The organism is Bacillota bacterium (genome assembly GCA_013178305.1).
Taxonomy (GTDB): domain Bacteria; phylum Bacillota; class Sulfobacillia; order JABLXB01; family JABLXB01; genus JABLXB01.
Window position 1 is genome coordinate 980,286 of record JABLXB010000001.1, and the last position, 57,671, is coordinate 1,037,956.

The window sequence follows — 57,671 nt, forward strand, 5'->3', positions numbered from 1 at the left end:
AGGCAAGCCGCCGTGCTTTCTCACGCTCCATTGGCAGAACCTCCCCACTTCATGGCTGAAGGGTCATGTTGGTTGACACTGAAGTGCAGTTCCGGACACCTCAAGTATACTGCCGCGCGTCCGACCCCAACAGAGCTGCCGCCACGTTGGTCCCGTGGACGATAGGTTGCTGGCGCATTCCAATCGAAGGCATCCACGCCGGCCAGGTCATAGAATGGGCTACGAAGGCGCGTGCACGTTGCAGCCCTCGAAGGGTCACGGTACGCCACCACACATCCAACGCTGTGAGGAGTTCGATGTCGCCATGTCACTCTATGCCCGGCTTCACCGCCGTTTTGGCCAGAAGATATCCGGAACGGAAAAGCATCAATTTGCGCAGGCCGGACTGCGTGAGTGTATGTCGCGAGTGCCCTCGGTCCCGTCGGCTCTGCGTGCGGACCTGTCCAACCTGACCGTCTTGAAGGAACCGACAACCAGATGCAGGTATGCGGTCAGGGGCTGGAACTGTCGGTCTTCGCAGGGGGTCCCGACGCTGATGCAGCACTGCAAGCGCGTGATCCTCACCGGTATTTCACGCGCCGCATCGTCACACTGTATCCGGGGTACGCGGACGAAGCGCTGCGGACCCGGTTTGTGACCTGGCCCCGGGATCCCTGGACCATGACCGGCTACTCATTTCCGGCGCCCGGGCAGGTGACGACGATCCTCCCCGTCCTCAACAGCCCGTTTCACGAACGGCTCTTCTTTGCCGGAGAAGCTACATCTCCGGATTTCTTCGGATTCATGGAGGGTGCGTTGCAGTCGGGGCTGTTCGCGGCGCTGCGAATTCTGCGCCAGGCCGGGATCTTCAGCGAACTCACGACCGTGTGAAGGCTATGTCTGCTCCGTTTTGTGAAGCCATGCTGTCAAGCCCGGTGAATTTCACTGGGCTTTGTCATCTTGTTCTTCTTGATTCTTCGAGCGGCAATTGATAAACTTACCTATATACGTGACTATCTGTAGGTGATTTTATCATGACCGACCCAACACAAACAGAATACCGTGCGCGGTTCGACCGGGCAGTTTCCACCTTCAAGGAGCACGGTGGGATTTACCGTACTGCGCAGGCTATCCGCGATGGAATCCATCCTGATACCCTCTACTCCATGTACAGATCCGGGGTTCTGGAGAGAGTAAGCCGCGGGGTATATCGTCTAGCTGAAAGCCCCGCGCCTGGAAACCCCGACCTGGTAGTCGTTGCCACACGGGTGCCGAATGGGGTGGTCTGCCTGATCTCAGCTCTGGCGTTTCACGACCTCACCACGCAGATCCCACACGAAGTGCATCTGGCACTGCCACGGGGCGCCGAAGAGCCCCGGCTGGAATTCCCTCCACTTCGGACTTACCGGTTTAGCGGGAATGCCTTCACTGAGGGAATAGAGATCCACGAATTCGATGGTGTTCGGGCTCGCATCTATGGCCCCGAGAAAACTCTTGCAGACTGCTTCAAGTTCCGCAACAGAATCGGCCTGGACACCGCGATGGAGGCCATTCGCCTTTACCGCGAGAGAATGAGGGTCAACGTGGACGATATTATGCGATTCGCCTCGATATGCCGGGTCGAGAAGATCATGCGACCGTATCTGGAGGCAATCCTGTAATGACGAATGACGTCAAGAACATGGCTGCCTCGGTACACCAACGCCTGCTGAACAAGGCAAAGCAGGCTTCTCTTCCCTTCAACGAACTCCTGCAACGCTTTGCCGTAGAACGGTTCCTGTACCGGCTGTCAAGGAGCCACCACGCAGACAGGTTCATATTGAAGGGCGCGTTGATGTTCTATGTGTGGAGGCCGGCTGCGTCGCGCCCAACCAAAGACATCGATGTCCTTGCCCGAATGGATAACAACATCGAGGCGATCGTCACTGCCATCAAAGATGCCTGCCTGCAAGATGTCATAGCGGACGGAATGTCGTTTCACGCCGAAACCGTTACCGCTGCCAGAATCGCACGGGATGCCGAGTATCAGGGCGTGCGCGTTCGCCTAAGGACTAACCTCGGCAACGCCCGCCTGTCGCTTCAGATCGACATCGGATTTGGCGACGTAGTCACTCCCGCTCCTTGCAGAATCGTGTATCCAGCGATTCTTGACTTCCCACCTCCAGAGTTGAACGGCTACAGCATGGAAAGCACAATCGCTGAGAAGTTCCAAGCCATGGTAGAGCTCGGCGTCCTGAATAGCAGAATGAAGGACTTCTACGACGTCTGGCTGCTGTCACAGAAGTATGCCTTCAAGGGTGAGCCATTGTCCGCTGCCATCGAGAAGACGTTCAGGAATCGAGGAACGAGGGTCCTCGCCGAGCCTTCCGCCTTCAAAGACTCTCTCGCCGATGACCCTTACAAGGCAACACAATGGCGGGCGTTCGTCAGGAAGAGCAGGCTGAACGATGCACCTGAGACCTTCAGAGAGGTCGCCGCAATTCTTAGGACGTTTCTAGGCCCCATTACCGCGGCGCTGGCTGGAAATAGGCCATTCCGCGGCAGCTGGGTAGCGCCCGGACCGTGGATCGCCCCTCCAGAGTGAACAGGCCTTCCTGCGCCATACTCATGGAACTCAAGGCCTCACGACCTCGTTTCGTTCTCACTTGTCCTGATCGGCGTACTGGAGCTGCAGTACCGTGAGCAGCGCGCCCACCGCCGATGTCGCAGCCAGGATCGCCCACGATGCCGGGACGAGCGGCGCTTCGTTCCCAATGGGGGTCAAGAGGATAGGGATCGCCCAGGGGAGGTACACGATCTCGTCGGGGCTCATGATTACCAGGAGCATGTTAACGACGGTCAGCGTCACCACGACGCCGAACGCCGGCAGGTAGTTGCGGGTTACAAGCGTTGCCCACGCGATAGGCGTCATAGTAAGAAAGATGACCGCCGAAGACCTCAGGGCTGCGAGCCCTTATGAGGTCCCGAGGGAGTTCCTCCAGCGAGTCAAGGTGTAGACAACTGGGCTGCACCGATTGCAGCGTCTCATATTCTCTGATTTCCTTACGAAGGTCGTCGAGTTGGCTTTGAAGAGCAGCCAAATCGAGTCTTTTAATTGAAAAGGTTCCCCCGTCGCCCGATTGACACTTGACTCCGCCCCGCACAGCGCTATAATTAGCTTCAGCCTAATTAGGTTGGCCCTAACTAATTGCGCACCCTGTGTGCCCGCGCTCGGGCCATTCAGGAGGAGGTGAACCCTGTGAAAGAAGACCGCGCGACTGGCGGCTTCACCCCCGAATACCTCTCCTCCCTGCACGAGTCGATGATGAGGGAGATGCGGGCGTTGCACGAGGCCAATCCCCCATGGGGCCTCACCATGCCGCAGTTCAGGATACTGTTCATCGTGCACAAGCACGGAAAGATTACACCGGGGGAACTGGCGGCCATGCTGGACGTCACCGCACCCACTATCACGGACATCGTGAACCGCCTGGCGGCGTCCGGCCTCCTGACGAAGGAGAGGAGCGATCAGGACCGCCGCGTGGTCTACCTGTCGTCTACGCCGGCCGCTGACAAGATCATGCGAGATCTCTTCGCGCAATGGTCCATGACATACCTGAACCTGTTCAGGTCGATGGACGCAGGACAGCGGGACGTCGTCGGAAGGGGGCTCGAGGAGCTGTTGGCTGCCATCAGGCGCTGCCGGTCCTCAACTCCGGGCGAAGCTGGTGGCGAGGCCGCACCCGGCATCTCTTGCTCCCCCACGAACCCGGGCGTCTGCCCGGCTCGGCCGGGCTCCGCGGAAGCCGGTCCAGGAACCAGATCAAGAAAGGTTGGCGGTAAATGAGCACGAACAACGGTGAACCGATCATCAAGACCGAATCACTGACCAAGAGATACGCCGGCGGCATGCTGGCGGTCAACGAAGTAAGTTTCGAGGTCCGGGCGGGCGAGATATTCGGATTTCTCGGGCCAAACGGCGCGGGGAAGACCACCACGATCATGATGCTCACGACCCTCGTCCGGCCCACCTCGGGCCGTGCGCTGGTGTGCGGCTACGACGTGGCGGAGTCGCCCGACCGCGTGAGGCTGCAGCTCGGGTACGTCTCCCAGGACGTGGCCGTCGACGAAACGCTCTCCGGGCGGGAGAACCTCATCCTGCAGGGCAATCTGTACCACCTGCGGCCTGCCGAGCTGCGTGAGCGTGTCGACGACGTACTCACCACCGTCGAGCTGACTGACCACGCGAACTCCCTCGTATCCACCTATTCCGGCGGGATGCGAAAGCGCCTCGACATAGCGGCGGGGCTGCTGCACCGCCCGCGGCTCCTGTTCCTGGATGAGCCCACGCTGGGCCTGGATATCCAGACCCGCGCGAGGATCTGGGAATACGTCCGCCGGCTGCGCGACGAACACGGCATGACCGTGTTCCTCACTACTCATTACATGGAGGAAGCCGACCATCTCTGCGACAGGGTCGCCATTATCGACCACGGGCAAATCGTGGCGCTCGACACACCGGCGGTGTTGAAGGCGTCCCTCGGCGGCGACGCGATCACCATCTGCCTGGCCCGCGGCCAGGCAGAGCGCGGGGCTGCTGGCGGAGCCGGCGGCGGCGACGCGGACCCGTCGAAGGTCATCGCCGCGTTCCCGGGAGTCGAATCGGTCAAGCCCGCGGGCGATGGGGCGTTGCAGCTGGTGGCCAGGGATGGGGACCGTGCTATCCCGGAGTTGCTGGGCCACCTCGCTTCGCAGGGCATGCGGGTCGAGTCGGTGACCCTGAAGCGTCCGTCGCTCGACGATGTGTTCCTGCGTTATACGGGGCGTGAGCTCCGGGACAATGGCGGAGGGGCCGATTTCCTGCGCACCCACATTTCAGTGCGGAGGATGCGTAGTTGACACCCGGTCCATGCCGGCCTACGCCGGTCGGCGCCAGCCACTGTTGCCCTGTGCCGACCGAGACACGTGTTTGAAGAGGAGAATGTTCACATGAGCAGCACTGTGAATAACCTGGTGAGAAATCCTGCGGTGTCAACCGGTAGTACCTTGCTCCACGATACCTGGTGGATCTGCTGGAGAGAGCTGAAGCGACTCTGGGGTCAGAAGATGCGAATCATCATGACCCTGCTGCAGCCCGTCCTCTGGCTGACGCTGATGGGCAACATGTTCCAGCGGATGGCGGCCATCCCCGGGTTCCCGGCGAAGTCGTATCTCGACTACATGGCGCCGGGCATCGTGATGATGGTTACGCTGTTCGGGGGGATATTCGGCGGAATGAGCATCGTGTGGGACAGGCGGTTCGGATATCTCCAGAAGCTCCTGGCCGCGCCCATATCCCGTACCGCGATTGTCACGGGGAAGATGCTGTCAATAGCCATTCAAGCGGCATTCCAGGCCCTGGTCATCCTCGGCCTTGCTCTGCTGATGGGCGCGCACTTCGCGGCGGGGCCGGTGGGCGCACTTGCGCTGGTGCTCCTGGCGGTGCTGACAAGCCAGGTGTTTGCGGCGTTTTCGCTCGCGCTCGGGGCGGTCATTACCAGCCATGAGGCGCTCATGGCCGTGACGAACTTTTTCACCATGCCGCTGATGTTCACGTCCAACGCTATGATGCCGCTCGAGATGATGCCGGCGTGGCTCGCGAAGGTGGCCATGTTCAACCCGTTGAGCTACGGCATCAACCCGATGCGGACGCTGTTCCTGAGTGGTTGGGAGTGGTCATCCCTGGCCCAGGGCATCGTGGTGCTCGGTGCGGCGGCCGCGGCTGCAACGATGCTGGCGTCGGGGATGTTCCGCCGGAGTATCGCGTAGGCCGCAACCTTTGCGGCTCTGTCGCCGTCACAGTCCCCAAGACGCATTGACACACCGCCTGCCGGCCGTTATTGTCAGATTGGGTATTGTGTACAATGATTGTATACGGTTGGACGAGGGGTGAATCAATGCCCTGCGCGACAATGTCTGGCAAGACTCGCGACGCCATTCAACGGCGGCCACTCTCGTTTTCCTACACAGCCGGAGGCGACTCCGGTGAATCCAACGTCCCGTTATTGCCCCCGGACATGCCCCGGACAATCCACCGCGCCACACTGACCGTGCTGGAGCGAACGGGTGTCATAATGCGGTCCGAGACTGTACTCAGCGCATTGCACGACGCGGGAGCGCTTGTCGACGGCGATACCATGCGGGTGAGGTTCCCAGGGGACATGGTTGAGGCAGCCGTGGCGAAGGCACCCCGTGGATTTACGCTCTGCGCGCGCGATCCGCGGATGGACCTGCCCATCGACGGAAACCACGGCTACCTCTCGATGGATGGTTGCGGCTGCGAGATCCTGGACCTGGAAACGGGCGAGCGAAGACCGTCGACCAGGCAGGACGTGGTGCTCGCAACCCGCCTCGCCGATGCGTTGTCCGAGATCGCCTTCGTGTGGCAACCGGTGGCGGCCCGGGACTGCCCTCCAGAGACGCAATCCCTCCACGAGATACACGCTCAACTCGAGAACACAACCAAGCACATCCAGTGCATGACCGCGGTTACCCAGGCCGCCGCAAGGGGCGTCGTCGAGATGGCCGAGGCGGTCGCCGGCGGCAGCGCACAACTCAGAGAGAGGCCCTTGATTTCGTCGTTCCAGTGCAGCCTGAGCCCTCTCTGCTACGACAGGGAGCCCCTGGAAGCGGCCCTGGTCTTCGCCAGAGCGGGGATACCATGCGGCTTCGTTACCATGCCCATGGCCTGCGCGACCGCGCCGGCCACTGTCGCAGGGACCCTGGTCATCAGCAACGCGGAGGTACTGGCGGGCATGGTGGCCCTGCAGACCCTCGTCCCGGGCGCCCCGGCGTTCTACGGCGCGTGCCCAACCGTGATGGACCTGCGGACGGGGGCAGCGGCCTGCGGCGGCCCGGAAGACGCCCTGCTCCAGGTCGCCTGCGCCCGAATGGCCAGGTGGTACGGAATCCCCTCCTCGATAGGGACGTTCGCATCCGGAGCAAAGGAATCCGGCTGGCAGGCGGGAGTCGAGAACGTCCTCTCCGGCATGGCCAGCTATATCGGCCGCGCGGACATGATGAGCGGCGCCGGGTTGCTCTATTCGGCGCGGACCTTCGCGTTCGAGCAGATGGTGATGGATGCCGAGGTTTTCGGCCACATCGTGCACTTCTTCCAGGGACTATCCTGCAGTGACGACGACCTCGCGGTCGAGGTCATCGAGAAAGTTGGGCCGGGCAGGCATTTCCTTGCCGAACGCCATACGCGCCGGCAGATGCGAAGGTTGTGGAACCCCACGCTGTTCGCAAGACAGAGCTGGGAGGAATGGGAGGCAGCGGGTAAACCCGCACCCGCGGAGACAGCCAGGGCACGGGCGCGCGCGATCATCCGCGAGCACAAACCCGAACCACTCGATGACCGGCTGTCGGCGGAGTTGCTCCAGATCATCCGTTCATACGAGGAGAGGGTGTAAAGATGGGTTTCAAGTATGCGGTGGTGGGTGGAGGACGTCAGGGTACGGCGGCCGCGTACGATATGGCCCGGTTCGGCGAGGCCGACTCGATCGCGATCGGCGACGTCAACCCGGCCGCGGCGGAGGCGTCGGCGCGGCGGGTCAACCGGCTGGTAGGAAGGGAGGTTGCCCGGCCGGCGGCAGTCGACGTACGGAACTCGCGGCAACTGCGGGAGTTCCTCGAACCAGTCGAGTCATTCCTGAGTGCGGTGCCGTATTACTTCAACCTGGACGTGGCGCGGGCAGCAGTGGACGCTGGGGCAAGTATGTGCGACCTGGGCGGTAACACGGCCCAGGTGATTGAGCAGCTGAAGATGGATCAGGAGGCCCAGCGCGCAGGTATCAGCATCGTCCCCGACTGCGGTCAGGTCCCGGGCATGGGCACATCGCTGGCAGTGTACGCGATGAGCCTGCTCGACCAGCCGGAAGAAGTCTACATTTGGGACGGCGGCCTCACCCAGAACCCGAGACTCCCGTGGAACTATACACTGACGTTCAACATCGCGGGCCTGACCAACGAGTACTACGGCAGCACCTACCTCCTGCGGGATTGGAAGCTGGTCGAAGTCCCTACATTATATCGAGTACGAAGAGATAGAGATCCCGGGGGTCGGGAAGCTGGAGGCGTTCACCACCGCGGGCGGGACCTCGACGGCGCCCTTCACGTTCCTGGGCGTTGAAGACCTACCAGAACAAGACGGTGCGGTATCCCCCGCACTTCGCGCAGTGGAGAGCGTTCCTCGACGCCGGGCTCCTGGAGGAGCAGCCGGTCGAAGTGGAGGGCGTCAAGGTCTCACCCAGGCAGGTTCTGCACGCGCTGCTAGAGCCGAGGCTCAAACCACAGCCCGGGGACAGAGACCTGGTGGTCATCAGGATAAAGGCCACCGGGATGAAGGACGGGAAGAGGGCCGAGGTCGTGCTCGACCTGGTTGACTACTACGACGAGGCGACGGGCTTCACGTCCATGGAGCGGACCACGGGGTGGCACGCCTCCATCATGGTCATAGCGAATGCGAAAGGCTTGACGCCGCGGGGCGCAAAGCCGGTGGAACTGGCTCTCCCGGGACCATACTTCGCCCAGGAGATGGAGAGGCGCGGGTTCGCGATCAAGAAGAGCGTGTCGGAGGTGCCGCTGGTTGAAGGGTGAGCAGAACGGGGAACAGCCGGCAGAACAGACAGCCGGTAGATCCACCCAGAATCAGAATACGGAAGACTGGGTCTACCAGCGCATCAAGACGGCCATATTCAAGCGTTACATCGGGCCCAACAGACAGCTTGTCGAGGAGACGTTGGCCACGCAGCTGGGAGTGAGCAGGACACCGGTGCGGGCGGCAATCAGGCGCCTCGTGTACGACGGCTTCGTAGAGATGATACCCAACCGTGGCGCCTTCGTGATCAAGCCGACGCGCGAGGAAATCGAGGACGCTTTCGCCGTCCGCGCCGAGCTGGAGGGCATGGCCTGCCGGCTCGCGGCCACCCGGGTTACCCCGTCCGACCTCGAGTATTTGGAAACCCTTATCAAAGAAGAGGGTAGGGTCTTCGAGTCCCGTGACGCCGAGGCCTACTACCGGAGGAACGACGCCTTTCACCTGCGCATCGCCGAACTGAGCGGGAACGAGACCTTGCGGAAGTACGTCGGCGACATAATTAGTCTCGTCAACATCTATCTCATCCTGTTCGACCCATTCATCCACATGGAGTTCAACCCGTCGATGGACGAGCACCGCGCGATAGTCGATCGACTGCGAACGGGTGATCCCGGCGGGGCCGAGCGTGCCATGGACGAACACCTGGCCAGCACACTCGCGGGGCTCGAATGGGAGAAGGCCGAACGGCCCCCCGAAGATTACCTCGAGGTTTAAGAAATGGCGCTGATGGCCTTCGGCAACAGCTGCCGCCAACAACCGTAGCCGCGGGCAACAGCTGCCGCCAACAACTGCAGCCGCGGGCAACAGCTGCCGCCAACAACCGCAGCCGCGGGCAACAGCTACCGCCAACAACCGTAGCCGCGGGCAACAGTTGTCGTCAACAACTGTGGCCGCTCACAGCAGTGGCCGCCAATAACTGTAGTCTCCGGCAATACATGAGGGTCGCCGTCGCCTTCTCAGCGACGGCGACCCTCGTCAACAGTACTACGAGCCGAAGTATCGCCTGAGAAGGCCCTCCAGTATCTGGGCGTGCCTCGCTTCGTCCCTTGAAGATTCGTCGAAGTAGTCGTGGGCGTGGTCGATATTGGAGTTCTTCGCCATGGTCGCGGTCTCTTTCTTGCCCTTGTTGGCGCCTATCTCGCCCTTCAGCATTTTCTCGAGATTCTCTTTGGTTGAACCTATCATGCCGTTCATCTCCGCGAAGTGGGCGGCGTGACAGGCCTCCTCCCAGGCGATCCTTTCCAGGGCCAGCGCGACCTCCGGATAGCCTTCACGCTCCGCCTGGCGCGCCATGGCCAGGTAAATCCCAACCTCCTTGGTCTCCCCTTGGAAGTTCATCTCCACTGCTTCCTTGAGCCCGGTATCCCTGGTTACTCCAAGCTTGACCTCGTTGATCAGTTCCATTCTGAAGTCCTCCTTTGTACTAGATTCCGCTGTCCGAAACCCGTGATTTTCCCAATTGTACTCTGGTTAGCTTCCACGGCCCGCCCCCGTTTACACTTTCTCGCCCCCTTCTTTACATTGTTACTTTATGATAATTATTACTCTATACGGGCAGCAAGAGACTAAGCCTTGCAGTCCGGGCAATAGCCGAAAATGAGGTGAGCGTTCGACCTGGCCGTGAAGTCGGTGTTCTCCGTAGCCCGTCGTCTCAGATCAGCCAGTTCACGTGTGAAGTCCCCGGGCACGTCGCTTACCCTGCCGCACTTGAGGCAAACGGCATGAACGTGTGGAGACGTGTCGGCGTCGTAGTGGTAGACGCTTTCGCCCGTGGTGAAACGTTGAACCAGCCCGGCCTGTTCCAGGGCGAGCAGGGTCTTGTAGACAGTGTTGAGACTCATGCTGGGGTACTCGGACTTCAACTCTCTATAGATGACCTCCGCCGCCGGGTGAGAGCGAGTCCCGGACAGGAACCGGTAAACGGCTACTCTCTGGGGGGTTACCCGCAGGCCTTTCTCTCTGAGGATTTCCGCGATGTCGTTCACGATGACCGGCTCCTATCTAGTAATGATTACTCTCTACCAATACAATTGCACAATCCTCGCGGGATGTCAAGCGGAAAATGCGGAGGAGAATGCGGAGCACCCCCGGGGCAGGAGGGTTTGCCGGGGGCGCTCCGCTCTTTTTCGAACAGGCCGGAGAAAGTCGTTTGTTACTCTCTACGCAACGCCTCGATCGGGTCGAGCGCCGACGCCTTCGCCGCCGGCCAGACGCCGAAGAAAAGCCCGATCGCGGCCGCAAATACAAACGCTATCGCGACTGCCGAGGGCGAGACCACCGACGGCCAGCCGCCGACCTTGGATACCACCCGCGACCCGCCGAACCCCAGAATGATGCCCACCAGGCCGCCGGTCAGGCTCAGCACGACCGCCTCGACGAGGAACTGGAACAATACGTCCCTGTTCTTGGCGCCCACGGCTTTGCGAATCCCGATTTCCCTGGTACGCTCGGACACCGACACCAGCATGATGTTCATGATCCCGATCCCACCGACGACGAGCGAGATGCTCGCGATCGCCCCGAGCATCATGGTCATTGTCTGGGTCATCGACCCGATTGTCGACAGGAGTTCGTCCTGACTCATGGCGCGGATGGCGTCCTCACGCCCAAACTTCCTGACGTAGATGGCGGTTATGTGCTGGGTGGCGATGGCCGCATCCTCCGCGGACCTGGCCTGCACGTAAAGCCTGCTCACCTGGGTGCTGCCGATCATGCGCTGGGCCACGCTGACCGGAATGATGACCGTGTCGTCCTGGTCCTGGCCCATTGACGACCCCTTTGAGGCCAGCGTTCCAATGACCGTGAAAGCCTCTCCCGAAACCATGATGGTCTCGCCGACCGGGTTTGTGTTCTCGAAAAGCTCCTTCACTACCGTCTGCCCGAGCACAGCCACTCTCTGCCGCTGCGCGTTATCCTCGTCGGTCAGGAACCTCCCGGAAGCGAGCTCCCTGCCCCGTACCTCCAGGAACCCGGCGGTTGTGCCCTCGTACGTGGAGTCCTCGGACAGGTTGTGCCACTTGACCTTGCAGCTGTTAGTCACCGACGGCACCGTACGCTCTATAGACGGTACTCGTTCCACCAGTTCGGCGGCGTCCGAGGCGTATAGCTTCCCACCCGCCTGCCTGCCCGCAACGACCGTTATAAGGTTCGAACCCAGGCTCTGAATCTGCGAGGTTACCTGTGCGGTGGCCCCCTGTCCGACGGACACCAGGATAATGACGGCGCCCACGCCTATGATGATCCCCAGCATGGTGAGGAACGAACGCACCTTGTTGCTCGAAATCGCTTTCCACGCCAGGCGGACGCCTTCCCAGGAGTTCACTGCGCCCTCACCTCCCCGCCGGTTTCGATGGTGCCGGTTTCAACGAACGGCCCGTCGCTCACTATCGCGCCGTCCCTCACTCGGACGATTCTCTTGCAGTGCCGGGCCACACCCTCGTCGTGGGTTACCAGCACAATCGTCAGCCCCTGCTGGTTAAGTCCCTTGAAAATGCCCATGATCTCCGCCCCGGACTTGCTGTCGAGGTTACCCGTGGGCTCGTCTGCAAGGAGCAGCGTCGGACTCGCCGCCAGCGCCCTGGCGATCGCGACGCGTTGCTGCTGCCCGCCCGAGAGCTCGGAAGGTAGGTGACTCACGCGGTCACTCAGGCCCACCGCCTGCAGCGCGGACATCGCGGAAGCCTTCCTCTGGCGCGTGGATACGCCCCTATAGATCAGGGGGAGTTCTGTATTCTCAAGTGCGGTCAAGCGCGGCAACAGGTTATAGCTCTGGAATATGAAGCCGAGCTTCTGGTTGCGGACCTCCGCGAGGTCGTTAGAGCCGAGGCGCGCGACCTCCCTGCCGTCCAGCCAGTATGAACCCGATGTCGGCCTGTCGAGGCAGCCGAGTATGTTCATGAGTGTCGATTTCCCCGACCCGGACGGACCCATGATGGCGACCATCTCACCCTGGCCGACCTCGAGGTCAATCGGTAGCAGCGCCTGCACCTCGACCTTGCCGGTGCTGTAAACCTTCGTGACTTTGTCAAGCCTTATCACTGCCGAGCGCCTCCACTCGAGCCACCCTGATTGCGCTGCTCCCCCGGCCTCGGGCCCCCGCCCGGAACGCCGGGCCCCATGAACATGCGCATCTGTTGCTGCGTGTTACCCGCACTAGACGACGCAGCCACGACGACGCGCTCGCCCTCGGTGAGACCCGCCGTTATCTCCACCAGCCGCGAGGTGAACAACCCCACACTGACCTTACGGACGGAGACCTGTCCATTCGCGTCAAGGACTTTGACTGTCTCCTGTCCCCGTGTACCCGTCACTGCCTCTGCCGGGACGACCAGCGCGTTTGCCTTCTCCGCCACCATTATCTCGACGTTCGCCGTCATACCGGTTCTCAGACCCTCCGGCGAGTCGATTGTCACCGTGACGTCGAACTTGGCAACCCCACTCTGCTGCGTGCCCTCGGCCGCGATCGACTTGACATGGCCGGTGAAAACCTTGCTGCCCAGCGCATCCACGGTCACCTTTGCGGGCATGCCCGTCTTGATTTTAGCGAGGTCCAGCTCATCAACCTCAACGACCGCCTCCGCGTGATTCGTGTCGGCGATAATCGCAAGGACAGGCGATTCCTCTATGTTGTTGCCCAGTTCCACGGGTATGGAGACGACGACTCCGTTCGCGGGAGCCCTTATTGTCAGCGAATCGACGTTGCGCTGCGCCTTCTGCCGGCTGAGCATCGACTGTTCGACGCTCAGTTTCTTTGAGCTGATGTCCAGGCTCAGCGACGGGTCGGAGATCACAAGGATGGTCTCGCCCGCCTTGATCATGCTTCCTTCACGTGCCAGAATCTTCGAGACTGTCCCCGACACCGGCGCCTTGATTGAGCCTGACGCGGACAGTTCGACTGTACCGTCCCCGAGGAAAGTGTCCCCGTCCGCGGAACGGAAGGTAGCCGTACCCTTCGAGCCCGCCCGGAGTAAGCCGGGGTTCGCTATTTCGACGACGACGTCCAGCCAGATGGAAGTGCCGGTCGCCCTGGTCGACTTCGAAACCGAGGACACCCGCCCCTCCAGCTCGCCATCGAATCCTTCTATCCTGATCGAAACGGGGTCACCCGTGCGCAACCGGGAGGCATAGCCCTCCGTCAGCGCGGTTACGAAGAACATGCGCGAGTCCTGGGCCACCGTTCCGATCACAGCGCCGGCGCTCACGTGGTCACCCTGTACGACTTTGAGTGACGTGAGCCTTCCGGCCCACTTCGACGACACGGAGAGCCCGTTTGATACATCGACACTCATGGCCTTCTCCGGAGACGTCCCGACCATGTCGGCCAGCTGGTTCAGCGCCAGGTCGTAGCTTATCCTGGCCTGTTGTGCCTGGGCAACCAGGTCGTCGTTCTTGAGTCTCATGAGAACGTCCCCACTCTTGACGGTTTGACCGGAACTGACCAGTATCTCCCGGACTATGCCGGTCACTTCCGCCCGTATCTCCTGCCTGTTCGCCAGGGTCACAGACCCCGTGCCACTCACTGTGACCGACAGCGGGCTTTGCTTTGCCAGTGTCGTGACATATGACGCTTGAGCCTTACTCGTGCCGTTCTGCCGGCTCCTCATCGCGGCAACACCCCCAACCAGAAGCACCGCGACGAGTACCACCCCGATTACGACCTTTCTCCTGCCAGCCATGAGCCACACCCTTTCGCCTGAACACTCGCCTGAACGACCATCCGAGCAATCTCTTGAACAGTCACCCTTCGGATACCGGCAGCGTGAACGAGAAAATGGAGCCACGCCCGGGCTCGCTCTCCACGGACACGGCGCCACCGTGGGCCTCCACTATCTGCTTCGCGATCGCGAGCCCCAGCCCGCTTCCTCCCGTCGCGCGCGCCCGCGACTTGTCGACGCGGTAGAACCGCTCCCAGACGTGCAGGAGATCCCCGGGTGGGATGCCCGCGCCAGTGTCGGCCACGCTGGTCCTGACGTACCGCCCGCCGGCTTCAGCCCTGACTTCAGCCGTGATTTCGACCCGCCCACCTTCCGGAGAAAACTTGACCGCGTTATCCACCAGGTTTGACAGCACCTGCTCGATGCGGTCCTCGTTTCCGCTGACCCGCGGCAGGTCGTCCGCGACGTGAGCCTCCAGAGCCAGGCCCCGCTCCGCCGCCGCCTGGCTGAACCGCTCGACCACTCTTGCGGCGACCCCGGCCATGCTCACCGGTCCGACAGGCCATTCCGCCCTCCCCGACTGCAGCCACGAGACGTCAAGCAGGTCGCGAACGAGACGGTTCAGGCGGACGGCCTCCTCGTGGATGAACGCCACATACCGGTCGCGCACAGTCTCATCCTCGATCAGCCCGTCCCTGAGGACCTCCGCGAACCCCTGGATGGAGCTGAGCGGGGTCCGGAGTTCGTGGGAGACATCTGCCAGCAGCTCGCGGCGGATCTGTTCGAGCCGCGCGAGGTCGGTGACGTCCTGCAGGACAACGACGACGCCGTTCAGCGCACCATCCCGGCCCAGGAGCGGAGACGCGTGGGCAACGATCGACCTCCCCCGGGGGGAAAACTCCATGATTTCCGCCATGCGCGTCTCGAGCACGCCGGCCACTAGGGCGGCCAGGGGTTCCCCCCCGGGGATGTCACCGAGCGCGCGCCCCTCCACGTTATCTTTGATGCCGGTTACCCGTTTCGCCTGTTCATTTATGAGGATGATCCTGCCGGCGGCGTCGGCTGCGACGACACCCTCCGCCATGTCCGACAGGATGCTTTCGATCTTGGCCTTCTCGGCGGCGAGGTCCCCCACTGTCCTGTCAAGCGCCGCCGCGAGGAAGTTGAAGTTGGTGGCAAGCTGGCCTACTTCATCCAGCGAAGCGACATTGACCCTTTGCTTGAAGTTACCCCCCGCCATCTCGAGCGTTACCCGGCTCATCTCGCGAATGGGACGGGAAATCGAACGCGACAGGAAGTAGCCAATTATGATTGCGAGTGTAATTGCGCCGCACGCAGCCAACAGAGTCATGCGGCGTACAGACAGAATGGTGGCGACCAGGCCGGTAACTGGGGCATTCAACACCAGGCCGCCGACGACTTCGCCCCGGAGTTCGAGAGGAACCGCGGCCGAAAGCATTGGTTCGCGGAACCGCGGGTTAAAGCCGCGTGTCTTGACCACCGTCCTGTCGGGGGACGCGCCCACCTCCCCCGCCGACAGCCGCGACCCTCTGGGGGCCAGGTTGGTGGTCGTCGCGAGCACGAGTCCACGCGTATCCACTACGTAGAGCCTTGCGTCAAGGAACCGGTCCATGGCGTTGAGCCAGATGTCGTCGGGAGTGCGGAGGTCTGACTCGCTCAATGCGGTCATTACGTGGGCGATTTCCTGGCCCTTGCGGACCAGCTCGGCCTCCTTGGCCGAGAAGTAGTAATCCGTGAATAGCTGCGACAGCAGCGCCGCTACCGAGAACAACGCCACCACTATAACAAGGATATACGAAGCCAGGAGCTTCGCAAACAGGCTCTTCCCCGCGGGTCGGGGCCCGTTTTCCCGCGCGGCATTACCCGCTGTCACCTCACACGGTTCCATGGTCATCCACCGCAAACTTGTATCCGACCCCCCAGACGGTCCTCACGCGCTGCCTTCCGGCTGCCCCAAGTTTATCCCTCAGGCTCTTGATGTGACTGTCAACCGTCCTGGCGTCGCCAAGGTATTCGTACTTCCACACGCACTCGAGCAACTTTTCCCGCGAAAACACCTTGCCGGGCGACCTGGCCATGAACCAGAGCAGGTCGAACTCCTTCGGGGTAAGCGGGACCTCATGTGATTGGCAAACCACGCGGCGCGCGTCGTAGTCAATGGTGAGGTCTCCGTAAGTGACGGCCTGCGTCTTGTTTTCCGGGGTTCGCGCCCTCCTGAGTACGGCCTTGACGCGAGCAACGAGTTCCCGGGGGCTGAACGGCTTCGAGACGTAGTCGTCGGCGCCGAGTTCCAGCCCGACCACGCGGTCCACCTCGGTAACTTTCGCCGTAAGCATGATGATGGGCATGTCGGAGACCTGCCGTACACGGCGGCAGACCTCCCACCCATCGACGCCGGGCAGCATGAGGTCCAGGATCATTAACTGGGGATGTTCGTCGATTGCCTTTGCGACGGCCTGCTCGCCATCCCCGGCCTCAATTACGGAGAAGCCGTTCTGCTCCAGGTAAATCCTGCATATCTCCCTGATTTTCGGCTCATCGTCGACCACCAGAATCGGGTCGCCCTCCACCAAAATCGCCCCCCGGGGCCTGGCCCCTGCCCACTTCGCGGACTCCTCACCAACAAGGAGGGGAGGGAGGATTTTCCCTCCCTCCTGGTAGCCCGCGGTCACGGTCCCTTAGTTGGAGGTGGTGCCGGCGCCACCCGGCGCCGGGGTACCGTTGAAGCCTCCCATCCTGCGCCCGCCGCGTTTGCCGCGCCCCGCTCCCCTCAGCTGCGCGAGCTTATCCTGCTGTTCTTCGGTCAGGACGTTCTTCATCTGGTCCTGCACCTGCTGCTGGATCGTGCTCATCTGCTTGCGGAGTTCGGTAATTTCGGTTTGCTTAGCGGTAATTGCGTTCTGGTCGGGTTCCTTCTGCCAGTACAGGTCCTTGAGCTCGAACATCTTCTGGGACATCGAGGTCTGGAGTGCCTGCATCTTCTCGAAGGTCTCCGCCTGGATCTTGCGGACCTGGCTGATCTGCTCGTCGGTGAGGTCAAGCTCCTTGATCATGTTGGCTACTGCCTGTCCCGGTTGGCCGAAGCCACCCTTGCCGGCACCGCCGAAGCCGCCACACACGCCGCCAAAACCGGCGAACCGCCCGCCCCAGGGAGCCGCCGCGGCCACGCCCGCGACACCTACAACGATAACAACCGCCAATCCCAACAACACCAGCTTCTTCAGAAGAACCGCCCCTTTCGTCCTGTTTGTGGATGGAAACACGGTGAAGCCAGGTTACAGACCCCTAGCCACCACCCCTTTCCCGTCTGGAATGCGGGTCTTCCGGCCCGTCTTTCTATCTTCAGATTCTAGCCACCACTTGTGTAGATCTTGTCAAGATTCTCTGAGTAAGGTCTGAAAAGGATCGGAAACGAATTCCGGAGGGAGGTTCCCGTGAGGCCGCTCAAATGATAAGAGCCACCGGCGGGTCTACAGATATTCGACCCGATGCCCGCCGGCAGCCCCTGCTGAGAGTTACTGCTTGCTGTCCGTCTTGACCACCCTGTACGCCTTCATCACGGCCTTCTCCACCTTCGCCCCCGGCTTCGCCATGTCAGGGCTCCAGAACGGACAGTTGGCGATCGCGAGCACGTCTCCGTTGTACCCGAGCACCATCGTGTGGCGGTTAGGTCCGAAGCGCGCTATCTCGCTCATCCCGGTGGGCTGGAACGCCCACACGGCTGACCACTGGGCCCCTTCCAGGACGCCTACCATCGGGTTGCCGTAAACGTAGTCCATCCCCCAGCCCGAGAACGCCGCCTCCATCTTGTCCGGCTCCGCTTTCGACGATTCGAGGCGGGCGTGCCTCACGTACGAAATATCGGTCCGGTATTCGTTGTAGACAATCCCGGCTCCGTCCGAGTCCACCGCCCCTATGATGACGTACACGTTCTCATCCGGCTTCTCCCGGGTAATCGTTGCCGCTCTGATCGGAGAACCGCTCGCACCGGCGGAGAGGGCGTCACCCGATGCCACCAGCCACAGGCTCTCGGGCAGGATCTGCTCTATGCCGCCACCCCCGATCCCGGACTTCCCCACGACGAACCCGATTGCATTCGACCCGGAACCCCACCTGAAGTACGAGAGCTTCTTCCCCTCGACCTTAATCGTCTGAACGACCTTTCCTTCCAGGTTGACGACGGTGATCGCATCGCTGGCCGCCTGGGGCCCGTCCTCGCCCTCCAAGAGGTCGTAGTCTTGCCAGTTGATCCCCTGCCCCGGCTGGGTGCTCGAATTCGCGCCCTTCTTCTTGTTGACGGCATACGCGGCGACGTACTTGCCGTCCGGCGACCAGAACGGGTAGAAGCTCATCGTTTCACCGGTCGGCAGGAGCGGCTTCTGCTGCCCTGTCTCCGTATCGAGCAGGTAAACGCCGTGCGCGTTCCTCTCCCGGAGGTCGTAGGCGAGGTACCGCCCGTCGGGCGAGAGTTTTGGGAAGAACAGTCCTTCGTAGTCAGGCAGATTACCCTTGACCTGCCTGAGTTTGCTGGTGGCGACGTCAAACTCCCAGATGGCCTTCGAAACGTGGAAGTACGCCTTCTTTCTCTCGAGAGCCAGGCCGCCGAAACGCAGGAGCCCCTTTGAAAGGCCTATGAATGCCACCTCTTCGGCGGCGGCCGCCGGCTCCTTGCCAACATCGCCCGCGAATACGGCCACGCCTCGTTTGCCCTTGTGCGGCCCTATGTTCTGCCATCCCTGCACCGCGAACAGGCAGCGCGTCTCAGATGCCCAGCCCAGCGGGTAGTATCCGAACAGGTGGTTCGAGGTCCAGTTCCGGTCCGCCGAGTGGAGCGTGTGGACCTTGCCCGCCGCGGCGTCGAGCGGAAGTGCGGCCATCTTCACGCCTGTGGCGTCGGTCTGCGCCGCAAGCACCCATTTGCCGCCGGGCGATATCGTGTGTTTGAAGTTGACCGTCCAGAGCTCCCCGTCGACCTCGTACGAATGCACCTCCTTGAACTCGACCCGCGCCCCCGGAGCGGGGGTGATGGCCGGCGAGCTCACGGGTGCATTTGGCGGCTGCGTCCCGCCTGATTGACCACCGCCGGTCTCGGCGGGCTGGCTTGGCCCCGCAGGAGCCTTTGGAGCAGCCCCCCGTCCAACACATCCAGTCAGAAAAACCGAGACCGCCAGTACCGCGGCCATTGCGGCCGGAAATGCGCGTTTCCAGATGGCCCTCACTACAACCACCCACCTGACTTCATAGTCGCACCTATCGTACACAGACGACGCGCGGACGCGCTAGTTCCCGCGGCGCCGCGGCCAGTCTCAGCCTTGCCCGCCGATAGATGCTACATAGACTTGAGGAGGGCACCGGGTGCCGCGCCAGTGTCCTCCTTGCATGGAGGTGAGTGGGAATGGTGCAGTTTCACTACGCCTAGAGATCCTTCCCCTCGCCTGAGTTGGGGGAGAACCGTTCCCCGTAGGTGTCCTTGACGAAGTCCTTGGTCAACTTCTGGGCTTGGCTGAGACCAGCCACTTCGGCTGGGCGCAACTCTCGACCGTCGACCCGACCTATGTCATGGCGGCGAGTCTCGAGAGAAGGACTACCTTCGCGTTCTCTTCCGCCAGGTCGGACAGGTAGTACGCTGTCCAGGCACTGTCCGCTGCGGTTATGATGCCGTGCTCGCCAAGGCCTACGACCCTTGACTCGGGGTTCAGTGAAGCCGCCGATCCGGCCAGTTCGGCCAGGTCTGCGGATCCAGGCTTAGCGACCGGCACTACGGGCACCCGCTTTAGGTTCAACTTAGCCTGAATGGTCATAAGGGGCATCTCACAAGACCCGAGCGTCAGCGCCGTCGCGAACGGCGGGTGTACGTGCAGTACAGCGCTCACCTGCGGGCGAAGCTTGTAGAAGGCAAGGTGCATTGGAGTCTCCTTTGACGGTCTCAGGCCAGGACTCGCTTCAATTACCTTCCCGTCGAAGTCGACCACGATTACTGAATCGCGCGTCACGGCGTCGAGCGCCACGCCGGTGGCCGTGATGGCGACAGATTTAGTACCAGGTATCCTGATGCTCATATTTCCGCCGGTGCCCGCCACAAGACCACGGTCGTAAGCCCGCCGACTCACCCTGCACAGCTCATCCACCAGCTCTAGGTGCTCCTCTAACAGCGGTATCACCCCCAGATATTTGTCCTACAAAGAATTTGTGCTAGAAGAAGGGATTCTTCCCAGAGTAGTAGAATCCTGCACATGCGAGCACAGTGTTGCACATTTGTGCGCACCCCGGGGGGCTAAGAGGTGGCCAACGACGCAGATCGGATGACGGCTAAGGTCGCGTACCTTTACTACATTAAGAAGATGAGGCAGCAGGAGATCGCGGATTCCCTCCAGATCTCCCGTTTCAAGGTGCTGCGGCTCCTGAAGCACGCCGAGGAGAGCGGCATTGTAGAGGTCAAGATCAAGGAGCCTCTGGGCTCCTGCACAGAACTCGAGCTCCAAATCAAACAGGCGTTCGGCATCAGGGACGTCATCGTGGTGCCCGCTGAGATCGGCCCCATCGAGGTGGTCGGCAAGGCGCTTGGGCCGGCGGCAGGCACCTACTTGAGCGACCTCATAACCGACGGGATGACGGTGTGTGTTTCCTGGGGACGTACGCTGCACCACGCCGTCACCAATATGAGCCCCGCGCACCACTCAAACACCTCGGTGGTGCAGTTCATGGGCGGCTTGGCGCGGATCTCCCAGGGAATAGATGCCCAGGTTGTGGCGCACAGGCTGGCGGAGCTCTTCGGCGCAAAATGCCACCTACTCCATGCGCCAGCCGTGACCAAGAGCCCCACGCTAAAGAGCCAGTTGCTTAGAGAGCCCAGTATCCAGCGAACGCTTGACCTCGCCTCCAGGTCGGACATCGCCCTTTTCGGGTTAGGCGTCCCGGACGATGCATCCCCCCTGGTGTATGCGGGGTACATATCGGCCGAAGATGTGAGGAGTTTCGCCTCCGTCGGGGCCGTCGGCACTATCGGTGCTCGGCTCTATGACGCACGCGGTAAGGAGGTGGGCAACGGGTATTTGGAACGGGTAATCGGGCTCAGCCTTGAGCAGCTACGCGCCATTCCGCTGAAGGTGGCCGTGGCCGGCGGGTTACATAAGGCGGCGGCGATAGCGGGCGCTCTTTCGGGCGGCCTCGTTGATGTTCTCATAACGGACGAAGAGACAGCCGCCATGGTCTGTGCCATCCGAAGGGAAACGCACTAGTCCGAGGGGGGTAATAAGGCCTGCAACCCCTGGTTTCCATGAAGGGCATATCCAAACGCTTTGACGGGGTCCACGCTCTGGACAACGTGGATTTCGAACTCCTGCCGGGCGAAGTCCACGCACTTGTCGGCGAAAACGGGGCAGGCAAGAGCACTCTTAGCAAGATCCTGTCGGGCGTCCACCGCCGAGACGGAGGGGACGTCGTGTTCGATGGCAGGCCGGTGGATTTTGCCCATCCTTACCAGGCCCAGAGCCAGGGCATATTCATGGTTCCCCAGGAAATTAACCTTATCCCGTACCTCCGCGTGTTCGAGAACGTATTCCTCGGACGCGAAGAGATGGGCACGGTGGCAAGGCTCCTCAAGAAGGACGAAATGAGGAGAGGGTCGAGGGAGGCTCTCCTTACCCTTGGCTGTGACGTACATCCCGACGCCAGGGCGCGGGAATTGTCCGTGGCGCAGCAGCAAATGGTTGCGATAGCAAAAGCGCTGTTCTGGAACCCCAAGGTAATTGTCCTCGACGAACCCACGTCTGCCTTGACGCTACACGAGACGGAAAGGCTGATGGGCGCGATACGGGCAATGAAAGGGAAGGGCATCGCCATCGTTTACATCTCTCACCGCCTCGAAGAAGTGCTCGAGATAAGTGACCGCATCACCGTGCTGAGGGACGGTAGGCTGGTCGGAACAATCCCCACGCCAGGCACGACTCGCGATCAACTCATCAAGATGATGGTCGGTCGCGAGCTGACCGGTGCGTTTGCCAGGTACAGGACCGAAAAGGGCGATGTTGCGCTCGAGGTCAGGAACCTCACATTACCGGGCGTCTTCAAGAACGTGTCATTCACTCTCCGTTCGGGTGAGGTGCTTGCCCTCACGGGGCTTGTCGGGGCCAGGCGAACCGAGGTTGCCAGGGCGATATTTGGCCTCTCTCCGCAAGTCCAGGGCGAGGTATTCGTCCGAGGTAAGAGGGTGCGCATACGGAGACCGGCCGACGCCATCGACCTCGGAATGGGGTTCGTCACCGAAGACCGTAAGGCCGAAGGCCTTTTTATGGATCTCTCCGTGGCGCGCAATTCCGTGATGGTTTGCCTGAAGCACCACACATGGTATGGGTTCACCAGCCATGCGGCCCAGGCCAGGATATCTGCGGACATGGCAAGACGCCTCGCCGTGAAAACACCGAGCCCATGGACGAGGGTAAAGCAGCTTAGCGGGGGCAACCAGCAGAAAGTAGTCCTCACAAAGTGGCTCCTCGGCAACTGCAGCGTGTTGATCCTCGACGAGCCGACACGCGGGATCGACGTCGGCGCCAAAGCCGACATCCACGACCTGGTGGGCGATCTTTTGAGCGAGGGAGTAGCGGTGCTCCTGATTTCGTCCGAGCTTCCGGAAGTGCTCTCCATGGCTGACAGGATAATCGTAATGCAGGAAGGCAAGGTAACGGGCAGGTTCGCATACGAGGAGGCCACTCAGGAAGAGATCATGCGATGTGCAACGGGGGAGTGGGCCACGTGTCTCAGCCCAGACGAGAAATGACTCGCCCGGTTCCAGAAGGGCTCCGGGGCAAGGTCAGACTCACCTTCTGGACGAAGTACGGGGCGCTGACGGGGTTCATAGTGTCGTGCGCGATACTCTCCATGGTGCAGCCAAGGTTCCTTACCTACATGAACCTCATGAACGTCGCCAGGCAGGTTTCCATCATCGGGATTATCGCCACAGGCATGACCTTCGTGATCATCAGCGGCGGCGTTGACCTATCAGTCGGCACCGTCGCGGCCCTCGCCGGGTGTGTGGCGGCAGGCACGATGCTGAGAAGCGGCGTCCTCACCGGTATTGTGCTCGGCATGATCATCGGTGGAATCTGTGGATTCATCAATGGCCTGGTGATCATGTACGGCAAAGCCCCACCCTTCATAGCGACCCTCGGCATGCAGACGATTGCCCGTGGCGCCGTGCTCATCTACACTGACGGCCAGACTATCCCGAACCTCCCACAGCGCTTCGTGGAGATAGGCACGGGCTGGCTTTTTGGGTTCGTGCCCATACCGGTCGTCATTGCTGGAATAGTGCTGCTCATCGGGAACGTCGTTTTAAACAATACGCAGTTCGGGCTCCACGTGCTCGCTACAGGTGGCAACCAGGAAGGTGCTCGCCTATCCGGTGTCAACGTGGTGAGGACGCGTATAGCGGTTCATTCCATCAGCGGGTTTCTCGCGGCCCTGGGCGGTATCGTGCTCACGGCTCGCGTGTTCTCTGGCCAGCCCACACTCGGGGTAGGCCTTGACCTTCAAGCCGTGGCTGCAACAGTCATCGGTGGTACTGCGATGGGAGGTGGTCAAGGCAGTATGTCCGGCACCCTGCTCGGGACCATGATCATGGGCGTCCTGACGAACGGGCTCAACCTTGTTGGGGTATCGGCTTACTGGCAGGAGGTCGTAATCGGCTCGATTATCATCACGGCAGTAGTGCTAGACAACATTCGGAGGAGGTAGTCAGAATGGCAGAACTCAGACATTGCCTGTTTGAGTGCTCGTACACCGATGTCCAGAAATGGCTCGAGAAGACGGACATCGTTGTACTCCCGATGGGTTCCACCGAGAAGCACGGTGCGCATCTTCCCGTCGGCATGGACAGCTACACTATCGAGAACATTGTGGTCAGGGCCTGCAAGAAGGCAGAGGTGCCATTCACCAGGCTATTCCCGATCGGGTATTCCCCGCACCACATGGGACCCGTAGGCATGGGTTCCGGCACCATGACCTTCGCCGGCGACACTTACAGGAAGATCCTGTTTGACATGGCTAAATCCATGATCTACCACGGGTTTAACAAAATCGTCTTCGCGTCGGTTCATGGCTCGAATACCAAAGTCATCGAGGATCCTCTCCGGAAGCTCCACTATGAGACCGGCGCATTCGTGTGCTGGTACAAGCCCGCTACCGAGCGCGTCATGGGCCAGGTCGCGAAGATCATCGAAGGGCCCCCCGAGGAGACCCCGGGCTGGCACTCCGGCGAAATGGAGACCTCCCAGATGCTCGCCGCCGACGAGTCGCTCGTTCACTTGGAGCTTGCGAAGAAGGACAGGGCGCACGCCCCCAAATGGATGGGACCAAGATTCTCCAAGTGCGACGGCAGCGCGACTGTTGAATTCGAAGGTTTGGACAACATTTATGTCCCCATGGAGCACCACGAGTACGCGGATATCGCCGTCATTGGCAACCCGTTTCGCGGTTCCAAGGAAAAGGGCATCAAGCTCTTCGAGGCGCAGTCTGACCATCTAGCGGCTTTCCTCAACGAGATCAAGAGATGGAAGATCGAGGGCGTCAAGAGAGACTTCCCCGAAAGGGCGTAAGCCGGGTGCAGTCCGCCAGGACAGTTGCGGTTGTAGCGACACTTGATACGAAGGGACCGGAAGCCCTCTATGTGCGGGATTTCGTCCGGAGCAGGGGCTTCGCTGCTATCGTCGTAGACGTGAGTACGCACGGCGAGCCGCCGTTCCTGCCGGATATCGCAAGCGCTGAAGTACGCCAGGCAGCCGCGGACATGACTTCCACACCCACTGAACCCGCGGGGCGTGACGCCCTGATGAAGCTGATGGGCACCGGTGCCGGGCGTCTGCTGTCCAGGCTTTGCGCCGATGGTTGTCTTCACGGTGCCATTGCACTCGGGGGCAACCAGGGAACATGCATCGCCGGCATAGCCATGAACATGCTGCCGGTGGGGTTTCCGAAACTGATCGTGTCGACAGTCGCGTCGGGGAACATCAGGCCGTACGTCGGGAGCAAGGACATCGCCATGATGTTCTCCGTAGCCGATATCCTGGGTGGCATAAACCCTGTGACGCAGGTGATCTTGGCCAACGCGGCGGGTGCTATCTGTGGGATGGCCCACGCCTGGACCCCCATCACGGCGCCGACTTCGGGCATCGTGGTGGGGATCACTGCGTTCGGAAACGTGGAACCGACGGTCAAGCGTTGCGTCGACCTCCTGCAGAGGCAGGGCAACATACCGATGACTTTCCACGCCTCGGGCGCAGGGGGCTCCGCGATGGAGGACCTCATTGAGCAGGGCATCATCGGCGCAGTGATCGATATCGTGACCCACGAGCTGATTGGCGACCTCTATGCTGAAGATGCGTACTCCCCCGCGAAACCCGGCAGGCTCGTCGCTGCGGGCAGAGCGGGAATTCCCCAGGTGGTCTCGCTCGGCGGCCTCGACTACTTCGTTTTCGGCCCGTTGTCGCTCGTTCCGCAGAAATATCACCACAGAAAGATCCACTACCACAACCCGTTCAACACCAATATCCGTACCACGCCCGACGAAGCGCTCGCCATTTCCAGGTTGCTCGCAGAGCGACTGAACGCTGCGAAAGGACCGGTAGCCGTGATCGCCCCGCTCCAGGGCTGGACGGAATTTGGGAGAGAGGGTGGCCCGCTGTACGACCCCGAATCGGACGCCCTGTTCGTCCGCACGCTAAAGGATTTGCTGCGCCCGGGCATCAGGGTAATTGAACTCGACGCCAACATCAACGATCCTGTGTTTTCGCGCGTTGCGGTTTCCATTCTCTCCGAGCTCCTGGACCCGTAGAAGTTCATGAGGAAGGGGGATCCGGTTCATGCAAAGGTTTAGCAGGGCAGTAGTGGCCATACTCGTCGCGGTGATCCTGGCCTCCATGCTCGCAGGCTGCGGCGGTAGCAGTGCGCCTGCACCACAGAGTCCGCCACCGAAGGCTCCCGAGGCTCCCCAGAAGAAGGAAGTCGTGCTCGGCGTGTCGCTACCGAGTTCCGACAACCCGTTCTTCGTCCGCATGAGGAACGGCATCGAAGATGCCGCCAAGAAAGCAGGCGTCACAGCCAAGGTGCTGCTTGCGCAGGAAAATCAATCGAAGCAGCTGTCCGACATCGAGGACCTGATCCAGTCCAAGGTGGACGCGATCATCTTCGTGCCGGTGGACGTGGCGGCGGCAGTCCCGGCGGTCGAGGCCGCTGTAAAAGCCAAGATCCCGGTTATTGACCTCAACAGGCGAGTCAACTCGGACAAGTACATCACCCGTATCGGCTCCGACGACGTCCAGGTGGGTGCAAAGATCGCCGAGTACATTTGCAGGAAGCTAAACGGCAAGGGCCAGATCGTGCTACTCCGTGGCCAAGCCGGCGCCTCGGTTGCCGAGCAGCGCCGTGAGGGCTTCATGAACACGCTAAAAAAGTACCCGGACATAAAGATCCTGGCCGACATGACATGCAAGCATCAGAGGGCTGAGGGCTTGCGGATCATGGAAGACTTGCTCCAAGCCCATAAGACTATCGACGCCGTGTATTGCATTAACGATGAAGTCGCACTCGGCGCTATGGGTGCGATCACGGCGGCAAAGAGGCAGGGCATAATCGTGACGGGCATCGACGCCAACCCCGATGCCCTTCAGGCAATCAAGGACGGCAAGATCACCCTTACCGTCGCTCAGAAACCCGTGCTCATGGGCCGCCTCGGCGTCGAGAGCGCACTAAACGTCATCAAGGGCGAGAAAATTGACAAGGAAATTGTTACCGACATCGTCATGATCGACAAGGAGAACGTCAGCACTGTCGACCTGACTGGCAATTAGGCCGAAGACTGGCAATGCGCTGGGCGTGGACCCGTACAGCCGGCACTCAGGTCTCTGACGGGACGCTCCAAGGCCCCTCTCCCTAGACACCACCCCGCCCGACATGTCCCGGGCGGGGTGTTTTAACGCCTCCCGCCGCACGGCGGGCACCCTTGCCGGTGGAGTGTCGCCGCTCGCACCGGCTTCGGCAGAAGGGGCTTAGCAAAATGAGAAGGGCGCTGGAGCTAAGCGGGTGGGGATCCAGCTTGGTGGGGCTGCGAGGGAACCCTGTTCAACCAATCGAAGGCGTACACTGAAGCGCTTCAGGCTCTCGACCGGGCGGGAAGTATCCCCAGAGACCTCCAGAAGCAGGCCGCCGCAGCGCGGAAGCGGTCTGAGAACATGATCCAAAAAGGCTACCGGGAGAGGGAATACCCGCAATCCGACCAACGAGCCCCCGTCGCGCACGCGGCGGGGGCTCATGCAAAACCCTACGCCTACGACCCACTTGTCAAAAAGCCCAGTTACCGCTCCACCACCATCGCGATGCCCATGCCGCCGCCGATGCACAGCGTCGCCAGGCCGTACTTCGACCCACGCTTCTGCATCTCGTAGAGCAGGGTCACGAGTATCCGGCAGCCGCTGGCCCCGATCGGGTGACCGAGGGCGATAGCGCCGCCGTTGACGTTCAGCTTATCCTTGTTGAAGTGGAGTTCCCTGTCGACCGCGAGCGACTGCGCCGCGAACGCCTCGTTCGCCTCGATCAGGTCGATCTGGTCGAGCGTCAGGCCGGCTTTCTGCAGCGCTTTCTTCGTCGCCGGCACCGGGCCGATGCCCATTATCTCCGGCGGGACGGCCGCCCAGGCGTATGAACGGATCTTTGCCAGCGGCTCGAGGCCTCTCTTCGCCGCGATGTCGGACGCCATGACGACCACCGCGGCAGCGCCGTCGTTGATGCCGGACGCGTTACCGGCGGTGACGGTGCCGTCCTTCGCGAACGCGGGCCTGAGCCCGGCGAGGCCTTCCTTCGTGACTCCGAACCTCGGGTACTCGTCTGTGTCGAATACGACCGGGCCCTTCTTCGACGGTATCTCGACGGGTACGATCTCATCCTTGAACCTGCCGGACTTCACGGCCTTCTCGGCCTTCTGCTGGCTCCACCCCGAGAATTCGTCCTGCTCGTCGCGGGTGATGTTATACTTCTTCGCAAGGTTCTCCGCGGTAATGCCCATGTGGGTGTCGCCGAAGATGCACCACAGCCCGTCGCTAATCATGGAGTCGACGAGGGTGCCGTGGCCCATCCTGTAGCCGGTCCTCGCCTTGGGCAGGAGGTACGGCGCGAGGTCCATGTTCTCGGTCCCGCCGGCGACCACGATCTCGGCATCGCCGAGCAGGATTGACTGCGCAGCGAGCGCGACTGACTTGAGGCCTGAGCCGCACACCTTGTTGACGGTCCACGCGGGCACCTCGACCGGGAGGCCCGCCCTCAGTGTGGCCTGCCTCGAGACGTTCTGGCCCTGGCCGGCCTGCAGGACGTTACCCATGATGACCTCGCACACGTCCGCGGGCTCAACCTTGGCTCGCTTCAGCGCTTCCTTGATTACTACCGCGCCGAGATCCGCCGCGGATACGTTGGCGATGGTCCCGCCGAACGACCCGATCGGGGTCCTCACAGCGCTGACGATTACGGCCTCTTTCACGATCTCTCTCCTCTCCGGACTGCGCACAGCCGCTACGCTGACATCTCCTTCAGGTCGGGCGCCACCGTGAACTCCGCCTCGGTGGACGCGCGGATCTCGTCGACGGTCACGCCCGGGGCGATCTCTTTGAGCACGAGCCCCTTCTTCGTTACCTCCATGACGGCCATGTCGCTCACGATCAGGCTTACCTTGCCTTTCGCGGTGAGCGGCAGCCTGCACTGCTTGAGTATTTTGGGAGCCCCATCCTTCGTAACATGCTCGGTCACGACGATGACCTTCCTGGCCCCGGTGACGAGGTCCATCGCCCCGCCCATCCCCGGCACCATCTTGCCGGGGACCATCCAGTTCGCGAGGTTCCCGCGCTGGTCGACCTCGAGCGCGCCAAGCACGGTGGCGGCGAGGTGCCCGCCGCGGATGATCGCGAACGAGGTGGCGCTGTCGAAGCACGCGCCGCCCGGGAGAATCGTTACCGGCTTGCCGCCGGCGTTGACGACGTCCTTGTCCTCCTCGCCTTCAGCGGGGGCGGGCCCGATACCCACGAAACCGTTCTCAGACTGGAGGATGATCTCCACGCCCTCTGGAATATGGTTGGCGACCTGCGTCGGAATACCTATCCCTAGGTTCACGACGTCCCCGCTCTTGAACTCCTTTGCCACGCGCTTGACCATCAGTTCCTTCCTGGCTTCCCTGTCCATAGGCCTCCCCCTTTCAACCCTTCACGACCACGTCGACGAATATCCCCGGGGTCGTGACCTCGTCCGGGTCGATCTCGCCGACCTTGACCAGCTCCTCGACCTCGGCGACCACGAGGTCGGCCGCCATGGCCATGAGCGGGTTGAAGTTCCTGGCTGCCCGCCTGTACACGAGGTTCCCGCTCTCGTCACCCTTGTGGGCGAGCAGAAACGCGATATCCGCCTTCAGCGGCGTCTCCAGCAGGTACTCGTTGCCGTTGACGACGACCTTCTCCTTGCCCTCCTCGGCGACGGTGCCGAGGCCCGTCGGGGTGAGTATCCCACCGAGACCGGCGCCGCCGGCGCGGATCCGTTCCGCGAGAGTCCCCTGCGGGACCAGATCCACCTTCATCTCGCCGGCTATCATTTTCTTACCGGTGACGGGGTTCGTGCCGATGTGCGACGCGATAACGTGCTTGACCTGGTTGTTCACCACCAGCTTCCCGATGCCCCTGTCCGGAAACGCGGTGTCGTTCGCGACGATCGTGAGGTCCCTGACGCCTTTCTCCACCAGTTCGTCCACGATGTGTTCCGGCGTACCGCAGGCCAGGAAACCCCCGATCATCAGGGTCATACCGCTCTTGACCTGCGCCACTGCCTCCTTGATAGACCTGACCTTGTTCATAACCAAAGCCTCCTCCAGAGCCGAGCCTCACTCAAACCGCGGCAATCAACGCGGCGATGCTGAGCACTATGCCGGTGTAGATAAGTACCAGGGTGGTGTATCCCATGACGTCCCTCGCCTTGAGCCCCGCGAGACCGAGCAAGGGCAGCGCCCAGAACGGCTGGATCATGTTGGTCCACTGATCGCCCCACGCAACCGCCATCGCGGTCTTGACGGGATCGACACCCATCTTCTGCGCGGCCATGACGCTTATCGCACCCTGCGCTGCCCACTGGCCGCCGCCGGACGGGATGAACATGTTGATTATACCTGCCGCCCAGAATTGAAGCATGTAGAAGGTGCTCTTCGTGGCTATCGCGACGAACCAGTTGGCGATGATCGCGGCCAGGCCGGTCCCCATCATGATGCCCTGGATGCCGCCGTATACGGGGAACTGCAGCGCGATTCCGCCGGCGCCCTTGATCGCCTTCTCGACTGCGCGCACGTAGTTGATCGGGGTACCGTGCAGTAGAAGGCCGCCGAACAGGAACAGGCCATTCACGATATCGAGGTTCAGATTGAAGCCCTTCGCCGCGAAGTACTTCGCGAAGAACACGACGCCTAGCAGGCAGAACACGTAGTTGATGACCCTGCTGTTCTCCACCTTTTCAGCCCAGGTCCTCGGGACGAACTCCCTGCGCTTCCGCTCCTCTTCCTCCTCGTCCTTCCGCGACTTGGCCAGGACTTCGGGGTCCAGCACCTTTGTATTCTCGGGAGAAGGCGATGCCATTGCCAGTACGAACGGAAGCGTGAGGATGATGAGCCACGCGGGGATAAGGTTCCAGGGAGCAAACACGGTCTGGGAAACCGGGACAACCATCTTGGCGATCTTCTCAAGATGGTTGGCGGGGTTACCTGCCGTCGCAATGGTCAACGGTACGGACCCGGAAAAGCCCATGTGCCAGATGACGAACCCGCCGTACGCCGCCGCGATAAGCAACGGGTAATCTACGTTCTTTACCTTCTTCACAACCTCGAGCGCCAGGAGGCCGCCGACGATGAGACCGAAGCCCCACTGAACCCAGGAAGCGACTCCGGCCACGAGAGCGACGATGATGACCGCCTGGTACGGGGTTCGCGCCAACCCGGCGATCGAGGAGAGCATCCTTTTCACCGCCGGCGCCAGAGCGAAGCAGTGGCCCGTTACGAGGATCATGACCATCTGCATCGAGAACGCGAGCAACGACCAGAAACCACCCCACCACGCGTCGACGATCTCCAGGGGTGTCTTGCCGGTGAAAACCAGGGCCAGAATGAAAGCGAGGAACGTGAGCAATACGGCAAACAAGAACGCATCCGGAAGATACCTTTCCATGATCCGCGTAAAGAAGTTGCCTAAACGCCTCAACATCCACCAGTCCCTCCTTCTTGGAATTGAATCCATGGATTCCGACTATTCCAGCGAGCAAGTTCCATGCCGGGGAATGTCAACCGTCGATGATCGTCGATGATCGCGGTTCACGCCTGAGACTACCAGCGGAGCAGGTCAACTCGTGCGGTTGCCCGTGGCTGCCTTCTTACCGGACCTCCACGGGGGGATGATTACTGTGAAACTGGTTTCGCAGGTGCGAAGCGGCCTTCGCACCGAGGGATTCGGCCCTACGAAGCGCGCGGCGCCGTCGTTGAAGGGCTGCCGCCCGCCTGTCTAACGCTACTGCAGGTTGAACTCCTTGATCTTCATCTGAAGGGACCGCCGGGATATGCCGAGCGCGGCGGCTGCCCTGGTGCGATTTCCGCCGCACCTGGCCAGGGCTTCGGCGATGATCTGCCGTTCGTGATTCGCTTTAAACTCGCTCAGGCGGCCCTTGAGCCCGCCTGCCGCAGGCCTGCCCCGCCGGACATCCTCCGGTGTAGCCGCCGTGACAGCCCCAGCACCGGCGCCCGCGGCCACCCTGATGTGCTCGGGGAGCAACGCCGGCGTCAGAACGCTTCCCTCGCCAAGCACCGCCGCCTGTTGAATCACGTTCCTGAGCTCGCGGACGTTGCCGGGCCAGTTGTGCGCCTTGAGCAGGTCCATCGCCTCGGGGCTGACGCTGTGAAGCCTCCCCCCGCTCTCTTCCGAAAACGTCTTGAGGAAATGGGTCACGAGGAGCGGGATGTCCTCCCTGCGCTCCCTTAACGGCGGGATTCTGATCGGAATCACGGCCAGCCTGTAGTAGAGGTCCTCCCTGAATTCCCCTTTTTCTATCTGCGCCCTCAGGCTGCGATTCGTGGCGCAGATGACCCGGATGTCGACCGGTATCCTGCGCGTCCCGCCGAGGCGCTCGATCTCCTTTTCCTCCAGCACCCTGAGCACCTTGGCCTGCATGTCGCGCGGCAGGTCACCGATCTCGTCAAGGAAGATGGTGCCCCCGTCGGCCAGCTCGAACTTTCCCGGCTTCTTCCGCCTGGCCCCCGTGAACGCCCCTTCCTCGTAGCCGAACAGCTCGCTTTCCAGCAGGTTCTCGGGCAGCGCGGCGCAGTTCACGGGCAGGAACGGCTTCGCCCGCCGCGGGCTCTCCCAGTGGATCGCTCTCGCGACGAGCTCCTTTCCCGTGCCGCTTTCGCCCTCTATCAGCACAGACGCGTCGGTGGTCGTCACTTTCTCGATCAGTTGAAAAATGCTGAGCATCGACTGCGACGCGGCGATGATGTTCTTGATGTGGTATTTCTCCTGCAGCTGATCCCTGAGTTGCTCGACCTCCCGGGCGAGACGGCCGAACTTCATGGAATTCTCCATGATCATCCGGAGCTCTTCCACGTCGAACGGCTTGGTCACGTAGTCGTGCGCGCCCATCTTCATGGCCTCGACCGCCGTCTTGACCGTTCCGTAAGCGGTCATCATTACCACGGGCGTCTGGGGGTATAGATGCTTGATCTGCTTTAGTGCGGTCATGCCGTCCATGCCCGGGAGTTTCAGGTCGAGCATGACGAGGTCGACGCGGTCATGCGCGAGCTTCTCGAGCGCCTCTTCGCCGCTCCTGGCCCCCAGGATTTCGAATTCATCCCCGAAACTGCTCCTGAACAGCCACTCCATGTTGGGCTCGTCGTCCGCCACGAGCACCTTGGGTAACGCACTCATCGATGGTCTCCTCTTTGCCAGGGAATTCGCACTCGCCCGCACGCTCATCTATTCCGTAAACTTCAGTACGACGTGCTGTGCAGGCAGGTTCACATTGAAGCACGCGCCCTCCCCCGCCCGCGAGTTGAACTCAATGTATCCCTTGTGTTCGTCCACGATGCGCTGCACCAGCGCGAGGCCGAGGCCCGTGCCGTCCTTCTTGGTCGAGTAAAACATGTCGAATATTTTGTCCTGGTCCTTCTCCGGGATCCCGACGCCCGTATCCCTTAACGACACCTGCACGTACGCGCTGCCCGGCTGCCTCGACGTAGAAACCTTCAGTACCCCGCCGTCAGGCATGGCCTGTATGGCGTTCAGCAGCAGGTTGAGGAACGCCTGCTGCAGGTGTTCGGGGTCTCCCTCGACAGGTGGCAGCGTCTCGGCGTACTCCTCGACCACATTTACCAAGGCCGCGCGGGCATACGCCCTGATCACGTCCACCGACCGCTCCACGACCTGGTTTAACTCCACCGGGATGTACCGCGGCTTCGAGAACCTCGTGAAGTTGAGCAGAGACTCCACCGTCCTATTAACTCTAGCAAGTTCCTCGCCAAGTATCCTCGACGAGTTGACCAGAAACTCCTGGTCGCCGAGCTTCTGGGGTATGAGCTGGATCGACCCCGCCACGATGGTCAGCGGGTTTCGTATCTCATGCGCGATAGACGCGGCGAGCTCGCCCATGGCGGCGAGCTTCTCAGTTCGTTGCACCCGTTCTTCCTCGGCACGCGCCTCTTCGAGGTCCTCGAACAGCACGATGTACCCGTCCCTGCCCCCGACCCCTTCGCTGACGTGAGTGGATATCATCGTCACGTCCTTGGGGCCGCTGGGGATCTTGATGCTCATGTTGGAGAACCGGTTCATGGCCTCGGCGTCTACCCCCAGCACGTTGGCGGGGTCGAGGCCGATGGACTCGAGAAACGCGGGGCAGGACATCTCCATGATATCGTTCCGCTTCCGCTGGACTATCTCGAGTAAGCCGTCACTGGCGAACACCACCTGACCCTGCTCGTCCGCCACGAGGACGCCAAGGCTCAGCGAGTTCAGGAACATCATGAGATAGCGGAACATCCGCTTGATGGACTGGACGTAGGGGAGGAGGGCGACCCGGTCCTGACGCCGGTTATGGCGCCTCGTTTCCATCGATGCCAGGATGGACTCCGGAAGCCGGGCCGGCATGAGCAGGGACCGGCTGGCGAACAGGAGGAGTCCCGTCAGGCCGAGGATCGGCTGGATGTTCGGGGAGAAGAACAGGCTCCTCGCGCCCTGCTGGATCTGGGCGTATATGTCGGCCAGGGTCTCGTTCGCCCATACGAACCCGACTGCCCTGCCGCAACGGATGATCGGGGAAACGCAGTTCATTATCTCGCCCCTGACCATCGAACCCACACCGACGACTTCGCGCCCCAGTTCCATCGCCTGCACGCCGATGTGGCCCGGCCCCGCGCTGACCCCCACCTTCGACCCGAACTCCGAGCTGGGGCCGTAAGTAAGGATACAGCCCAGGTCCCGCGAGTAGTAACCCACACCAACGCCTGGGAAGCACGCCGCCACCATGTCGGTGTACGGCGCGAGTTCCCTGTTGAGGGCCTGGATCTTGTCCTTCCGGCCGGCGGGCTTCGGCGTGAGCCGGTTGAGTATGTCGTCGAACTCGCCCTCGAGGTGCTTCTCGAGGAGGCGGGTGATGCCGAACAGCTTCTGCGCCTTTTCCTCGATGAGGGCGCCTTCGGCTTTCTGGAATAGCAGGTAGCGCTGTTTCATCTATACTCCTCCAGGGTCTCCACGTTCCCATATGCGCTAGACATCCATCTCCACATGATGCTTCGATAATGGATTCCCTTTGGCCTGCTGGAAGTCGATGACTGTACCGAAAGTACCAGCGCGCCCCCCGTTTGGGAGGCGCGCCGACTGGAGTGATCGTGTGGGTCGCGGCGAACAGTAACCCGAGTATACGACGAGCAACGCGGCTGCGGCAAGCAGTGGCCCCACGGCGGCGCTTCAGGTCACAACCCTCATGATTACCCGGAACACCGACTCGTCGCGGCTTTCCGCCAGCTCAAAGCCGCGACGCACCTCCTCGAGCGTGACTTCGTGCGTGATCATCGGACCCACTTGCACCTTCCCGGACGCGAGCAGGTCGATAGCCGCTTCATAGCCACCTGTACCGCTCTTGGACCCTCTAATGGTTATCTCCTTGTAGTACAGCTCCTGGCCTTGCATGTGGTCTACCGCTTCACGGTACGTGCTGAATACGGTGACTACTCCCCCGGGCCGGACGAGGGCTATCGCCTTGTTCAGCGATTCGGGCTGTCCTGATGCCTCGAACACGACGTCGAAACCACTTCTCGTAAACCCACCCAGCAGCCTGTCGGTATCCGGATCGCTGTATCCCACAACGAGGTCGGCTCCCAGGTGCCTGGCCAGGGCGAGGTGTGACTTCCTGCTCCCGCCCAGAATCGCTATCCCATCCGCCCCTGCGGCCCGGGCTACCTGCAGCAGCAGGAGGGCGGAGTGTCCCGAGCCGATGATGGCCACCTTCGTGCCTGTGGCGATACTGGACTTCGCCACCGCCCTGACGGCGCACGCGACTCCGACCAGTGACTGGGCGTCCCTGGGGTCTATCCTCTCGTCAACCCTGTGCGCGATCTTGGCGGGCACCACCACGTACTCCGCCATCGCCCCATCGCGCATCCTGCCGAGGGAAACCCTGTTGCGGCAGTACTCCTCGAGCCCGCTGGAGCACATTGCGCAAGCGCCGCAGGGATAGCTGGCCTCGGGCGCCACGATGTCGCCGGCGCGGACGCCCTCCACTGCGCTCCCGACTGAAAGTACCTTTCCCACGAACTCGTGCCCGGGCACAACCGGGTACCTGGCACGGTAGTTGCCCGCCCACACCATGACGTCGGTCCCACAGTAGCCGACGTACATCACTTGGATTACGACTTCGGAGGAGCCCGGGGCCGGTAACGGCCTCTCCTCGATCGTAATGTGGCGAGGTTCCTTCAAGACTGCAGCCTTCAACCGGCAGCCCTCCATCGCTAGCTCTGGTCCGCGATATCGAGAACCGCGCGCCCGCTCACAGCCCCGCTGCTCAAATCCTCCAGCGCACGAGTCGCCTGCTCCAGGGGGTATCTCCTGGATATCAGGGGGGTCAACTGGCCCCGTTCGAGAAGCGTGATCGCCTCGACGTAGCTCTGCATCGACGAAGCTCTCGACCCCGAAACCGTGATCTGGTGGTGGACGATTTCCGGGGTCGGGATGCTGAACGAAACGTCGCTGGCATATCCCAGCATGATAATCCTGCCGCCGGGCCGCACGAGGCGCAGCGACGTCTTGACCGTGTCTTGCCTTCCGACGGCGTCGATGACGACGTCGAACAACTTCGCCCCACAGTCGCCCATATCGGAGTGCAGCCTGCACTCGTGCGCACCCAGCTCCGCCGCCTGCTCCAGCTTGGCTGCGGAGACGTCCACCGCCAGGACCCACGCCCCCACAAGCCGCGCAACCTGGACGGCGTGGATTCCCAGGCCGCCGGCGCCGATGATTGCCACCCTGTCCGCCAAGCCAACGTGGGCCGTGCGCTTCACTGCCTCGACGCTGGTAGCGATGGCATCCGCGGCGATACCCGCTTCATCGAAACCTACGTTCCCGGGCAAAGGGACGACATTCCGCCCGGGTACCGTCACATATTCCGCGTATCCGCCGTTACACGTGAAGCCTATCTGGTTGATGAGGTTTTCGCAGAGGGGCTCGTGACCGGTGCGGCACTGGGAACACCGGCCGCAAGTCGCGTAGAAGTGTACCCCCACCCTCGTTCCGGGTTCGACCCCGCGCACCAACGGGCCCACCCCTTCGACTACCCCGGCGATCTCGTGGCCGAGAATGTGAGGGAGGGCGGGGAGCCGTTCCCGTGGAAGCAAGCCCTTGAACAGCTTTACGTCGCTGTAACAAACTCCGCAGCTATGTACCCGCACGAGAACTTCGTTCCCGGCCGGCGGCCTGACCGGCACATCCTCAACCACGAGCGGCTTGCCGAACTCGTGCATTACCGCTGCTTTCATCCGCGCACCTTCTTGACCAGATCCAGGAACTCCTCGTCTGTGAGACACGCCTTCTTCTGGGTGCCGAGGCGTTTGACACCGTCAAGTACCGCACCGATCATTTCCTCGGGTATCTCGACGCCGAGTTCGCGGGCCTTGACGCTTATCGACTCCTTCCCGCTCTTCTTTCCGAGCACGACGTGGATTTGCTGTCCTACCACCTCGGGTTTGTAAGGGAACACGGCAAGAGGCATCTTGTAAACGACCTCCATGCCCAGGCCGATCTCCCGCATGAACGCGGATTCGCCGACTACCGGCTTATTCCGGGCCAGCTTTATCCTGCTCAGGTCCTCCACCAGCTTCGACAGGGACGACAACTGCTGGAAGTCAAGTCCCGTTTCCACTCCATACAGGAGCTTGAGTACCAGGGCCACTTCGTCGAGCGACGCGTTGCCTGTGCGCTCCCCCAGTCCGTTTACGCATACGTGGATGACGCCGGCGCCGCCTTCCACGCCTGCAACTGATGTCGCCGTGGCCAGGCCGAGGTCGTTGTGTGTATGTACTTCAATCGGGATGTCAACCCAGCTCTTCACCCTGGATACCAGCCACCGGACCGCGGCCGGACTGGCGCAGCCGGTCGTGTCGATCACGGCCATCGAGTCGGGTTTCCCCTGCGCCATCACGATGTCCACCAACCTGCGCAGGAAGCCCATATCCGCCCTCGTGGTGTCGAACGGGAAGAAGCAGACGTTCAGTCCCTGGTCCTTCGCGTAACTGACTGCCTTCACAGCCCGCTCGATGGCCTCTTCCTCGGTCCAGCCGAGCTGGTACTTGATCTTGGGCACACCGCTCGGGCTTTCAATGACGACGTGGGAAACCCCACATTCAACCGCTTTGTCGATGTCCCCTTTGGTTGCGCGGCAGAACGCGTAGATCTTCGATCCCAGGTTCATCTTGACGATCTCCTTGATGGCCTGGGCATCCTCGTCCGACACCGCCGGCATCCCGGCTTCAATCCGCTGGACGCCTGCCTCGGCGAGCTTTGCCGCGATCCGAACCTTTTCGTCCTTGCGGAACACCACGCCGGGTGTCTGTTCGCCGTCCCTGAGGGTGGCGTCGTGGAACTCGACTCTGCGATCTACCGGTGGTTTGACCCCGCCTTCGAAATCAAACGGGCTGACCCACCAGTCTTCGGACCTCCAAGCACCTGTTTCAGCCATCCGACTTCCCTCCCGCTCAATAGACAGGGTACAGAGGATTCCCCGTCTCGATTGCCGCTACAACGTTTTGCGCAGCCACGAGGCTTGTCCTCGAAATGGCCTCGTAGCTGTATCCCCCCATGTGTGGGGTCAATACGACGTTCTCCAACCCGGTCAGGGGGTTATCGGGTTTGACGGGCTCGCTCTGGAACACGTCGAGTCCGGCTCCCGAAATCCATCCCTCCTTAAGCGCCTTGTACAGGGCCTGCTCGTCCACTACCTCTCCCCTGGACGTGTTGATGAGGACCGCCGTCTTCTTCATCCTGCGCAAAGTCGCCTCATCGATCAGGCCTCTCGTCTTGTCGGTCAGCGGCACGTGAAGGCTCAGGAAGTCGCTCTGCTCAAGGCACTCGTCGAAGCCGACCAGTGTTACGCCTTTGATGCTCTCCGATCCGGAGTAAGCCACATCGTATCCTATGACACGCATACCGAGGGCGGCCGCAATTTCCCCCAGGATCACGCCGATCGATCCGATCCCGACGAGGCCGAGGGTCTTCCCCTTCACTTCCGTCCCAAACAGGGGGCCCCACTTGCCGGTCCTCACGGCTTCATCCGCGACCAGCAGCCTCCTGGCGGAGGCCAGCAGCAGGAGCAGAGCGAGCTCGGCTACGGTCCTGGCGCTCTCGTAAGGGGCGTTGGCCACCATGATGCCCGCCCGCTTCGCGGCTGCCAGGTCGATGTTGTCTACACCGATCCCATGCTTCGATATGATTCGCAGGCGGGGTGCGCCCGCCAGCACATTCGCGTCGAACTTTTCCAGCCCGACGATTGCCGCATCACAATCGGCCAGTCTTACGCCGATCTCGGTGGGGTTCGCCGGATACGCGCTGAGCCGGGCTACTTCGAACCCATGGCCGGTTAGATACTCCACGGCCGTCGAATCGTATTTCGCGAACGTGGGTGTGGTAACGAGTACTTTGGGCATTCAGTCTGCACTCCTAATACCTGAGCCGGATCGTCTAACTCCTGCGGTCAAGTAGTGTAGGGTAAGCCCGGCGGCAAGACAACCAAGGCCGATCAGGTCAGTCTTGATCTCCGCTATCATGAGGAGCACACCGCCGGCCAGCAGGACCGCTCTGACGGCCGGAGCGACCGGCCTGGAGAGCCATCCTTCCAGGGCTACGGAGAGCGCGAACACGCCGAGTGTGGAGGTCAGGCACGACCACGCCACCCAACCCGGCGATCCCATGAGCAGTAGTCCCGGTGTATATACAAACATGAAGGGAACCAGGAACCCGACTATGCCGAGTTTCGCGGCCGTCAGGGCGACCTGGATCGGGCTCGTCCTGGCTATGGCTGCTGCGGGGTACGCGACGAGCGCCACTGGTGGAGTTATGCCGCTCACACAGGCGAAGTAGAATATGAACATGTGAGCCTGCAGAGGTGAAATCCCCATCTTCGTCAGAGCAGGCCCCATGACCGCCGCCGAAATGAGGTAGCATGCAGTCGTCGGAAGGCCCATGCTCAAGATGACCACGATGACAGCCGTTAGCACGAGCGCGAGGAAGAGCGACCCGTGTGACAGGCTCACAATCGCCGTCGAAAGCTTTAATCCGACCCCGGTGAGCGATATCATCGCGACTACGATGCCTGCGCACGCGCAGGAAGCGATGACCTCCATACACCCTTTCGTACCGTCGGCAAGGGCACCGAGTAATCCCTTCCACGAAAGCCTGGTGTCTTTACGCAGGAATGAGACCGCCACCGCCGTGTAGATCGCGAATAGCGCAGCCCTTATCGCAGTGGTCTGGACTATTACCAGCTCGTAAAGGAGGACCAGGAGCGGAATGATCAGATGGCCGCGGGTCCTCCAGATGGCTTTGGGATCGGGGAGCTCGCAGGAGGGAAGACCTTTCAGGCCCATTCTGCCCGCCTCAAGGTCGATCATCAGGTAGACCGCCAGGAAGTACAGTATCGCGGGCAAAGCGGCGGAAATCGCGATTTTCGAGTAGGGCATGGATACCATTTCCGCCATCAGGAAAGCCCCCGCCCCCATCACGGGAGGCATGATCTGCCCCCCCGTTGACGCAACCGCCTCGACGGCCCCGGCGAAGTGGGGAAGGAACCCTGTACTCTTCATCAACGGGATGGTAAACGTGCCGGTCGCCACGACGTTTGCGATGCCGCTGCCCGAAATCGTCCCGAACAGGGCGCTGGCGAACACGGCAACCTTCGCGGGGCCGCCCCTCAGGCGCCCTGCCCCCGCGTACGCGAGGTCCGTGTAGAACTTGCCGGTCCCCGTCGCGTTCAACACAGCTCCGAAGAGGATGAATAACAGGACGAAGGTGGAAGACGCCCCGATCGGGATGCCGTAGATGCCGTCAATGCTGAACGCCTGGCTGATTATCCTGGCCAGCGGGTAGCTCTTGGCACGCAGCGGTCCCGGGAAAAACGACGCAAACTTCGCGTACAGTACCAGTACAAGCGTGAGGATGGTTAACGGTAACCCGACTAGCCGCCTGACCATTTCCAGTATCAGTACTATGGCGACGGCCCCGAGCACGAGATCGCCCGCAGTGGGCGAAACTCCCGCTCTCAACACGAAATCCTCGTTCTGGGTCAACACGTAAAACGTCGTCACGACGCCCGCGATCGCCATGAGCCAGTCCAGGGGAGAAACCGCCTTGCGTCCGCTGAACGGGGCGTACAACAAGGGCACGATAATGAATGCTACCATCAAGTGGAGCGCCCTGAGCTCCAGGACGGACGTTGCCCGGATACCGAGTGAATAGACGTGATACAGGCTCGACAGCACCGCCACGCCCGCGACGATCGCAGCGGCCGCGCCAGTCAGATTACGCTTGAGGCTATCCGAGGGCTCTTCGAGAATCCTTGTGCTGTCTTCTGACCTGGCCAAGTCCAGATTACCCCCTATCTGCAACAAACAGCGCTGCAGCCCGAAGAACTGGCCCACCGCGCCGGTGAAGGGCCTACGGCGCGGTGGGCGTGGCGCTTACTTGGGTGGCGGCGGGAGTACCGGGAGCTTTACGCCCTTCTCCTTGTAGTACTTCTCGGCTCCAGGATGGAGCGGCAGATTCATGAACTGCACGTTCTCCAAAGCGCACTGCTTGAAGCTCGAGTGCGCCTTCTGTATGATGTCGATGTTCTGGTAAACCGACTTCACAGCATTATACACGAAGTCTTCAGGAAGGTCCGGCGAGCATATCATGAAGTTCCAGCCCTGGAAGACCTTATAGTCCTTGGTCAGCCCTTTATAGGTGCCGGCCTTCAGCGTGCCGATGTTGTAGTAGGGGTTGGCTTCCTTGAACTTGTTCAGGTCCGCGTCCGAGATCTCGATGAACCTGAGCTTCTGGGATATCTCCAGCTCCTGAATAAACCCTGCTGGATGGCCGGCGAGGTAGAATACGGCGTCCACCAGCCCGTCCCTCACCATTCCCCCGGTATCTTCCCAGCTGGCGTTGACTATCTTGGCGGGTTTGATCTTATAGAACTCGAGGAGCTGCCGCCCGGTGACGTCGCTGCCGCCGCCGGCGTATCCGAAGGCTACCGTCTTGCCCTGGAGATCCATGACCGACTTGACGGGAGAGTTGTCCTTCGTGAACCAAACGCCCTCGTACGAGTAAGAGGGGACTACCGACGCCACCTTCTTGTAGGAGACGCCCTTGGCCCAGGAGAGCCCGTAGTAACCGGGGTACGTCTGCAGGCTCGACGTAATGCCGAACTCGATCTGGGCCTTGTCCACCATCTGCATGTTCTGTGAAGACCCGCCCGGTTCCACGTTCATCTGCAGCCCGTCGAAGCCTTTCATGGTGGCCTCGGCGAACGCCGCGCAGAAGTTGATGAATAGGCTGCCCGCAGGCCCACTCCCCACGGACATGATGGTCTTGGGGGGCTTCGGCTTGCTAGGGCCCGAGCTTGGTGCCGGGGCCTGCGCGGGAGTCCCGCTCTTGGGCTGCTCCTTGGCAGGCTGGCCGGGTTGCTGGGAGCAGCCCGCCAGGCCGGATACTAACGCAACGACTAGAAGTAACGCAACCGTACGAATAATCCTCATCGTCTCATACCCTCCCTGTTGTGAATGCTGTAGATTCGAGAGAACTGTCGAACCAGGACCAGGTCCCCTTTCACCCCCTGTGAAGGTATTCGGCCGTGTGGCGCTTTTCCAGGACCCGCCCATCCCGCATGGCAACGACGCCCCTCACGATGGTCGCGGTCGGGACTCCTCTGACTTTCATCCCTTCGTACAAAATGTAGTCGCTGAACATGTCGTAGTCTTTGACCGACAGGGTGGCCTCTCTGTCAAGGTCCACTATCACCAGGTCGGCATCCGAGCCGACGCGTATGTCGCCCTTTCTCGGATGGAGGCCATAGAGCACAGCCGCATTATAGGAAGTGAGTTCAGCTACACGCTGAAGGGGTAAATCGCGCTTGAAGTGGCCTTCCGTCAACATCACGGGCAGCAGGAAGGGCGAGCCGGGAGCCCCCGCGGCCGGTTTCCACACACTCCCCATTTTGGCCTGGAGTTTCCTCGGCACGTGGTCCGAACCGATGGAGTCGACCGTTCCATCCTTCACTCCTTCCCACAGCGCTTCGGCGTCTTGCTTGCCGCGAATCGGCGGCCGGAGCTTTGCCTCCGGGTTGAGGATCACGCACGAGCCGACGGCCAGATATGGGTGACAGACCTCAACGCTTATGCCTTTCCAGGAGGTCTTCGCCTCCCTTACGGCATCCAAACCGGCTCTTGAGGTCAAATGCAGGATGTTCAGCCGGGCGCCCGTATGCCTGGCGAGGAACGAGATCCTTCTGATCGCCTCGGCTTCCGCAACAGGGGGTCTGGACTGAGCCCATGCCTCCATGTCATCCCGCTGCTGTGCGACCAGGCAGGCCTTGATACGGTTCACGATCTCGATGTTCTCGCAATGAGCTATAGCCAGGGCCTCGGGGAATTTCGCCACCTTCTCCAGGGCGTCGAGCAGAAACCCGTCGGTTAGGCTGGGGCAATTGAAGGGTTTGCCGCCGAAGCCGGTCGTCATGGCCTCTTCCCCGCGATAGGTCATGTACAGCTTGAAGGACGTGGCGCCCCATTCACGGACGTACTTGGGTACCGCCGCCAGGTGCTCGTCTGTTAACAGGACGATGTGGAATCCGAAGTCCGTGTAGGACGACTGCTCCGCGGCGGCCTTGACCTGTTCGAACGTCTCATCGTAGGGCGTCGGCTCCCTGAGGAAAAATAGTATGGTTGTAACCCCGCCGAACAGAGCGGAGCGGGTTTCGGTCACGAGGTCCTGCTCACCCGCGCCTATACCGATGTGCGAGTGAGGCTCAACCACTCCCGGAAACACGAACCTGCCGGCCGCGTCGATCTTCTCCCGTGCGGTCAGGTTCACTATTGGGTCCGTGAGTGCGACGATCTTGCCGCCCGAGATCCCTACGTTGCCCCTCACAAGACCGGATCGAGGTATGACCAGGGTCCCGTTTTCTATCACCAGGTCCAGCATTGCAGCAGGACACCCCGCCCTCGTCGTGAATTCACGGAGCCAATGAAGCGAAGACCGCCCCGATCTCCGCGGTCGTGCGACAGGTTGCCAGAGCCACCATAAGCAGGATTCGCGCCTTCTGGGCGGGGAGGTCGCCCGCGAGAATCACTCCGCACCTGGCCAGGTCGGCCGGTCCACAACCTCCACCGGCCCCGGGTGAGGTTCTGCCCCCGATTGACCTGGGCGCCATCACGATCGGGAAATCCCGTGCCCGCAGCTCTTCGACCGCCGCCATCATGCTGGGAGTCACCCCACCGTTACCGGGGAACGCCTCAATGACAACTCCCCTTGCCCCGCTGTCGACTGAAGCCTTAAGGAGCCTCGCATCGGAACCGAGAACGACTTTCACGAGGTCCACGCGTGGTTCGACCCCATCCGAAAACGCCCTTCTGAACAGGGGGGCCCTGTAGAATACCACGCCAGTTTTGCTCACCAGTCCGATGGGGCCCAGGTTGGGGGACTTGAACGCCCCGACGTCCGACTTGTGCGTCTTGACCACGTCGCGGGCGGCGTGGACCTCCCCGTTCATGCACACCACAACGCCCTTCCCGCGTGCGTATTCCGAGGTCGCGACTATCACGGAGTAGAGGACGTTCCTCGGCCCATCGCTATCGGGTTCCGAGGCACTGTACATGGCGCCGGTGAACACAACGGGTTTGTCGGATGAATGGAGGAGATCCGCCAGGTAGGCAGTCTCCTCCATGGTAGCCGTTCCCTGGATAACCACGGCACCGGCCGTCTCGTCGCCCGCCAGCCTGTCCTGAACAGTCTTCATCAGGTGGACCACCGTGTCAGGGTCCAGCGCAAAGCTCAGTACGCTGCTGAACTCCAGGACCTGCACGTCGGCGCGTTCCAGCAGGCCGGGTATGGAGCCCACGAGCTCCGCTCCCGTCACGGCGGGCTTGTAGCCCTCACTGCCGGTGGACCTGGACAGGATGGTGCCCCCGGTCGAGACTATCAGGACCCCAGGTTTAGCAGGCATAGGTCTCACCCGAGCAGTAGCTCGTCGTACGGCGTCTTGGTCAGGATTTCGTTGCCTGTCTCGGTGACCAGGATGGTGTCCTCGAGCCTGACGCCGCCGCCCCCGGGAATGCCCGGGACCAGGATGGCGGGCTCGCACGAGAAGATCATCCCGGGCTGGAATTCGTACACCTTCTCGCCCGTGGCGGCGAGTTCGCCAATGAGAGGAGCCTCGAAACCGGAGACTCCTATCCCGTGGCCCAGGATTCCGTGGAATCCGTGTTCGCCAAACCCGTGCTTCTTTATCACGTTGCGGGCAGCACGGCTCAGCTCCTCATTGGTGTGACCGGGCTTGAGAAGTTCGTGCACCGTCATCATCTCTTCGTACACAGCCGCGTAGACCCGCTTTTGCTGGTCGTTCGGCTTCCCGAATATGACCGTACGGGTGAAGTCGGAGAAGTAACCGTTGAAGCACCCGCCGAGGTCCATGAACACGAGGTCGCCTCGCCTGATCATCTTGTCGGACGCGAACCTGTGGAGCGGCGCGGTATTCTCACCGGAGGTGACAATGAGGTTGCACTGGGGGACTTCCATTCCGAGTGAGTAGAAGACCCTCATGACCTCGCCGAGGACTTCGCATTCCCTGATGCCTGCACGGATGGACTTGATCGCGGTTTCCATTCCCACCTCGGCGCACCGCGAGGACGTCTTCATCAGCTTGATTTCCTCGGAGTTCTTGATGGTCTTCGCCTCTTTGACGCATTCATCCCCGTCGACCAGCGTCGCGTTGGGCAGGTGCCTCTTCATCGCGTTGAGCATGTCCACCGTAACGGCGTCCACGCCGATTCGCCCCTTGTCGACGCCCATGTCCGCGAAAGTCTTCGCGAACTCCCTGACCATGTAGTCTGTGATGCCCGGGTCTTCCATCGAGCCGCAGGGGCGGATGTCCTCCGGCGGCATCCAGGTCATGGTGGCGCGGCACCTGTTGCAGTCGCCGCTCGTAACGTAGAGTGCCGGGCCGCTTTTCTGCGACATGATGGAGGCGTTTCGGGTGATGAACGTGATCGGCCACCAGAGGGGGCGCATTCCGGTCATGTACCGGATGTTCTCCGCCCTGAAGGTAATGAGTCCATCCAACTCGTGCTTCTTCATCATCGCCCTGAGCCGCTCAGTGCGACCCCGGCGCATTGAGGCAAAATCTACCCTGTCAACCCAGTCTACCGCGTAGTACAATCTGGAAACCTCCTCTAGCCCCGGCCTACGGGTGATAATCGAGATGCGACACGGACTCTAGACAACTGATCCGTTCCTGTCAGCGAAATTCTGGAGACTGGCTCTGACCCTGACCCTTTGCTCCCTCACCACCCTTTCCAGGCGCTCGTAGTCCTTCGACCGCAGCGCCTCGAGCATTTCCTTGTGCTCTTCGAGAGATGCCTTCGTCGAAACCGTCATGACGTTGAAAATGGCGCGAGCCCGCTCGGACTGGCGCCACAGATCCTCCAGCATTTTCATGAGCTTCTCATTGTCACAGCGACCGCACAGCACACGGTGGAATTCCCTGTCCACCTTCGAGTAATCCCAGAACCGCTGTTCAGCAGCGCATTTCTCCATCTCGCCAAGGAGCTGGACAAGCTCTGCGATGTCGTCGTCGGCCATGTTTTTCGCGGACGACACAGCCGCGAGAGATTCCAGCGATCCCCTGATTTCCATGATTTCTTGGAGTTCCCGTAGGGAGGGTATACTGACAAGTGCCCCTATATAGGGCGTGGAGACGATCAGGCCTTCGGACTCGAGTCTTTTCAGAGCCTCCCTGACTGGTATTTCGCTGACGCCGAGTTGCGCAGCAACGTCCCGGATGATCACCCGGTTCCCCGGAGCGAGTTCACCGCTGATGATGGCGTCCCTGAGACTCTCGTAGACTGTGTCGGCTTTGGTCTTGTGATCCGAAACCATCTTCAAGTAGGGTCACACTCCTCTGGCAGACCTCTGGCAGAAGGCAGAATATATCATATAGTATCACATGTATTCGGCGGCAGTTGGCGAACTCCTTCTTGGGCGCGTGTCAACTCTGGAGCCGGGTGAGGCAAATGGTAGAAGCCAATAATCGCGAACGCGCCGCCCTTGAGAAGGCGGCGCGTCAGCAGGGGTAATTCCTTAAACGATTCTCCATAGCCAGCGGGGGGGCTCACGCTAATATCGCTACCCAGCAACCTTCCCGAACGCCTTTTTGCTGCGGCTCGCGATGAACAGGAACCCGATATACACCACCAGCGCGACCGGTAGTGTGAGTATCCCCATCCCGTACCCGGCCAGGATGTACGCGACGAGCGACGCGGCTGCGGCGGTCAACGCGTACGGCAACTGGGTGACCGTGTGGTCTACCAGATCAACCCCGCCAGACATCGCCGACATGATTGTCGTATCGGATATCGGCGAACAGTGGTCGCCGAGCAGACCGCCGCTGAGCACGGCTCCGATGGTGACTATCACGTTCCCACCCAGGCCGTGCGCGAGCGGGATAGCCAGAGGCATGAATATGGCGAACACGCCCCACGAGCTGCCCGTCGCAAACGACGCGATGCAGGCAAATATGAACACGATCGCGGGTATCAAGGCCGGTGAGAGAATCCCACGCGCGGCTTCCACTATCACGTTCGCTGCTCCGAGCTTCTGCGTCACACCGCCCAGCGACCACGCCAGGACGAGTATCGTGAGCACCTCGGCCATGTTCTTGATGCCACCAACGAACGTGCCGACGGCCTGGTGGAAGGTCATGACCTTCTCGCGGATGACGAGGATCATCGCCACCAGCGAACCGCAGAGGAATCCGGACGTGACGCCCACGCGGATCTTCATGCCGGGCATGATCTTGGTCGGGAAACCTAGACTTACGAATATGGCGAACATGACGACCATCATCGTGATGAGCGGCGCCGCCATCAGGATGAGTCTCGGCGGCTTCTCGCTCTGGACGGGCTTCTCGGAGTCGAGGTTGATCGCGGAACCCGGCCGCAGAATCTGCCCGCCCTGGACCCTCTTCTCAGCGCCCAGCATCGCCCCCATGTCGAGGCCGAAGATCGCCACCAGGGCCACTCCCACGACCGTGAGTAATGCGTAGAACTGGTACGGTATCGCGCTCACGAACGCATCCCACTCGCTCTGAGCGATCTGCAGCGCCTTGAACTGTTCCGCGATCAATCCCATGTTGTAGACGCCCCAGCCTATGAACGGTATGAGGCAGCACACGGGCGAAGCCGTCGAGTCGATTATGTAGGCGAGCTTCTCCCTCGAACACTTGATACGGTCGAAGATTGGCCTGAATACGGGGCCGATCAGGAGGCAGTTGGCCGAGTCGGAGAAGAATATCACGAGACCCATCAGCCAGCCGGCGAGTTGCGCCTTCGCCTTCGAGTTGGCCCAGCGAGTAGCCCAGTTGCCGAACGCCATGGCGCCCCCGGACCTCTCCACGAGCGCCACGAACCCGCCGATGATGGACATCTGGATAATGAGCTGAGCGTTACCGGTGGAAGTGAGCTGCTTGAAGAAGTAATCCTCGATCATGCTGAGGAAACCGGCCACCGGGTTCAAATCTTTCAGCATTACGGACCCCAGCAGCACCGCGATGAAAAGCGATGATGTCACACTCCTCGTCACAACTGCCAGCACTATGGCCAGTACCGAGGGCAAGAGGGAGAGAATTCCCCAGTTCATCGATTGTCACCCTCCTTTAAGTGAGGCGGAGTAACGCAGTCACCCGGCCAATCCGAGAGCTACCTCGGGCGGCGTGTAGGGCCTGGATTGAACGATTGACGTTTCCTTGTGCGTGAGGACGCCGTTGTACGTAGTCAAAGCATTCAGTATGCACTGGTCGCCGCGACAGGCTTCGACGACCCCCTTGCTGGCGATGGCGAGTACCCTGGCGGAGATAGCGTAGGCGTACGCAATCGACGCCGTCCACGGCACCGCTCCGGGGATATTGTCGACGCAGTAGTGGGTCACCCCCTCGACCTCGAAGGTGGGATTGTCGTGTGTCGTCGGCTCGCAGGTCTCGATGGCCCCCGCGCGGTCACAGCTAATGTCGACGATGATCGACTTCGGCTTCATCAGCTTCAGCATTTCCCTGGTAATGAGGTGGTCCGTCCTCTCCTTGGGCCACTTCACCGCGTTCACCACGAGGTCCACGTGGGGGAGGCATCCCCTGATGTTGTACGGCGTGGAGAACATGGTGTTGAGCCCGTGGGGGAACACGTGCTTGATCGCCCTGAGCCTGGGCCTGTCCACATCGGCGACCGTGACGTTTGCGCCAAGGTTCACCAGTACCTCGAGAGCACTGACCCCCACGATACCCGCCCCGAGCACGAGGACATTCGCCCCCGGTACCCCAGCGATGCCGCCGATCAGCTTGCCCGGCCCCCCGCTGGTGCTGAGAAGTTGTTGTACGCCCATCAGTGCGCCGAGTTTTCCCGCGACTTCCGAGTTGGGAGTCCCCTGCGGGTGCGTATCCTCGGCCGCGAACGAGATGCAACCTTTCTCCAGCAAGACGTCAGTTTCCTCGCAGTTGAGGGCCGTGTGAAGGTTCGTGAAGATGATGTGGTCTTTCCTCAACAGGCCGTATTCTGGGGGAAGAATCTCCTTGACCTTAACAATGAGCTGAGCCTCCTTGTACACCTCCTTCATGTCATCACGGATGACCGCTCCCACCCTGCGGTATTCCTTATCGGGGAAGCCGGCGTTCGTCCCCGCGTCCTTTTCGATGATCACTTCGTGGCCTTCGCCTGCATACAGTTCCACCTGCTCAGGCGTGATTGCCACCCTCGACTCGTTGTTCTTGATTTCCTTCGTGCAGCCGATGATCAATGTGGATCCTCCTCTCCCCGTCTACCCGTATCCGGCGCCGGAAAGACAAGAGCAAGGAGTGTGCCGGAAGCATACTCCCTGCTCAGGCGGGGGGCCCCCGCGAGGATCCCGGTGATCGGTCGCTTGAAATGTCAGATTGTCGGCACCACCGGCCCAATGTTGTACCTGGCCAACTTGGACTGCATAGTCTGCCTGGGGATCTTCAGTAGCCTGGCGGCCCTGGATACATTGCCGCCGGTCATGTTAATGGCCTTCCGGATTAGCTGGCGCTCTACAAGCTCCACGGTCTCCTTCAGGGGGTGTACGGTCGCCGTCTCAATGCCGTCTCTCTGCGGGAACTCCCTGAAGTATTCGGGGAGGTGTTCGACCTCCATGACGTCTTGTATCTCGGGCATTATGTTGATGGCGTGCTCGATTACGTGCTCCAGCTCTCGCACGTTCCCCGGCCAGGCGTACAGCCTGAACAGGTCCATGACCTCCCTCGACACCTTCGTCACCGGTCTGCGAGCGAGTTCGGCGTGTTTGCCGATGAACCAGCCGGTCAGCAGGTGGAGATCGTCGAGCCTCGCCCTCAGCGGCGGAATCGTCAGGTTTATGGCGTTAAGCCGGTAGAACAGGTCGGGACGCAGGCGCCCCTGCCTCAGCGACTCGCCGGGAGGCTGGCTCGACGAAGCGATTATCCTTACATCGAACTGGCGCATTCGCGAGTCCCCGAGCCGCCGTACGAAGCCGTCCTGCAGCACGCGCAGGAGCTTCGCCTGCAAGTGAAGCGGCATGGAGTCTATCTCATCGAGATACAGCGTGCCTCCGCTTGCCAGTTCGAACAGCCCGGGGAGGTCGGTCGCGCCGGTGAAGCTCCCCCTGACCGTCCCGAAAAGGATACTCTCCAGCAATGAATCCGGGATCGCGGCGACGTTCTGTGAGATGAACGGGTTCTCCCTGCTCGGACCCTCGTTGTGTATCGCGTGGGCCAGCAGCTCCTTCCCGGTGCCGGTCTCCCCGACGATGAAGACCGGGGACCTGCCGGCGGCCACCCGCCGCACCTTCTCCTTCAGGTCGACCATCTGTGGATTCGACGTCAGGATATCGTCGAGCGAATACCTGGCGCGGTCCGGCTGCAGGTTCCTGTCCATCAACGCCCAGGCGCTGCGGCGGATCGCTTTACAGAGGAGGTCGGCGGGCGGGTTCTCGTCGTCCCCTTTTACCAGGCACTTCGAGATCTCGATCGCCCCGACTATCCGGTTGCCGCTCTTGATCGGGAACGTGCAGTTGGTCGTCGTTATCGTGTTCCCCCGCAGGTCCACGACTCTTTGCTGCGGCTTGTACACCGGCCTTCCCCGTTTGATGGCATTCAGCAGCGTGCTGTTCTCGGCCGTCACGCTGGGAAAAGCCTCGAACAGTCGCATCCCGACTATGTCGTCGAGCCTGCCCGTGTCCCCCGCCAGCCGCCGGTTGAACTTGACCGAGAAGAGTATCGTCCCCGAAAGGTCGATAACGGTGATACCGTCGATGTACTCGAACCTGTTGAGAACAGGGTCGTTCCGCCTGCGCATCGTTTCGTCCACCTTTCGGCACTAGTGCCGGTTCACCGGCACCACTTTCCCAACCACGTATGCTTCTCTCCCGCAAGGGTTCTTCCTTCTGCACGGCCACGGCGTGGCGCAACACGGCAGGGCATTACGCCTGTTCTTGGGTGTGCGCACGCGCAAGGTAGGCGAGTGGAACCGTGGGCCGTGACCCCGGGTAGTAAACAAGGCGGCCACTGCTGTCGATGTATATGTTTTGAGCAGCCTTTTTTGGCTCCAGGAGGCGAAATAGGGAGTGGGTACGGAAGCAGCGGCGACCGCGGTCATAAAGAGCCTGCCGCTACCGAGCTTCATCCTTCAGGCGGGCTTCGTGAGGCTCGCCAACGCGAAGATGGTCGACCTCACCGAATACACAGCGGAGGAACTCTACAGGACTCCCTTTTTGAGCATGGTGCACCCGGAGGAGCGACTTGAACTGGAGGCTCTCTGCAACAGCAAGTCCGGGCAATGCCTGAACGAATTCAGCATCGTGACCCGCAGCGGGCGCCGCGTGTTCCTCGAAGGCGCCATGTGCCCGACGGTGTTCGACGGCTCCTGCGCGGTGTTGTTCCAGGTCGTCGACATAACCCAGCACAAACTCAAGTCCGAGGCGCTCGCCGTAAGCGAGGTAAGGTACCAGGAGACGGTCGATTCCCTGATGGAAGTGGTCTTCGAACTCGACCTGGAAGGGCGGGTGGTCTTCGGCAACAGGCGGGCGTACGATCTCTTCGGGCTGACGCATGACGACTATGAATGCGGGCTCCGCGCGATAGACTTCATCTGCCCCGAGGACCGCGCAAGGTGCGAGGATAACATTCGCAGGATCATGCTGGGTGAGAGCATCGGGGTCAGCGAGTACTGGGCGCGGCGCTCCGACGGCGCGAGGTTCCCCGTGCTGGTCGCTTCAAGCCCAATCATTCGAAACGGTAAGCCCGTCGGGGTTCGCGGTGTCCTTCTCGACGACAGCGTAAGGAAGCAAGGGGACGACATCCTCAAGCGGTACGAGCTTCTCTCCCGGCACACTCACGACATAATCCTATTCATCGGTGATGACGGCCGGATACTTGAGGCTAATCAGACGGCAGTGGAGATTTACGGCTACTCGCGGGACGAGCTGCTCTCCATGAATGTCGACGAGATAATAGGCGAGCGCTCGAGTCCGCCGGGCCTCAGGCCGGCGCGGCCAGGCTCGAATCGCGGGGCGGACCGAGCCGCCGGTCAGGCCTCAGGTTGCAGCGACGCTCAGAGCGTGCTGTTCGAGGCCGTATGCCGTCGCAAGGATGGCAGCGTATTCCCCGCCGAGATAAGCTCGCAAAGCGCGGTTCTCGCCAACGAGCATATGCGCATCGCGATCGTCCGCGACGTGTCGGAACGAAAGCGTACCGAGCAGGAGATGACGTATCTCAGCCTGCATGACCCGCTCACCAACCTGTTCAACCGGGCATATTTCGAACAGGTAACCAGGGGCGGGCGCGATACGCCCCTTCCCACGGGCATCATCGTCTGCGATGCGGACGGGTTGAAACTGGTTAACGACACACTCGGCCACAAGAACGGCGACGCTTTGCTCGTGGCCATCGCCGAGGTAATAAGGGAATCCGTCCGGAAGGACGACATCGTGGCGCGGATAGGCGGCGACGAGTTTGCCGTACTGCTGTCCGACTGCGACAGGGCAACCGTCGAGGAGATCTGCGGCCGGATACGAAGGGCATTTGAATTCCACAACGCGCTGGAGCCGGAGCTGGCCCTGAGTGTTTCCATAGGTTTCGCCTACGATGAGTCCTGCGAGGATATTGAAGCCCTGTTCAAGGACGCCGACAACAACATGTACAGGGAGAAACTCCAGCGCAGCCAGAGTACGCGAAGCATCCTGGTACAGACCCTTATGAAGACCCTGGAGACCAGGAACGCGGGCTTGCTGACGCACGCCGAAAGGGTCCAGGAGCTGGCCGCCGGACTGGCCACGGTGATTGGCCTTCCGCAGTACAGGACCGGAGGCCTCGCGCTCCTGGCCAAGTTCCACGACATAGGCAAAGTTGGAGTGCCGGACCGGATCCTCTTCAAGCCTTTCCCTCTAACCCGGGAGGAATGGGAGGAGATGTGCAGGCATTGCGACATCGGTCACCGGATAGCACACTCGGTGCCGGATCTCGCCCCCATCGCCGACTGGATCCTCAAACACCACGAGTGGTGGAACGGCAGCGGTTATCCGCTTGGGCTGAAAGGGGAAGAGATTCCGCTCGAATGCAGGATACTGGCCATCGTCGACGCTTACGATGCGATGACGAGCAACCGAGCGCACCGTCGCGCCATGTCTCACGTGGAAGCCGTGGAAGAGCTGAGGCGGTGTGCGGGGACCCAGTTCGACCCGGCGCTGGTCGGAGCGTTTATCCAGATGTTCGAGCCTGGGTCTTCCACCACGCTCGAGCCTTCGGTCCATCTTCCCTCGTGAAACCGGTCGTACACTCGCACCCCGCACCTTCCGCGGCATGACAAGGCCGAACTTTGACCATATGTGCTCGGCCACAGCGGTCGCCACACGGTGTTCTGGGGTGATCTTCAGGTCCTCGACCTGCTCCGGGGCCATGTCGATGACCTTGCCATCTTTGAGCCGCCAGATGGCGATAGCCAGGTGAGTCAGGAGCGCGATGCGGGCGGTGTCGCTGAAAGAAAGGTTAAGCGATGATTCCGCGTAGAGGACCTGGGACTTCAGGAAGCGGAGGCTCTCCGAGCTCATTTCGGCAAAGACGGGCGCAAGCAAAATGGCGTTCCTCTCGGTGTTCCAGGCGCAATGGGACTGGGCCGCCTCGATGTGAGCCAGAAACTTCACAACATCTTCGATAGCGGATTTCATGAGGATGTCCGCTACCGCTTGCCGGACCGTGGTCTCCGGAGCTACCACGCGAACTCCCCGTCCCGGGGCGCTGTCCACCTTCAGCCCGTATCTGGCTGCGAGCTCCTGCTTCACAAGTCTGAGATCCGCTTGGACCGTGGTTCTGGTGACTCCTATTACTTCGCCGATCTCGGTGGACGTCTTGTAGTCTTCCGATAGTAGCAGTACGGCGGCAAGAACGCTGCGGCGCTGGTCGGCGGAGAACTTGAACCCGTAGGAATTGCTCTGTGACAACTCATTAAGAAGAGCCGCACACGTCCCCGGGCTCGTCTTTACCCAAACACCCGTGCGCCCCTTGCGCTGCAGTTCGAGACCCCTGGTCCGGAGCCAGCACCTGATGTCATCCAGGTAGTACCTGATCATTCGCGGGCTGCAACCCGCTCTGGCAGCCAGCTTGCGAACGGCAAGAGGGCGCTTCTCTTCAAGCAGGTGGGTCAGCACTGCAATGGCGCGGGCGTTGAGGGATACTATCACGGTTCTCTCCTCCAGCCAGAGTGCTTGCCCGGTGCGTACCGCATCATGCGTCGGATCACTTTCGCGATTGGGTTGTGAATCCTCTTGGCGGGCTCGGCCAGAATACTTCCCCAAAACATGTGCAAAACGCGGGCTAAAGGACGTGTCCGTCGGCTTTTGTACACGGGGTCTATAGCGCACCCACGCAGACTGGGTTCCCGGGCCAATGTCACGTGCCCCAGCTACTGCTAAACTGTAAGATAGCAGATATTATTGACCCAAACCGGGTCAAGAACACCAACAAAGCAGAAGGAGGGTGCCTGTATGACTGAGGACAAAGCGCGAAAAGGGTTCCTCGAGAGGGTGAAGGTTCCGCACGTCTACACCCTGATCTTCGTAATACTCGTACTGGTAGCCATCGGGACCTATCTGATTCCGGCAGGTGCGTTCAACAGGGTCAAAGACGCGGCCACTGGACGAACCGTGGTAGACCCGAATTCATTCCACGCCGTTAAGCAGGCCCCAATCGGAATCCTCGACCTTTTCGTAGCGATCCCTTCAGGAATGGAAGCAGCGGTAAACATCATGATGCTGGTTGTGCTCGTGTGTGCGGCATTCGAGATCGTTACCGCTTCAGGGGCGTTCAAATCCGGCATCACGTATTTGATGAAGGCGTTTCAGGGGAAAGAGACGTTCATCCTCATCGGCGTCACGATCCTGTTCTCGGCTATAGGCGCTTTCCTCGGGTGGGCTGAGGGGAACCTGGTATTCGTCCCGCTGGGGGTATCGCTCGCCAGGGCGATGGGATACGACGCGCTGGTAGGCGCGGGTATCGTATTGCTCGGAGGGGCGGCCGGCTTTACATCGGGCGTACTCAACATCTACACCACTGGAATTTGCCAGGCGCTTGCGGGGCTCCCACTGTTTTCTGCGCTCGACTTCAGGATGGTCTCATACGTGCTCTTCACCGGCATTGGTATCGTTTACATCACCAGGTATGCGCGGCGGATCAAGGGGCGCCCCGACCTGAGCCTGGTCGCCGACGTTGAAGCCAAAGCCGAAAAGGTCGACCTCGGATCGGTAACGGACTTCACAGCCAGGCACAGACTCATTCTGGCCGTGGTAGCCGTGGGGTTCATCGCCGTAGCGTACGGGACTACCAAACTCGGCTGGTATCTCAAGGAGATTACTGGCGTTTTCATCCTGATAGGCATATTGAGCGGGTTACTCGCCGGGATGAGCGCCGATCAGATGGCTCAGCACTTCGCCGCCGGGGCCAAGACGATAATCCCGGCGGCGCTGACCATAGGGTTTGCGCGATCGGTGCTCGTCGTGATGGAGAAGGGCCAGATACTCGACAGCATAGTCAACGGCCTTGCCACGATGCTCAAAGGCCAGCCCTCGGCGTTTGTCGCGCTGGGCATATTCCTCATCACCGCGTTCTTCAACGTCTTCGTCATTTCCGCGAGCGGCAAGGCCGTAACCATGCTACCCATACTCCTCCCGCTGGCGGACATCATGAAGGTACCCCGTCAAGTAACTATACTTGCTTTCCAGTTCGGCGATGGTTTCACCAACTGGTACTGGCCCACGTCCGCCATAACCATGGCCGGCCTCGCCATGGCGGGAGGTATCCCTTATGACAGGTGGGCGAGGTGGGCCGGCCCGCTCATGCTCATCTGGCATGCGCTCGCGGCCGCGCTTGTCGTAATTGCCCAGATGATCGGGGTCGGACCTTTCTGAGTCACCACAACGGCCCGGTGTCGAAATCAGTTCTCTCTGAGGGAGTGCATTGTATGAACAAGCACGTCGATCTCGTGCTGGTTAACGGCCGGGTGGTCACGATGGACTGGCGGCTGCCGCTGGCGAAGTCGGTGGCGATCGCCGGGGAGAAGATCATCTGGGTCGGGGACGACCCTGAGTCCGCCGGTGTCATCGGGAAGCATTCAAGGGTAGTCGATCTCGGCGGTAGGGTGACGCTGCCTGGTTTCATCGATGCCCACGTTCACTTCATGCAGACCGGCCTCGACGAAACCGCGCTCAACCTCTCAGGGACGCGTAATCTTGAGGCCCTGTTCTCGGTCATCAAGGACAGGGCTGGCTCGCTCCCTGGTAGGGAATGGCTGCGCGCATACGGCTACGATGAGACCAGACTCGAGGAAAAACGCCATCCGACGCTCGCGGAGATCGATTCAGTCACAGGCGAAAAGCCCACGTTCATCAGCAGGATCGACGCCCACTCCTGCCTCGTCAACTCGACGGCGTTTAGACTACTCGAGGTGCCTGGCGGGACAGAAGGAGTTGAAACGGACTCCGAGGGGCATTTCACGGGCAGATTATTCGCAGTGGCCAACGGCTACGCACGAAAGAGACTTGTCGAAGTCCTGCTTGACAACGATGCCCGCCGCAGGGCGCTCATGCTTGCCGCACGCAAGGCTCTCCGGGTCGGAATCACCACCGTCCATGCTCTGGAGGGAGGCAGCCTCTTCAGCGACAAGGATGTCGATGCCCTGCTTGACATCCAGGACGAGCTCCCCCTGAGGACAGTCCTGTATCATCAGATAATGGAACTTGACAAGATCGCGGCACGCGGACTCAAACGCGTTGGGGGCTGTATCACGGTCGACGGGTCCCTGGGCTCGCGAACTGCGGCGCTTCTCGAGCCGTATGCGGATGCGCCCGGCCACAAGGGTATCCTGTATTATTCGGACGAAGAAGTGCAGGAGTTCGTATCCAGGGCAAACAAGGCGGGGCTTCAGATCGCAATGCACACAATAGGGGATGGCGCAATCGAACAGCTGATGAGGGCATATGAGAAGGCGCTAAGCGAGTACCCGAGACCCGACCACAGGCACCGCTTCGAAC

Annotated in this window: 50 protein-coding genes and 2 pseudogenes (2 of these 52 cut by a window edge); 19 read left to right on the forward strand and 33 right to left on the reverse strand. The window is 61.1% G+C overall.

The window, feature by feature from the left end:
- A protein-coding gene (locus HPY55_04590; protein ID NPV69916.1) for a hypothetical protein crosses the window boundary here: on the reverse strand, window positions 1-31 show its 5' portion. 857 nt of this gene lie to the left of the window's left edge; the window shows 31 of its 888 coding nt (coding positions 1-31); its start codon is at window positions 29-31; its stop codon lies off the left edge, out of view.
- A 446-nt stretch (window positions 32-477) separates the two neighbouring features.
- Here HPY55_04590 and HPY55_04595 point away from each other — a divergent pair, with 446 nt between their 5' ends.
- The 3 genes from HPY55_04595 (at window position 478) to HPY55_04605 (ending at window position 2,563) form a co-directional block, all read left to right on the forward strand.
- The gene (locus HPY55_04595) at window positions 478-870 is read left to right on the forward strand and encodes a hypothetical protein (GenBank protein ID NPV69917.1); all 393 of its coding nucleotides are present in this window, start codon (window positions 478-480) and stop codon (window positions 868-870) included.
- Window positions 871-1,013: 143 nt separating this feature from the next.
- The gene (locus HPY55_04600; protein NPV69918.1) at window positions 1,014-1,640 is read left to right on the forward strand and encodes a transcriptional regulator; all 627 of its coding nucleotides are present in this window, start codon (window positions 1,014-1,016) and stop codon (window positions 1,638-1,640) included.
- Window positions 1,640-2,563 carry a nucleotidyl transferase AbiEii/AbiGii toxin family protein gene (locus tag HPY55_04605; GenBank protein NPV69919.1) on the forward strand — a complete coding sequence of 308 codons (924 nt, stop codon included), beginning with the start codon at window positions 1,640-1,642 and terminating at the stop codon, window positions 2,561-2,563. Before HPY55_04600 ends, HPY55_04605 begins: the two co-directional genes overlap by 1 nt.
- Window positions 2,564-2,620: 57 nt before the next feature.
- On the opposite strand, the gene HPY55_04610 is transcribed toward HPY55_04605, so the two are convergent.
- On the reverse strand, window positions 2,621-2,890 hold the full coding sequence (locus tag HPY55_04610) for a hypothetical protein (protein ID NPV69920.1): 270 nt from the start codon (window positions 2,888-2,890) through the stop codon (window positions 2,621-2,623).
- A 327-nt stretch (window positions 2,891-3,217) separates the two neighbouring features.
- Between HPY55_04610 and HPY55_04615 the strand changes: the two genes are divergently transcribed.
- The 7 genes from HPY55_04615 (at window position 3,218) to HPY55_04645 (ending at window position 9,310) form a co-directional block, all read left to right on the forward strand.
- Complete coding sequence (locus HPY55_04615) at window positions 3,218-3,805, forward strand: winged helix-turn-helix transcriptional regulator (protein NPV69921.1); 588 nt, start codon at window positions 3,218-3,220, stop codon at window positions 3,803-3,805.
- Window positions 3,802-4,857 carry an ATP-binding cassette domain-containing protein gene (locus HPY55_04620; protein ID NPV69922.1) on the forward strand — a complete coding sequence of 352 codons (1,056 nt, stop codon included), beginning with the start codon at window positions 3,802-3,804 and terminating at the stop codon, window positions 4,855-4,857. The genes HPY55_04615 and HPY55_04620 overlap by 4 nt, the downstream gene beginning before the upstream one ends.
- A gap of 90 nt (window positions 4,858-4,947) precedes the next feature.
- The gene (locus HPY55_04625) at window positions 4,948-5,766 is read left to right on the forward strand and encodes an ABC transporter permease (protein NPV69923.1); all 819 of its coding nucleotides are present in this window, start codon (window positions 4,948-4,950) and stop codon (window positions 5,764-5,766) included.
- Window positions 5,767-5,894: 128 nt separating this feature from the next.
- Window positions 5,895-7,409 carry a hypothetical protein gene (locus HPY55_04630; protein ID NPV69924.1) on the forward strand — a complete coding sequence of 505 codons (1,515 nt, stop codon included), beginning with the start codon at window positions 5,895-5,897 and terminating at the stop codon, window positions 7,407-7,409.
- Between the two features lie 2 nt (window positions 7,410-7,411).
- Window positions 7,412-8,128 (forward strand): hypothetical protein, encoded by a 717-nt coding sequence (locus HPY55_04635; protein ID NPV69925.1) that lies wholly within the window; start codon window positions 7,412-7,414, stop codon window positions 8,126-8,128.
- The gene (locus HPY55_04640; GenBank protein NPV69926.1) at window positions 8,125-8,595 is read left to right on the forward strand and encodes a hypothetical protein; all 471 of its coding nucleotides are present in this window, start codon (window positions 8,125-8,127) and stop codon (window positions 8,593-8,595) included. The genes HPY55_04635 and HPY55_04640 overlap by 4 nt, the downstream gene beginning before the upstream one ends.
- The gene (locus HPY55_04645; GenBank protein NPV69927.1) at window positions 8,585-9,310 is read left to right on the forward strand and encodes a GntR family transcriptional regulator; all 726 of its coding nucleotides are present in this window, start codon (window positions 8,585-8,587) and stop codon (window positions 9,308-9,310) included. The genes HPY55_04640 and HPY55_04645 overlap by 11 nt, the downstream gene beginning before the upstream one ends.
- Before the next feature lie 270 nt (window positions 9,311-9,580).
- Here HPY55_04645 and HPY55_04650 read toward each other — a convergent pair whose 3' ends face one another.
- The 10 genes from HPY55_04650 to HPY55_04695 all read right to left on the reverse strand — a co-directional run bounded on the left by HPY55_04650 (window position 9,581) and on the right by HPY55_04695 (window position 20,399).
- Window positions 9,581-10,000: a rubrerythrin family protein gene (locus tag HPY55_04650; GenBank protein ID NPV69928.1), complete on the reverse strand. Its 420-nt coding sequence runs from the start codon at window positions 9,998-10,000 to the stop codon at window positions 9,581-9,583.
- 161 nt (window positions 10,001-10,161) lie between these two features.
- A complete protein-coding gene (locus HPY55_04655; GenBank protein NPV69929.1) occupies window positions 10,162-10,581 on the reverse strand; it encodes a transcriptional repressor in 420 nt (139 codons plus the stop codon).
- A gap of 167 nt (window positions 10,582-10,748) precedes the next feature.
- Complete coding sequence (locus HPY55_04660; GenBank protein ID NPV69930.1) at window positions 10,749-11,918, reverse strand: FtsX-like permease family protein; 1,170 nt, start codon at window positions 11,916-11,918, stop codon at window positions 10,749-10,751.
- Entirely contained in the window at window positions 11,915-12,634 is a 720-nt protein-coding gene (locus HPY55_04665) for an ABC transporter ATP-binding protein (protein ID NPV69931.1), read from the reverse strand. The genes HPY55_04660 and HPY55_04665 overlap by 4 nt, the downstream gene beginning before the upstream one ends.
- Complete coding sequence (locus HPY55_04670) at window positions 12,631-14,271, reverse strand: efflux RND transporter periplasmic adaptor subunit (GenBank protein ID NPV69932.1); 1,641 nt, start codon at window positions 14,269-14,271, stop codon at window positions 12,631-12,633. Before HPY55_04670 ends, HPY55_04665 begins: the two co-directional genes overlap by 4 nt.
- Before the next feature lie 61 nt (window positions 14,272-14,332).
- Window positions 14,333-16,159 carry a HAMP domain-containing protein gene (locus tag HPY55_04675; protein ID NPV69933.1) on the reverse strand — a complete coding sequence of 609 codons (1,827 nt, stop codon included), beginning with the start codon at window positions 16,157-16,159 and terminating at the stop codon, window positions 14,333-14,335.
- The gene (locus HPY55_04680) at window positions 16,146-16,841 is read right to left on the reverse strand and encodes a response regulator transcription factor (GenBank protein ID NPV69934.1); all 696 of its coding nucleotides are present in this window, start codon (window positions 16,839-16,841) and stop codon (window positions 16,146-16,148) included. Before HPY55_04680 ends, HPY55_04675 begins: the two co-directional genes overlap by 14 nt.
- A gap of 108 nt (window positions 16,842-16,949) precedes the next feature.
- On the reverse strand, window positions 16,950-17,471 hold the full coding sequence (locus tag HPY55_04685; GenBank protein ID NPV69935.1) for a hypothetical protein: 522 nt from the start codon (window positions 17,469-17,471) through the stop codon (window positions 16,950-16,952).
- A 315-nt stretch (window positions 17,472-17,786) separates the two neighbouring features.
- Window positions 17,787-19,490, reverse strand: coding sequence for a hypothetical protein (locus HPY55_04690; GenBank protein ID NPV69936.1), 1,704 nt, complete (start codon window positions 19,488-19,490; stop codon window positions 17,787-17,789).
- Window positions 19,491-19,823: 333 nt separating this feature from the next.
- Window positions 19,824-20,399, reverse strand: a complete 576-nt coding sequence (locus HPY55_04695) for a class II aldolase/adducin family protein (GenBank protein NPV69937.1) — start codon at window positions 20,397-20,399, stop codon at window positions 19,824-19,826.
- A 153-nt stretch (window positions 20,400-20,552) separates the two neighbouring features.
- Here HPY55_04695 and HPY55_04700 point away from each other — a divergent pair, with 153 nt between their 5' ends.
- From HPY55_04700 to HPY55_04725, 6 genes are read left to right on the forward strand one after another with little or no spacing between them, the layout of a single operon-like run.
- Window positions 20,553-21,509, forward strand: a complete 957-nt coding sequence (locus HPY55_04700) for a sugar-binding transcriptional regulator (protein NPV69938.1) — start codon at window positions 20,553-20,555, stop codon at window positions 21,507-21,509.
- 38 nt (window positions 21,510-21,547) lie between these two features.
- Window positions 21,548-23,047: a sugar ABC transporter ATP-binding protein gene (locus tag HPY55_04705; protein ID NPV69939.1), complete on the forward strand. Its 1,500-nt coding sequence runs from the start codon at window positions 21,548-21,550 to the stop codon at window positions 23,045-23,047.
- Window positions 23,023-24,003 (forward strand): ABC transporter permease, encoded by a 981-nt coding sequence (locus HPY55_04710; protein NPV69940.1) that lies wholly within the window; start codon window positions 23,023-23,025, stop codon window positions 24,001-24,003. The genes HPY55_04705 and HPY55_04710 overlap by 25 nt, the downstream gene beginning before the upstream one ends.
- Window positions 24,004-24,008: 5 nt before the next feature.
- Complete coding sequence (locus HPY55_04715) at window positions 24,009-24,863, forward strand: creatininase family protein (GenBank protein NPV69941.1); 855 nt, start codon at window positions 24,009-24,011, stop codon at window positions 24,861-24,863.
- 5 nt (window positions 24,864-24,868) lie between these two features.
- Window positions 24,869-26,098, forward strand: coding sequence for a Tm-1-like ATP-binding domain-containing protein (locus HPY55_04720; protein ID NPV69942.1), 1,230 nt, complete (start codon window positions 24,869-24,871; stop codon window positions 26,096-26,098).
- Between the two features lie 28 nt (window positions 26,099-26,126).
- Window positions 26,127-27,113, forward strand: a complete 987-nt coding sequence (locus tag HPY55_04725; protein ID NPV69943.1) for a substrate-binding domain-containing protein — start codon at window positions 26,127-26,129, stop codon at window positions 27,111-27,113.
- Window positions 27,114-27,616: 503 nt separating this feature from the next.
- Here HPY55_04725 and HPY55_04730 read toward each other — a convergent pair.
- The 19 genes from HPY55_04730 to HPY55_04820 form a co-directional block, all read right to left on the reverse strand.
- The gene (locus HPY55_04730) at window positions 27,617-28,792 is read right to left on the reverse strand and encodes an acetyl-CoA C-acetyltransferase (GenBank protein ID NPV69944.1); all 1,176 of its coding nucleotides are present in this window, start codon (window positions 28,790-28,792) and stop codon (window positions 27,617-27,619) included.
- Window positions 28,793-28,824: 32 nt separating this feature from the next.
- Window positions 28,825-29,487 (reverse strand): CoA transferase subunit B, encoded by a 663-nt coding sequence (locus HPY55_04735; protein NPV69945.1) that lies wholly within the window; start codon window positions 29,485-29,487, stop codon window positions 28,825-28,827.
- 13 nt (window positions 29,488-29,500) lie between these two features.
- The gene (gene atoD, locus HPY55_04740) at window positions 29,501-30,148 is read right to left on the reverse strand and encodes an acetate CoA-transferase subunit alpha (protein NPV69946.1); all 648 of its coding nucleotides are present in this window, start codon (window positions 30,146-30,148) and stop codon (window positions 29,501-29,503) included.
- 31 nt (window positions 30,149-30,179) lie between these two features.
- Window positions 30,180-31,535 (reverse strand): short-chain fatty acid transporter, encoded by a 1,356-nt coding sequence (locus HPY55_04745; GenBank protein NPV69947.1) that lies wholly within the window; start codon window positions 31,533-31,535, stop codon window positions 30,180-30,182.
- 303 nt (window positions 31,536-31,838) lie between these two features.
- Window positions 31,839-33,248, reverse strand: coding sequence for a sigma-54-dependent Fis family transcriptional regulator (locus HPY55_04750; GenBank protein ID NPV69948.1), 1,410 nt, complete (start codon window positions 33,246-33,248; stop codon window positions 31,839-31,841).
- Between the two features lie 48 nt (window positions 33,249-33,296).
- Entirely contained in the window at window positions 33,297-35,045 is a 1,749-nt protein-coding gene (locus HPY55_04755; GenBank protein ID NPV69949.1) for a hypothetical protein, read from the reverse strand.
- Window positions 35,046-35,282: 237 nt separating this feature from the next.
- A complete protein-coding gene (locus tag HPY55_04760; protein ID NPV69950.1) occupies window positions 35,283-36,305 on the reverse strand; it encodes an alcohol dehydrogenase catalytic domain-containing protein in 1,023 nt (340 codons plus the stop codon).
- Between the two features lie 17 nt (window positions 36,306-36,322).
- Window positions 36,323-37,345 (reverse strand): alcohol dehydrogenase catalytic domain-containing protein, encoded by a 1,023-nt coding sequence (locus tag HPY55_04765; GenBank protein NPV69951.1) that lies wholly within the window; start codon window positions 37,343-37,345, stop codon window positions 36,323-36,325.
- Window positions 37,342-38,544: a 3-hydroxy-3-methylglutaryl-CoA lyase gene (locus tag HPY55_04770; protein NPV69952.1), complete on the reverse strand. Its 1,203-nt coding sequence runs from the start codon at window positions 38,542-38,544 to the stop codon at window positions 37,342-37,344. Before HPY55_04770 ends, HPY55_04765 begins: the two co-directional genes overlap by 4 nt.
- Before the next feature lie 16 nt (window positions 38,545-38,560).
- A complete protein-coding gene (locus HPY55_04775; GenBank protein ID NPV69953.1) occupies window positions 38,561-39,508 on the reverse strand; it encodes a phosphoglycerate dehydrogenase in 948 nt (315 codons plus the stop codon).
- Window positions 39,509-41,440, reverse strand: coding sequence for a TRAP transporter permease (locus HPY55_04780; protein ID NPV69954.1), 1,932 nt, complete (start codon window positions 41,438-41,440; stop codon window positions 39,509-39,511). It abuts the gene before it with no gap.
- Window positions 41,441-41,536: 96 nt separating this feature from the next.
- Window positions 41,537-42,595, reverse strand: a complete 1,059-nt coding sequence (locus tag HPY55_04785) for a TAXI family TRAP transporter solute-binding subunit (protein NPV69955.1) — start codon at window positions 42,593-42,595, stop codon at window positions 41,537-41,539.
- A 70-nt stretch (window positions 42,596-42,665) separates the two neighbouring features.
- Window positions 42,666-44,039: an amidohydrolase family protein gene (locus tag HPY55_04790; protein ID NPV69956.1), complete on the reverse strand. Its 1,374-nt coding sequence runs from the start codon at window positions 44,037-44,039 to the stop codon at window positions 42,666-42,668.
- 31 nt (window positions 44,040-44,070) lie between these two features.
- Entirely contained in the window at window positions 44,071-45,060 is a 990-nt protein-coding gene (locus HPY55_04795) for an asparaginase (GenBank protein NPV69957.1), read from the reverse strand.
- Window positions 45,061-45,065: 5 nt separating this feature from the next.
- Window positions 45,066-46,271, reverse strand: a complete 1,206-nt coding sequence (locus tag HPY55_04800; protein NPV69958.1) for an aminopeptidase P family protein — start codon at window positions 46,269-46,271, stop codon at window positions 45,066-45,068.
- A gap of 57 nt (window positions 46,272-46,328) precedes the next feature.
- Window positions 46,329-46,997, reverse strand: a complete 669-nt coding sequence (locus HPY55_04805) for a GntR family transcriptional regulator (GenBank protein ID NPV69959.1) — start codon at window positions 46,995-46,997, stop codon at window positions 46,329-46,331.
- Between the two features lie 240 nt (window positions 46,998-47,237).
- Window positions 47,238-48,749: a sodium:proton exchanger gene (locus HPY55_04810; GenBank protein ID NPV69960.1), complete on the reverse strand. Its 1,512-nt coding sequence runs from the start codon at window positions 48,747-48,749 to the stop codon at window positions 47,238-47,240.
- 39 nt (window positions 48,750-48,788) lie between these two features.
- Window positions 48,789-49,895, reverse strand: a complete 1,107-nt coding sequence (locus HPY55_04815; GenBank protein ID NPV69961.1) for an alanine dehydrogenase — start codon at window positions 49,893-49,895, stop codon at window positions 48,789-48,791.
- Between the two features lie 131 nt (window positions 49,896-50,026).
- Window positions 50,027-51,448, reverse strand: coding sequence for a sigma 54-interacting transcriptional regulator (locus HPY55_04820; GenBank protein NPV69962.1), 1,422 nt, complete (start codon window positions 51,446-51,448; stop codon window positions 50,027-50,029).
- 268 nt (window positions 51,449-51,716) lie between these two features.
- Between HPY55_04820 and HPY55_04825 the strand changes: the two genes are divergently transcribed.
- Window positions 51,717-53,912 (forward strand): PAS domain S-box protein, encoded by a 2,196-nt coding sequence (locus HPY55_04825; protein ID NPV69963.1) that lies wholly within the window; start codon window positions 51,717-51,719, stop codon window positions 53,910-53,912.
- Window positions 53,913-53,945: 33 nt separating this feature from the next.
- Here the strand turns inward: HPY55_04825 and HPY55_04830 are convergent.
- A pseudogene (locus HPY55_04830) lies at window positions 53,946-54,314 on the reverse strand (PRD domain-containing protein).
- Between the two features lie 48 nt (window positions 54,315-54,362).
- A pseudogene (locus tag HPY55_04835) lies at window positions 54,363-54,716 on the reverse strand (HTH domain-containing protein).
- A 414-nt stretch (window positions 54,717-55,130) separates the two neighbouring features.
- On the opposite strand from HPY55_04835, the gene HPY55_04840 reads away from it, so the two are divergent.
- Together HPY55_04840 and HPY55_04845 are read left to right on the forward strand one after the other, a co-directional pair.
- Complete coding sequence (locus tag HPY55_04840; GenBank protein ID NPV69964.1) at window positions 55,131-56,549, forward strand: YfcC family protein; 1,419 nt, start codon at window positions 55,131-55,133, stop codon at window positions 56,547-56,549.
- A 53-nt stretch (window positions 56,550-56,602) separates the two neighbouring features.
- Window positions 56,603-57,671: the 5' portion of an amidohydrolase gene (locus HPY55_04845; protein ID NPV69965.1), read on the forward strand. Its footprint extends 479 nt past the window's final position; only the first 1,069 of its 1,548 coding nucleotides appear in the window; the start codon lies at window positions 56,603-56,605; its stop codon lies off the right edge, out of view.

Excerpts from the sequence above, each read along its gene's own strand:
- HPY55_04605 (NPV69919.1), top strand. The coding sequence starts at position 1,640 with ATGACGAATGACGTCAAGAACATGGCTGCCTCGGTACACCAACGCCTG.
- HPY55_04630 (NPV69924.1), top strand. The coding sequence starts at position 5,895 with ATGCCCTGCGCGACAATGTCTGGCAAGACTCGCGACGCCATTCAACGG.
- HPY55_04725 (NPV69943.1), top strand. The coding sequence starts at position 26,127 with ATGCAAAGGTTTAGCAGGGCAGTAGTGGCCATACTCGTCGCGGTGATC.
- HPY55_04715 (NPV69941.1), top strand. The coding sequence starts at position 24,009 with ATGGCAGAACTCAGACATTGCCTGTTTGAGTGCTCGTACACCGATGTC.
- HPY55_04840 (NPV69964.1), top strand. The coding sequence starts at position 55,131 with ATGACTGAGGACAAAGCGCGAAAAGGGTTCCTCGAGAGGGTGAAGGTT.
- HPY55_04785 (NPV69955.1), bottom strand. The coding sequence starts at position 42,595 with ATGAGGATTATTCGTACGGTTGCGTTACTTCTAGTCGTTGCGTTAGTA.
- HPY55_04620 (NPV69922.1), top strand. The coding sequence starts at position 3,802 with ATGAGCACGAACAACGGTGAACCGATCATCAAGACCGAATCACTGACC.
- HPY55_04650 (NPV69928.1), bottom strand. The coding sequence starts at position 10,000 with ATGGAACTGATCAACGAGGTCAAGCTTGGAGTAACCAGGGATACCGGG.
- HPY55_04625 (NPV69923.1), top strand. The coding sequence starts at position 4,948 with ATGAGCAGCACTGTGAATAACCTGGTGAGAAATCCTGCGGTGTCAACC.
- HPY55_04820 (NPV69962.1), bottom strand. The coding sequence starts at position 51,448 with ATGCGCAGGCGGAACGACCCTGTTCTCAACAGGTTCGAGTACATCGAC.
- HPY55_04595 (NPV69917.1), top strand. The coding sequence starts at position 478 with ATGCAGGTATGCGGTCAGGGGCTGGAACTGTCGGTCTTCGCAGGGGGT.
- HPY55_04635 (NPV69925.1), top strand. The coding sequence starts at position 7,412 with ATGGGTTTCAAGTATGCGGTGGTGGGTGGAGGACGTCAGGGTACGGCG.
- HPY55_04755 (NPV69949.1), bottom strand. The coding sequence starts at position 35,045 with ATGAAACAGCGCTACCTGCTATTCCAGAAAGCCGAAGGCGCCCTCATC.
- HPY55_04705 (NPV69939.1), top strand. The coding sequence starts at position 21,548 with ATGAAGGGCATATCCAAACGCTTTGACGGGGTCCACGCTCTGGACAAC.
- HPY55_04610 (NPV69920.1), bottom strand. The coding sequence starts at position 2,890 with ATGACGCCTATCGCGTGGGCAACGCTTGTAACCCGCAACTACCTGCCG.
- HPY55_04675 (NPV69933.1), bottom strand. The coding sequence starts at position 16,159 with ATGGAACCGTGTGAGGTGACAGCGGGTAATGCCGCGCGGGAAAACGGG.
- HPY55_04600 (NPV69918.1), top strand. The coding sequence starts at position 1,014 with ATGACCGACCCAACACAAACAGAATACCGTGCGCGGTTCGACCGGGCA.
- HPY55_04775 (NPV69953.1), bottom strand. The coding sequence starts at position 39,508 with ATGCCCAAAGTACTCGTTACCACACCCACGTTCGCGAAATACGATTCG.
- HPY55_04790 (NPV69956.1), bottom strand. The coding sequence starts at position 44,039 with ATGCTGGACCTGGTGATAGAAAACGGGACCCTGGTCATACCTCGATCC.
- HPY55_04735 (NPV69945.1), bottom strand. The coding sequence starts at position 29,487 with ATGGACAGGGAAGCCAGGAAGGAACTGATGGTCAAGCGCGTGGCAAAG.
- HPY55_04810 (NPV69960.1), bottom strand. The coding sequence starts at position 48,749 with ATGAACTGGGGAATTCTCTCCCTCTTGCCCTCGGTACTGGCCATAGTG.
- HPY55_04750 (NPV69948.1), bottom strand. The coding sequence starts at position 33,248 with ATGAGTGCGTTACCCAAGGTGCTCGTGGCGGACGACGAGCCCAACATG.
- atoD (NPV69946.1), bottom strand. The coding sequence starts at position 30,148 with ATGAACAAGGTCAGGTCTATCAAGGAGGCAGTGGCGCAGGTCAAGAGC.
- HPY55_04795 (NPV69957.1), bottom strand. The coding sequence starts at position 45,060 with ATGCCTGCTAAACCTGGGGTCCTGATAGTCTCGACCGGGGGCACCATC.
- HPY55_04770 (NPV69952.1), bottom strand. The coding sequence starts at position 38,544 with ATGGCTGAAACAGGTGCTTGGAGGTCCGAAGACTGGTGGGTCAGCCCG.
- HPY55_04765 (NPV69951.1), bottom strand. The coding sequence starts at position 37,345 with ATGAAAGCAGCGGTAATGCACGAGTTCGGCAAGCCGCTCGTGGTTGAG.
- HPY55_04670 (NPV69932.1), bottom strand. The coding sequence starts at position 14,271 with ATGGCTGGCAGGAGAAAGGTCGTAATCGGGGTGGTACTCGTCGCGGTG.